Source organism: Flavivirga aquimarina (assembly GCF_030540835.1).
GTDB lineage: Bacteria > Bacteroidota > Bacteroidia > Flavobacteriales > Flavobacteriaceae > Flavivirga > Flavivirga aquimarina.
In genome coordinates this window covers 57672-115342 of sequence record NZ_JAUOEK010000142.1, presented here as the reverse complement: position 1 = coordinate 115342, position 57671 = coordinate 57672, and the positions used below count along the sequence as shown (strand labels likewise).

Genomic DNA, 57671 nt, shown 5'->3' with positions numbered 1-57671 from the left:
AGACTACTTATCATTTGCTGCCTTTGTAAGTTTCTTTCCTCAGTTGGTTGCTGGCCCCATAGAGAGAGCTTCTAATTTGCTTTCACAGATAATTAATAAAAGAGAGTTTAGTTACGAGCAATGTGTTGGTGGCTTAAAACTTATATTATGGGGATTGTTTAAAAAAGTTGTTATTGCGGATGCTTTGGCTCCAATTGTAGATGATATTTTTGCTAATTATACTACATACCCAGCATCAACGCTTATATTAGGAGTTACTTTATTTAGTTTCCAGGTATATGGCGATTTTAGTGGCTATTCTGATATTGCTATTGGTACCGCTAAATTATTTGGTATAGAATTGAAATCTAATTTTAAGTTTCCAAGTTTTTCCAGGAATGTTGCCGAATACTGGCAACGCTGGCATGTTTCTCTTTCTACTTGGTTTAGGCATTATGTTTACATTCCGTTAGGTGGTTCTAGGGTTGGTAAACTTAAATCTGTTAGAAATATCATTATTATATTCTTAGTAAGTGGTTTTTGGCATGGTGCTAACTGGACCTTTATTTTTTGGGGAGCTTTTCATGCCTTGGCATATATCCCGGTGTTTTTAATGGGAAGAAATACGATCTATAAAAACAGTGTTGTAGGGGAGAACTCATTTTTTCCTTCTTTGGTTGAAATAGGGCAGGTGCTGCTTACGTTTTCCATAGTTACTTTTTCAAGGATATTCTTTAGATCGGAATCCATTACTGATGCATTTGCATTTATAAAAGGAATATGCTCTAATTTTACATATGAAGTGTATGATCACCCTGTGGGGTACAGAATGATTGATTACTATGTACTTATAGCTCTTTTTGTTTTGTATGAGTACCGTATTAGAAAAGATGAACGCTCACCGTTTAAGTTCAAATCTAAAATAGTTAGATTCATTGCTTATACCATAGTGATTTTAGGAATGCTATTATTTTATGATAGCAATATTGATAGATCATTTATTTACTTTCAATTTTAACCGGGATGAAAAGAATATTTTTAAAAACCGTTTTATATATTATTTTGATCTTAATCTTATTAGAGGTTATCGTGCGTATTTTACATTTAGCAAAAGATAGCCCAGCAAGGTTTATTGATGAGTATAAAGTTGAAAAATGGGTTCCTAATCAAGAAGGATATTCTGTAACTGGAAACCGACGTCAAAACTTTTCTAAATTTTATATAAACAATTCAGGGTATAATTCATACAGAGAGTTTACGCCTTCTAAAGAGAAAATAGAAATTGCGTTGGTAGGTGATTCTTTTATTGAAGGGTTTCATCAAAACTATTATAACTCAATTGGTAAAAAAATTGAGAATAAATTAAATAAGATAGAGGTATACGAATATGGTTATGCCGGATACGATCTGGCAGACCAATTGCATTTAATATCTGCTTATAAGAGCCAATTCGATTTAATAGATCATGTTGTTTTAGGGCTAAAATTTGAAAACGATCTGACTAGAGGTGAATACCGTGTTGTAAAGGAAAGAATGCATTTAGAGTCACCTTTATACAGAAATGTTCGTAAGATCAAATTACTAGTTTATGTCCAAAACATAGGGGCTTTAGATCCGTTAAGAGGGGTAGCAAAACGATTGATGTCTTTTGGTAAACAACAAGTAGATGTCCCAAAAGAAACTTTAAGTCAAAAAGTTATTGAAGCAAAACACTTTGACTATATTGAAAACTTTAAAAGTTTGGTTGATATTTATGGATTTGACAAAAAACGGTTTGTATTTCTTTTAGATACTAGTATTACGCCACAAGTTTTTTTAGATTATTTAGAAAATAATAATTTTAAATACCTAGATACTTTTACAGCATTAAATAAGTCAAAAACACCAACTACACTGATTTATGATAAGCATTGGAACAATTATGGAAGAAGTATTGTTGCTTCAATAATTGTTGATTATATAAAATCGAACCATAATAATTAAAATTAATATTTATTCCTGATACCTGTAAAGAGGGAAGAAATCTACCTCTCCTAATTCTTTATTGTTGCTCGATAATTCGTTATAAACATCATGATTACTGATGTATTTCCATACTTTGAATGATTTGAAGTCTTTAGAAAAGGAAGATTTAAATCTAAAAAGCTCATCTTCTTCATTACCTAAACCACCTCCTAAATTAAAGAATGTGTATTTTTCTTCTGTACTTCTAATGCGCATTTCATCTATTAATAAGCGAATTGGTGAGATAGCTAGAAACTCATTTTTAGTTCCCGAGATATGATATTGTATAATATTATTGGTTTTTACCATCATCGCAGCAGAAATAATTTTATTCGTTTCAATTTCAACTGCAAAGAGAACATCGGTATTGAAGTCTTTACTATTAATAAATTTATTAAAGTACCCTTCTGGGAAATAGTAATTACGTTTAGCTTTTACCCTATCCATATTTTCATAATACAATTTAATAAACTCTTTAATATCTTTTTCTTCTTGGCTACAAACTACCTTTAAGGATTTTCTACCTTTATTTAAATAGCGTTTTGTGGTTTTGGAGAATATGGTGCGTTGTTCGTCTAAGGGTAAGGTAAGGTCTATATTAACAATATTACCTAGTTTTGCTGTTTCTCCTAAGTTTTGAAGAATCTCTGATTGGTTTTCAATAAAAGGATTTAGCCTGGAAAAAACAGAAATAATGTTTTCCCCTTTAAAATATTGATTTAATTCCTTAATGAAATTACTATTGTTAAATGATGCTGTTACATTTTTTTGAAGGGGCCCTGAATATCCATAGACTGAAGTAGCATCATAATAGTCTGAATTATCAATTTTTCTTACGATTAAAGGCAAACCTATCAAGATATCACCTTCTGTATATTTAATTAAAATAGCTTTTTCGTCTTTTTCTTTTGATAAATCATGATAATCGAATGTATGATAGAAATCATAATTTTTAACCAGTTTAAGAACGGATTGCCATTCATCTTTAGATGTTATTATATTTAAACGACTGTTGTTACTCACTTGCTTATAAATTGGGAAATATGCATTAGAATTACTTACCAGTGAATTAACATCAGTATAACTAACTTTTATTTCCTTTAATAAATTACTGTATATTTTTTTGTTGATAACCTTTCTTCCAGTATAAAAAACGACATCATCGTCTTTTGGGAAGAATGATTTTTTATATTGATAAAGACCATCGAAATCTTTTCTGCCTCCTCCTAGTACATAGTATTTTTTTTCATGTTCGACAGCCCACTTCATAACTTCAATTTTTAAGAAGTCATTCGGTCTGGAATCAAAATATTCGGCATGAGTACCTCCTAAATAGGAATATAAAGTATCCCCGTCAATAATAATTAATTCGGCAGAAACAGGTATGTCATTTTTATTAATAATAGCTATTAAAACCTTGTCTTGATTGTTTTCAATTAAATTTTTAAAATAATCTAGAGGGTAGAAATAATTTTTAGCCGCAGCGTTGCGTTGCATCGTTTTTATATATATTAAATAAAAACTACTAATAATTTTTGCCGGAATAGTACCAGAATAAATGTTTGCTTTTAAATCATTCTTCTCTGCTTTCCTGTAATTATTTCTTACTTTTTGCTTTAAATTATTCCAAATTGTTTCAAAGGAATGAATTTTTCCTTTTACATTGTTTAAACTTGGAATTAAGTGACCAGAATAATGCTTGTGATTACCGTTTAAACTAAACCGCATAAACTCTGTAACAACATTATTCTTTTTATACCATTTGTCAACTTTTTTCCAAAAGGCTTTTATGTCTTCATCACTAGCATTGTTATATAAAGGGCCGCTATAACCGTAGGGTGATGTAACATCATAGAATTGAATATCTTCTAATTCATTGATTTTGAGATTATTTAAGTAAATGGGCATTAAAATTTTCACCTCATCGTTTCTTCGTAATATAAAATAACTCAATTTGCTATTATCTTTGTAATTACAATATTGTAAAGAATAAAATGAACTAAAACTTTTAAACCCTCTTAAAATAGCATTATACTTATTTACATCTGCTTCTTTAGAAATAGTATGTAGTTCAATTTTATAAGTAGATGTTTTTACTGTATTAAGCATACCTAAATATTTATCGTCTTTTTTTCTATCTTTAATTTCTTTTGCAGGAACTCCAAAGGCTGTTTTACAGTTACTTATGTTTGTATTAACTAAAGCGCCTGCACCTATTACAGAATGTTTCCCAACCTTAACGCATTCAATGATATTTGCGCCTAATGATATAGCAGAGCATTTGCCTATAACAACTTCCCCGCCAATCGTTACTCCGGGAGCGATACTACAAAAATCTTTTAAAGTAACATCATGACCAATAGAGCTTTTAGTATTGATTATACATTGCTTTCCTATTGTAGCATCACTATTTATTACTACTCCAGCCATTACAGCGGTGCCTTCTCCAAGCGTTACATTTTCACCAATAATTGCATCCGGGTGTATAACTGTAATGAATTTAAAATTTGTTAATGTAAATGCTATTTCTTTATATAATTTCTTTCTTGTCCAATTATCCCCGATAGCGATTATACCACCGTAAATATTATTAGCCTCAATTATTTTTGATAAGTCATTTTCCGTACCCAAAACCTTGTGTCCGCCAATTATAGTTCCTTTCTTTTTATAAGAATCTATCAAGCCTAATATTTCATATTCGGCTTGTTTTTTTATGATGTCAATTATTACTTTGGCATGCCCAGACGCTCCAATAACTAATACTCTATTCATTTTTTGTTCCTGTAAATTCAGGCATATTAACACCGTCACTGCTGTTTATGTCCTGAGGTATAATTATACGTTTTATAGTTAGAAGTATAATTTTAAAATCTAGTATGAAAGATTGGTTGTTTACATACCAAACATCTAAGCTAAACTTCTTTTCCCATGATATAGCGTTACGCCCTTTAACTTGAGCCCAACCAGTAATCCCAGGTCTTAGGTAATGTCTTTGTTTTTGAAAGTCATTGTATAAAGGTAAATAGTGTACAAGTAATGGTCTTGGTCCAACAATACTCATATCTCCTTTAATTACGTTTATTAATTGAGGAATCTCATCAAAAGAATATTTTCTTATAAAATGCCCAATTTTGGTTACTCGCTTTAAGTTATGTACATCTTTTGGAGCATTGGGATCTAAATCCCTCATGGTTTTAAACTTGACTATTTTAAATAGCTTTTCGTTTTTTCCAGGTCGTTCTTGAAAAAAGAAAGGTTTGCCTCTATTAACAAAAAGTAAGCATAATAGAATAATTAAAAAAATAGGGGATAGGAGTAAAAATGCAATTATTGCCAATATTAAGTCGAAAAATCTTTTTAGTATTTTATACATTTTGCCTTTTTATGTTTCTATAATCGTCTAAATCAATTATACCTTCACTTAAATTTGTGTCTGACCCTTTAATAACCTTTAAAATAGTTTTAAAAAAAATCTTGACATCTAAATAAAAACTCATTTTTTCAACATATTCAATATCAAGGGCTAGTTTGTCATCCCAATTTAGGGAGTTTCTGCCAGATATTTGAGCTAAACCAGTCACACCCGGCTTAACTGAGTGTCTTATTCTTTCAGCCTCAGTGTAAAAAGGTAAATATTTTACTCTTAATGGTCTAGGCCCAACTAAACTCATGTGACCGACTAATATGTTTATTAGTTGTGGAATTTCGTCTAAAGAATACTTTCTTATAAAATTGCCAAATAAAGTAACTCTTTGGTCATCTGGTAATAATTCATTGTTAGCATCTTTTTTGTCAGACATAGATTTAAATTTAATTATCTTAAATACCTCTTCATTTTTACCAGGGCGACTTTGAAAAAAGAAAGGCCTCCCTTTATTTGTAAATAAAAGGATAAAACTGATAATGAAAAATAGAGGGGATAAGATTAATAAACCTGTTGAGGCCAAAAACACATCAATTATTCTTTTAAACAATTTTTTGTACATGCTTCTTAGTTGATCTCAAAAATATGTCATTATTATGCGCCTTTAAAGAAAATACGTTTATATTACTATTTAATCGATAATTTGTTTTTTGGAAAAGCTAAAGTGATTATAAAACAAATGTTAATTTTTACTATCTATCGGTGTAATTATTTATAATGCCGGTTATAAACTTAATGTCTTCATCAGTGTACCTGTAATCAATATGAATATTAATAAAATACCCATAGCCAGATTTGTTTTCCGGCCATAGTAAAGAGGGATATATATCTTTTGAAATTAAATAGTTTTTAAAATGATTTAGTTTGTCAAAACTTTTAAAATGTAAAGTTAACCCAAAAGGGGTTGATTTACGATCAACAAGTTCAAAAACACTGTTGTCTTTTAATAGATCAACCATTATTTCAAAGTTTCTTTCTTTGAAGCTTAAATAATCATTGTTTAAGTATAATTCTATTAATTTTTCATGTTTTCTATCTATTTTAACTAAATCATAATTACTATGCATCATATTTTCTGCATTATAAACAAGTTGCAAAAAATCATTTTTTAAATTTTCATTAATTGATATACTTTCTTCAAACTCTTGCTTTTTCTTCATTCCCAAAATAATGTTATTCCAGATTTCACTAAAAAAAGCAGAGGGTTTTAAATCTATCTCCGGTAATTTTTCTCCGTTCGGTATCCACGCTATACCAGCAAGAGGTACGGGTACTGATTTTCTCAATGAAGCAAAACAAAAATCGGCATTACTATCAACACACGATTTACTTAACCAACCATGCGAATGATCTTCAATAATAAAAACGTTCTTTTTACTTGTTTCTAAAAAGCAATGCGAAATCCCCCAAAAATTATTAATCAAAACAACATCGTTTTCACTAACAAAATTATCTGGCTTTATAATATGGGACTTATCTAAAGGATTTACTCGATAAGTCTCAATGTTTTTATAGTTTTTTCTTAACCAGGATGTAACGTGTTGACAATAGTATTCTGGAATCCAAAACGTATTTATTTTAGTGTTTAATTTAATTGTTTCAATAATATACTTTATGGCATGTCTCCCTGAATAAAACAGTTTTCTATTAACTGGCTTGAAACTATTTTTCGAATTACTGAAAACTTCTGATTCATAATTTACATTAGAAAAAAAAGAACCATACCCTTTTTTCTTTGTTAATTTATCATGCATGATATTTAATTTATTCAAAAATCAATATAATTGAATAGCTTTGCAAGCATTAATGTTTAAAATTTTGCTTTAAATGGTAAATAATAAGAAGATTGTTTTTTTAGGTTCGAGAATTCATGTGATAAATGAATTATTACAAGATGTTCAAAGAGATGATCTTATTATTTATGCTCTTGAAAATAGTTTTTTGGTTAGTTATTTAAATGAACGAAACATAAGTTATCTTACTTTTTCGATGCGTGATAAGAAAGCGTGTTTAGATGAACTATTGTTACTGGACTTCGATGTTTTAATCTCTAATGGCTGTCCTATAGTCTTTCCTGTACAAAAGTTTAAACCTCATCAAATATTAATAAATATACACCCTACTTATTTACCCCATTTACAAGGAAAAACCCCTATGAATGGTGTGTTTTATTTAAATTATAGTTTTTATGGAGCTACGATGCATTATATTGATAAAGGAATAGATACAGGAGACGTAATTTGCCAAAAAAAGGAAGAACTAACAAGTGACATCGACTTAGGACTCTTATATCATTTAGCAATGAAATTAGAAGGTTGGGTGTTTAAAGAAGGATGGAGGAAGTTAAAACAGGCTAATTTTGAATATATAGGTATTAAACAGGATGCAAAATCGACTTATTTTAATAGAACTAATGAAATGCGAAATTTAGATTTCAATAATAAAACAGATATTTTATTATTGAAAATTAAAAGTTTTGGAATCAAAAGTCAAGGTTGTACAGCTATTATTGAAAATGAAAAATATAAAATTTTTGAAGCTGAACGGATTATACATGAACCATTGCTTAAGAATCACAAAGATTCAGAGCCGGGAAAAATTGTTTTGGTTTATGATGAGAAATTTTTGGTTAAAACAATTGATGGTATAATAAAGGTTAAAAAATATGAAATAATTTAATTTGAAAGTTCCTTTTGGATGCATTCAATTAAATTCCCTACATTGTTCATATTCATTAAATCCATTAGTTTAAATTTAATATTAAAGGAGTTTTCTATATCAGTTATAATCATCATATGTGTTACAGATTCCCAACCGTCAACATCGTGAGCAGTTGTCTCTTCCTTTAATTCGAACTTGCTATGCTCAAGTACCTTAACAAATGATATTTTTATTTTTTCTAAAATAGCTTCTTTTGTCATAATTATTTTTTTGTAATTAATTCTCTTAGTTTCTTTCTATCTAGTTTCCCATTGATATTATGGGGTAATTGATTTAAAAAATGAGTTTGAGTAGGAATCATGTAATTAGGCAGTTTTACTTGTAGATGATCAAAGAGGGTAGATGTATCGAAAGCATTACCTTCAATTACTAATGCAATTTCATTATTCCCGTCACTGCTATTTACATCTATTACTGTTAAATTTTCTTTGGTTACTATGTTCTTTACATGAAACTCGATTTCTCCTAATTCTACTCTAAAACCACGTATTTTTACTTGAAAATCTTTCCTTTCAACATACATTAAATTTCCACCATCTTCTCTAAAACAGATATCTCCGGTTTTATAAAAGTGTTTAGTTTCTCCATTTTCTAACTGTGTATTGAAAAATAATGTATTATTAAGTTTTTCGTTTTTCCAATAGCCTTTGGTTAGCTGTTCTCCGGAAAGACATAATTCACCTGCTTCGTTATTTTCCAATATGTTGCCTTCATTATTGATAATGATATAATCGATGCCCGCCAGAGGTTTTCCTATAGATAAAACACCATTATGTGATTTATTTGAATCGCCAGACACATATGTATAATAAGTACTGCAAACCGTACACTCTGTTGGTCCGTAATGATTATAAATTTTACTATTAGGAACACATGTGATCCACTCTTTAACAATGTCTTCAAATAACTTTCCTCCTCCAAACACACAATATCGGACACTTGGTTGATTTATTTCAGAAAAGTAAGGCCTTAAATAATATATTATAGAAGGCACCATTTTAAGTACTGTAAGATCGTATTTTTGCATTAATTTAAAAATGTAAAAATACTTTATACTATCGGACGGAACCGTATAGCTACAAGCACCAGCCAAAAATGCTGGCATAAACGCAGTAAGAGATGCATCGAAAGTAAGATCATACATTTGAAGACACCTGTCTGAACTATTCAATGAATATTCATTATCATTACCCAATGCTGATAGCAATGCATTTAGGTTTTCAAAACTTATCGGGATACCTTTAGGCTTACCTGTACTTCCGCTGGTAAATAGAATATAAGCGGTATTACTTTTTGTATATGATATAGTTTTTAACGTGTGATTTTTTGATACTTCTTCATTAGATAAAAGGCTGAGAATTGTAAAGTCAGTCGAATACAAAGATTTTTTTTTGGAATCAAACACGTACACACTCTTTGTAAGCTTAAAAATCTCAGTGTTTCTGTCTTTTGGAGCAGTGGGATTAATGGGGATGTATGCTTTACTTTCAAACCATAATGCAAAAATAGTTGCGTATGTTTCTAAATCATCATTCGCAACTAACCCAATTAGTTTTTCTTCAGGGGGTATTTGAGTTTGGATGATTTTTCTAATATTTAAAACGCAATCTGATAAGGCTTCGTACGTATAATAGATATCATTGATACATAGCGCATTCTTTGACGCATTAGAAATAAAAGATTCCTGAAGTTTGTTTAAAAAATTCATAGTTCCGTTTTAAGCAAAATGTCCATCTTGTTGATATACTTTTTTGTCACTAAAATCGAGACTTATATCATTGTGCACTAAAGAGACCAGTGCTCTTTTATTAGTGAAAGCTTTTAAAAACTTTTTGCTTATATGAGCCCCTAAAACTTCATCTTCGGTTAAAAGGAAAGTACACTTACTTTCAATAAAATATTCCATGAGAGCATCTAAACAATATTGATAATGATCGTGATCACAAAGAAAATACCTGGTAACAAATTCATCACCTCTAACAAGTACTGATATAAAGCCTATTATTTTATTACCCATCTTTACAAAAAAGTTTGTGTTGTGTATTTTATGTGAAATACTGCCTATTAGACAATTATAGGAGAGTTTCTTGTTTTTTAAAGTATATTGGTTGTTATCTATTTGCCAATTAATATAGTCTTTGGATTTTGGAATCAAATCATTTACTACATGTTTTTCTATAAAGAGCCATGTGTTTTTATTAATATCGGATATATATTCGCAACTAAGACTCCCTGTTTTAATTTTATTCTTATTAATTGAAGCAATTAAATAATGAGACAAATTTGAAACACCTTTAATCAGAGGGGTAATAGCTTTAAGAAAACGAAATTTATTAATAAATAAATGGTGATCTAAATTAAATACAAAGATATACCTGGTTCTTTTTGAAAACTCTTTATATGGATGTTTTTTATAATAATCAAGTGTGTCTGTTCCTAAATATTTTATAATTAATTGATTTTTTGTTGCTTCTAAAGAAACTCTTTTTGTATATGCGGATAGGATGCTTTCTTTATGTTTTTCAGCAACCCACCATCGGCTGCTCCAGTATATTTTTGCAGTGCCTTGGTCTGTATTTATCAAATCAGGAATTAAATAAATAAAAGAAACCAGAGTGTTATTTTCAATTCCCAGAATGGCACAAACATCTTCATCTTCAATACGTTCGTTTTTTAACAACCATAAGGCCTTATTTTTACTAAATGGAACAAATTCAGCATCACTTTGCCAGTATAAGTTTTGTTCCAAAGCGTCTTTAAGCATTTTACGGGTTAGTGATACTATTTGTAGGTCTTTCATTGATTTCTTAATAATTTTTAACAAAGTTATTAACTGTGGCTTTTCTTTTTCCTGAAGACAATAAAGGGATTCCTTTAACATATTTTATATTGATGATGGCATCGCTACCCAGATACCCTTTGAATTCTTCAATGACCTGTTGTTTTTGGTTAAATTCGTTAGTTGTATTTAATTTTAATTCATATTTTTTATTAGATTTCTGGATTAGCTGACCTTGAATAACACCTTTATATTCAACTACATTGGTTACTATAAAAGATGAAACTATTTCGCCTTTCGTATTATATATAACATCAGTTTTTCTTCCTTCTATATTTTTTAAGACAGGCGGTGTTGCTGTATAATCAATAGTGCCTACATCTCCGGTATCGTAACGTATTAATGGATTTGCATAGTTGTACAGATCGGTAACTACAATTCTACCAGGTTCTCCGGGTTCTGCCAGAATATCTTCGTTCAATTTAAATATTTCAACGTGATAACTTGCCCAGTTTATAGCAAAAGTATCTTCGCCTATTTTTTGCTGAGCGACAATGCCATTTTCCATGTTAGAGTACCTGGATACAAGTGGTACATTAAAGTATTTCTTCATTGATTCTTTAGTGTATCTATTTACACCCTCAGACATTGCTATAATTGATTTGGTATTTACTTTTAATGGTTTGGAATTCGTTTTATCCAGATATTTACAGATAAGCTCATATCCAGAGGGATAACCTAGCCAGCCTTTGTTTGAAGGGTCTTCTGTGATCTCTGAAATTATTTTAGAGATGTATACATCATTCATATTCAAAACTTCGAGTTCTTTAATGTTCTGTGAGAAATTTCTAAATGATGATTTTCTTAAGTGATTATCCCAATGTCTTAAATACAAAAGTTTATACCCAATTCTAAATCCGGCTAGTCTCGAAAAGTATATGGTGTCTGCCGTATTTCTTATTATTTTACTTTTGTTTTGATTTATTTTAAGAGTGATGCTTGTAGAGCCACTTGTTGATACCGTTTTTAGTTTTTTTTTTGTATAACGTTTAGACCGGAACTCCTGATAGCGATCTCTAACCATGTTCTTGTTAATTACCGGAAACCCTTCAAACGTCATATGGTTTTTATAGAAATCTGTTGTTGTACGTACATGTTGTGTAAGGCGTTCCAATTTTAAACTTAGATTTTTCTTTGCCTCAGGGCTTGAAAAATTTTCAAGTATATATGTGATATCACCTAGATGCTTTTTAATTTTTCCGTCTCGTAAGAACCTGTCCAACATCCAAAAACATTTATAGCGTAAATTTTCAAGCACTGTTTGAATTTTCCTCATAAACTTATAATGTCATTATTGTCGTGAAAATCGATTCAGTTTAATTAAGTTTCATTTAATCCGATCACTAGTTTCAAGTTGCTTATATTCTTTTAATAATGCATCCCAAACTACTTGGCATTTGTATCTGGTAAGAATTAAGTCTCTACATTTTTTTGAATCAAACTTAATATCCTTATTATATATTTGAAGCATTTTATCGTAAAGTAGGTCTGAATTTTTCACAGGAATAATAGTGCCATTTTCTCCCTCAAGAATAATTTCGTTAGAACCGTTAATATCTGTCACTATAGAAGGTAAACCTAAGGCTCCTGCTTGCATTACTACATTGGGAAAGCCTTCTCGGTAACTTGGAAAGGTAAGTACGTCTGAAATCAAAAAATAAGGGCGAACATCATCCACCCAACCTGTAAATATTATGTTCAGGTTATTCTCAATGTATGCCACAGTTTCCAGGGTTAGTGGATCTAGGTTATTCTCATAAGTTCCTACTAATAATAATTTTACATTATCATGTTCTTTGTTTAGCTTAACGAATGCAGTTACCAATTCGTTTATACCTTTGTCTTTAACAAGTCTGCCAGCAAACACAAACACAAAGTCATCATCAGAAATACCAATTTCATTCTTGAATGCTTTTAATTTATCACCTTCAAAAATTTGAGGATCAAAAAAATCACCATCAATCCCGTTTACATTTCCATTAGCAAGTACTTTAAGAGGCTTTTTAGTAATGTTATAGTTTATTAAATCTTTTTTAACACCTTGACCTTCAGGGAAAATTATAGTGGAAAAACGACAGAGTAATCTATCTGTAAAGATTAGTACTTTTTTCATGAAACCGACTTGTGTCGGGAAAATAAGCCCTGTAAACGTGTGTATTCGATTAGGTACTCTAGCAAAATAGGCTGCAATCATACTTAAAAGTCCAGCTTTAGGCGTCATGGAATGAACAATAAAAGGTTTTTCTTTTTTGAAAAACCTGTAGAGATGATACAGTGATTTAATATCCTTGGAAATACTAATTCTTCTTTGCATATCTATACACTTAACTGATATTAGTTCATTTTGAATGACTTTATCAACATTAGGCCCTGGTGATGATACTCCAATAACTTCGTAATGGTTATTCAGAAATTTTAGTTGACCTTTTAGAAGTGGAAATGATCCATCTACAGTTACTGCTCTTATTATTTTCTTCTTCATGTTAATTATAAAAAAATGACTAAAAACCATCGTGAGCAAATATAAAAAAGTAATTTATTAGCAATTTATTTTCTCTTTCTATTGCTTGGTTTTAGCGTTAAACGCAATTTTTAGACGAATCTTAAAGTATGAGAGCACAAAACTTGATTTTGATTTAATTTTGAAATAACTTTTGATATTTGTTTTTCCCTATAATTAAGTATTCATTATTATTAACCTTATATACGTTTATGCTTTCAATGTGGTCTATAGTAGTATATGAAAAATCGTGAATGTGTCTCCTTAAAAAACATGACGACTTATCTGTGTGTTTAATTGCTTTTAAATTTGAAACTTCATGACGAATACTGTCTTCTATATTTTTAATTTGAGTAAGGGATACCGAACTGTTTATTGCGGCGGATTGATTTTTGAGGCAGCCTAATATTTTTTCGGGTTTCTTTGATTTTAAATACTCTTTAAGCCTATATTTTAAAGTATTGTAAATTCCAAAAAAGGTAGAGTTATCGGAATACACTATATATTGATAATATCTGTAAATATTATTACTCCATCTTCGTTTATAGTCTGTGCCACCTACGCCCATTTCAAATAGGATGTAATCGTTGCGCTTGCACCATTCTACTTGTTTAAAAATTTCGACATGCCCCAATCCGAATTTTGAATAATCTATACTATAAGAAGATACGTAACTAAAAAGAATTTTGTCGTAATGGTAGTTTAAAGAAATTTCAATGGGTTCTTCATCATTATAAATAACAAATAATGACGCTGTTTTGTTTATTATTTTTTCGTAAGTACTACTTAATAAGAAATCCCATTCTTTCATGTTTTTGTGTGTGTCATTTAATTCTCTGAATCGTTCTATGATCATATTTTTTAATGACTCCATGATAAAAAAGTAGTTTTCTTGAGACAGGTCACCATGGTATAGCTTATAACGTATGTTAAAACAAGACTCTAGTCGATTTACATATCGTTTTATAATACTTCTTTTTTTACTGCTGAATTGTTGCTGTAAATAGCCTTCTATAGAGTTTACATCATTTAAAAGAATGGAGTATCCCCAGTTATATTGGGGGATTTTTTTTGTTTTATACTTATGGTTTCTGCGATTTAATTCGAAATATTCCGGAACCAGCTTAAAAGAATAGATGTTTTCATATTCAATATCGGGTTCTTTATTAATTACTTTTTTATTAAAATATTCAAATGAGTCATATAACTTTTTTACCCTTTCTTCAATAAAAAGGTTTGGAAATACGGTTATGTTTTTATGTAAAGGCATATTAATTACTAAACTATATTGCTATCTCCAGTTTTATTTTTTTTTCTTTTCCAGCGAGATATGTTACGTTATTGTTTGTTTTATCTTTAAAAACCGTTAGATCATTTACTGACTCTTTGTTATTGTACAAAAAATAGTTTACTGACTTTATTAATGCCGGATCTATTTGGTTGACTTTTATTGGATTTAAATTACTAAAATCAGGGAGCTTATTAACTATAGTTTCCATAACATGATTTTTTGCAGTGTTTTCTTCTTTTTTAATATTAAAAATTTGGTATTTAAGCCTGACATATTTACTGTATAAAATCTGGGCGTTTATTTTTTTTAGTTCCTTAATGGACGTGAATTTTAATCGAAGCATAAAAAATTTATAATAAGCAAATAGGGAAGGGGTTATGTTTTTTGAATTATAGACGATGTGCTGCTCATAGATGTAGTTATCGGTGATGTATTTCCTTTTATGTAAAAAGTCACCTCTTCCCATATCGAAAGTTTTGATTCCATGATTAAAGCACCATTCCAAATGGTTTACCATATTCACATGCCCCAGGTTAAACATTTGATAATCTATATCGTAACAGCTGTTCCAATGAAGCAATAACTGGTCTTCAATAAAATTTAAGGTGATGTTTATGGGTTTTAGTTTGTCGTAAATAACAAAAATACTGGCCTTTTTTTGGCGGACTAGTGGATACATCATCTCTCGATATATTTCCAGGTATGGTAATTCGAAATTGGTTTCTCCCTTTTGCTCGAACCTTCTTATTGTAATATGTTTGAGGATATCGAATATGTGATCGTACTCGTTTTTTGAAAAATCACCAAAAAACACTTTGTAACCCGGGGCGATACATAAATCAAGTCTTTTTTTATATCGTTTTAATTGCGATTTTCTTCCTCTGCCTAACTTTCTGCTCATGTAATCGTTCAAGTCCTGATACTTCGCCAGATTAATGAAAAAACCTGTATAAAGCGGAACTGTAAGCGTTTTAAGTTCGGGGGATTTCTTCGATAGTTCTAGTGAAAAGTAATTGGGGATATCAAAAACAGAATATATGTTTTCAGAACTATCAGTTTGAGATACGTTTTTATTGTTGAATAAAATACTATTGGATATTTTATTTACAACTTTACTATAAAATCCAGGAAATTGCTTTTCTTTAAAAGTAAAGTCCAAAAAGAAGCTTCGTTTTATATATTTCAATCCAAACATTATCCTTTTATGATATCTACAATTAATAATTGGTTATTATCTTTTCCTATTACTTCGAAGTAGTTAGGTTTGTCGGCAATGCTATATACACTGGTATTGCTAAAATGTTCTTTATTTAAGAATAGAAAATTATAAACATACCGTTTTAAATAGCGATAATCGGCATTAGTTTGGATGTTAATTTTAGTCTTGGCGTTTTTAGTATGTATATTGTTTTTTACGGTGATTTTTACTTCCTTAATATGCTGTGGTTTGTTTGTATACTTATAAGTAAACTTTCTAATCTTTTTATAGGGTTTGTCTAAGTTGTATGATTTTACCTTTTTTATAAGGTATTGCCTAAATCGTTCCTTTGAGGTCATGTAATGAGCTTTCATATTAAAATATATTGCTCCGGAATTATAGGCTATTTGCATATAGTTAAAATAAGAACCTGTAGCCCATTTTTGTTTATAATAGTCGTAACCTTTTAATAGATCGTATGCTTTAAATTTATTCTGAAAACACCATTCTATATTTTTAAGCATATCTATGGCTCCTAAATGGAATTTACTATAATCTATATCGTAACCACTTATTATATAATATGCTAAATCGTTAGTAAACATATTTATTCTTATACTAATAGGAGTGTTGTCATTATAAATTACAAATAGGTTCGCTCTGTTCTGTATAATCATATCATAACAAAGTGTATGAAACTCTTGTAAATACTGTAATTCGTAGTTTTTTTCTTTTTTCTCCTGAAACCTTCTTACTAAAAAGTCTTTTAAAAAGATAAATAGTCTGTCGTATTCTTTTTTGTCTATGTCTCCATGATAAACAACGTATTTAGTGTTAAAGCAGGTTTCCAGCCTATTTTTGTATCGATTAAGATTATATTTGCTTTTGGGGCTTATTTTTTTTGATACGTATTCTTTAAAATCTTTAAATAAAGTCAGGTCAACAAGATGCCCTCTTAAGGTTTTTATGGTATTAATCCTGATGTTTTTAAGGTTTCTGGATAGATTCAACTCTAAATAACCCGGAATATCTTTTATGGTTGTTAATTGAACTGTCTGATTGTTTTGATTGGTCGTCTTTTTAGTGAATAAGTTAGTATTCTTATAAGTTATCGTATTATAAATAGGAGGTAAGGCACTATTTGTTAAAAGTGTTTTTAAAAATGTTATGTTTTTTTCCGTGCCCATTGATCTCTTTTCAAGGTTGTAAAAAACTTATTTGTTGTACACTTTTATTACCCTTAACAAAAAACGTGTCTGCATGGGTGGTCGATTTATATAGTTCGATATCTTTTACAGACTCCTGGCTCTTGTATAAATAATCGTAAACGGGTCTTTTTAAGGAGGCGTATTGATTATCATTCAATTGAATTTTTATTGAATCTGATCCAAAATTATGATCCTTTAATTTGATGGATGTATAATGTAAAGGCTTTTTAGTTACTTCATTCCGGTACCGGAAATTTAAAAAAGCATGGTATAATTTATCTACGTCACATTTTTTTAGTAAACCCACTAATCTATAGAAACTTTTTATTCTAAAGCTGAGTAATTGCCCAAAAACTTTTGCTAATAAGTTATTGGTATTGTAAATAACATGTTTTTGAAAGTAATACTCATCGTTTGCAAGATATGCTTTATAGGCATAACTTCCTTTGAGCAAATCGAAAATTTTTATGTCATTTTCGAAACACCAGTGTAATTGTTTTATAAAATCGATAAAGCCAAGGTAAAATTTAGAGTAGTCAATATCGTAAGCTCTGATATAGCCGTAAATAACATGACCTCTTATTAAATTAAGACAAATACTAATAGGCTTGTTGTCGTGATAAATAACAAAAAGAGCCGCTTCTTTGTTTTGTATTAAAGGATAAGCTATTTTATGATAAACATCCCAGCGTGTCAGGTCATAATTTTTCATCTTTTTCTCAACAAAACGCCTTTCAATTAAGGCATGGAATTGTTTAAAAAGCGTTTCGTAGTCTTCTAAATCAATATGCCCACAATAAGTCTTATAAGTTATATTAAAAGCGGTTTCCAATCTTTTTTGATAGGTTCTGAATTTAGACCTTCTTTTAGAACTAAAATTATGTTTTAGGTAATCCTCAACATTGGTGTAATTCTTTAAAACTATCATGGAGCCTTTAAAGCTATTGATAGTATTTGTTTTCCATTGAGAATTTTTGATGTTACCTTTCAAATAATTGGGAAAATCGTAGATGCAAACAACTTGTGCCTTGCCGTTATTTAATTTCGAATCGTCATTTTTATATACTTCTTCGTTGGAAATGGTATTGAATAAAGTGGCATAAAGTGGCAGTGCATTTCTATTTTCCAAAAAAATGCTGAGCATATCGAGTTTTTTTGTCTTTATATGTTTTAGCATTTTTTTATTAAGTATAGTATTTTGTCAAAATTAATCAGATTTCCTATAATATTTCGGTCTCTTAAAGATTTTAATATTTTAAGTTCCCAAAAAACAATTTTTGCAATAATTTTTGAAATTACCGATTTGTTATTGTAATGAATGTGGTAAAAGAAATCATATTCATAATTACACCATTTATCTTTATAATCAGATTTTCCGATAGCCAAATCAAAAATAGAGATACCGTTTTCAAAACACCACTTTAAGTGATTAAGCATGCTTATGTCTCCCATGTTATATGATGTGTAATTAGTATCGTATGTTTGAATATGACTAAAAACGACATCAGATCGATGGAAATTAAGTGTGATTGTAATGGGGGTGCCATTATCAAAAATAATATGTAAAGACGCATCTTTTTCTAAGATGCTTTTATACGCTAATGTTTTTAAGGATTCCCAACTTGCAAGATATCTGTTATGTGCTTTTTTCTCCTGAAACCTTTTTTTTAATAGATCGTAAAACGAATTAAATATAGATTCGAAACTTGATTTGTCTATATTTCCGAAGTAAACTTTATTCGTTATTTTATGGTTTCGTTCTAACTTTCTTTGTTTTGAAAACAGATTTTTTCGGTTTCTTCTACTTAGGTTTTCTTTAAGGTAATCTTCAACGGTAGCATAGTTAAGTAAATTAACGAGATATCCTTTGTATTGATTAACTTTCCTAGCTTTTAAGGTATTTTGATTGTTTAGTTTTATGTTTAAATACTCCGGGATATCTTTTGCAATAAATACCCTCTTGATAGGTGTAATACCAAATGAGTTTATGGTATGTATCGTTTTTTTGGTAAGTGCATTTGAAACTTTAGACGTATATAACGAAGCGATTTTACCTTCTAAAAATAAATCGAATACGAATTGATTTGACTTAAAAAACTTATTTATAATCATGCACCATATCTTTTGAAAATCACATACTCTTTTTTTTTCTTATAAATGACAGTTTGTGCGCAAAATTTATTAGGTCGTGTCTTCTTAAAAATAGTTTAAAACTATAATACTTGTTATAAGCCAAGGCTAAAACATAGGAAAGAAACGATTTTATATCGTAATGAATATGGTATTCAAACCAATAAATTTGATTGGACCACCTTTTTTTATATTCAAAATAACCTTTAGAAAAATCAAGAGCTTTTAATTTATGCTCAATACACCATTCCAGTTGCTTCATTATACCAACAGTTCCAAGCCGATATTTAGCATAATCGATATCGAATGCTCTAATAACATCGTACATAATATTTTCAGAGAAGTTTGTTAGGGTAATGGCAATGGGTTTTTCATTATCGTATATAACAAAAAGAGCGGCTTCCCTTTTTCGGATCATAGATAAAGTCACATCCTTGTAAAACTCCCATTCTTTTGGAGTTAGGTTGTTGTTTACTGTTTTTTTATTAAAGAAACGCTTTCTTAGAAGTTCTTTGAAATATGAAAAGATAAATTCATAATCTTTATCGCTAATCTCACCAAAATATACCTTGTAACAGGAGCTAAAGGCGTTTTCTATTTTTCTTTTATATGATTTGAATTTATATCTGCTTTTTCTGCTTATGGCATCAGACATATACTCGTCGAGCGAACTATAATTATCCAGTACACAACGGAACCCTGGGTATTGAGTAATTTTATAGGAGTTGAGATTTGGCTGATTATTTAACGTACTTATTTTGGTGTGGTCTGGTACATCATAAACAATAAGTACTTTACCTTTATAATCCTTATAGTTAACCGTTTCCGAGAGGTCGTAATTTATTCCTTTGGTATTAGTTTTGCCAATATTATAAAACAAAGGCAGATAGTTACTTTTTACAAACTCCAGCTTAGGTATTAAGTCAAAAACAAAATACTCCTTATCACAGTTAAAGTGTTTTAACCAGATTGTTTTAAAAGTGTCAGATAAAAATGGGTTACCTTTCATTTTACTCAGAATAATTACTTAAGTAAGTTTTAATATCAGTTGCTAATCGCTTTGTGAATCTTTTTGCACTTTCAGATTCCAAATGAGAGCCGTCATATGTTTTATAATTGTTTGATTGTTTTGAGTAATTAAGATAGGGGATATCATGCAAATTAGCAATACTATCCATTTCAAAATCAAATCGTCCCCAATGTTCGTTTTCAAACTTTAGAAGATCTGTATGTGAAGGCATTCTTGTTAAAAACACCTTGCCTTTTGTTTTAAGGTATTCTATGGTTTTAATAAAATAGTTATAACGATATGTTGATAACTGCTCTAATTTAATCTTTTCATTATAAAATTTTACTGTAAGTGATTTCCAATGCTCTATATCTTTATCTGTTATAATATTGTGGTTGTTTTTTAATTTAATTTCATTCCATCCATTTTGATGTGAAATTCTATGATTCCACTGGTCTAAATTATGCAAGCCATTATACAGAGGTGCTCCATAGGCATTCATTATATAATTATAGTTAGGAGACGACGTGACATTGTCAACTTTTCCTAAAGTTAATCTTTCATCATATTCGAAAACCTTTTCATCGTTTAATCCAGAAGGAGCCGTGAAGTTTCCTGGACTGATTGAAATAATGAAAATACCATTATTGGTTTTTATCTTTTTCTTAATGACGTTATAATAAACTTCTCCAAAATGCGCTTCATTAAAAGCAAAATTAACCAATGGTTTATCAAAAAAGCCGTATTTTTTTAACTCTTCTTCAATAACGAAGGGAGATATGCCTACATTGGCTCTGGACAGGCCTAAAATTAAACTACCTGCTTCCTGGGTAAATTTGTTATAATGAGGATCAACAAAACCTTTAGCTAATTTATCTACAAAGAATAGATAAACAGCAATAAAGGTTATAATAACGATACATAATTTTATAACAAAGCTTTTTAACATAGTCTAAAATTGAAAATAGATAAAAGAGTTTTGCCTGTTAATAGCGAACAAAACAATAATTAAAATATAAGCAAGACACATGCTATATTTTGCCAGTTTAGTTCGTTCTGTAAACAATTCGTAAACCTTACTATTGCCCTTGTAGTAGTATATAGCTTGCACAACTAAAATTAGAAACACACATAAGAATAATTCAAAATAGTTGTTTAATATGTTAATATGTAAACTGCTATTAAAAAACAACATATTTTTTAAATAAAGCATAGCATGGGATATGTTTGGAGACCTAAAAAAAACAAGTGTTAAGATAATTAAACAGATCCCTGTAAACCATCCTAATAGCTCTCTAAGCTTTTTAGAGAGTTTCAGCATATCAAAAATAGAATAACGAATCGGTTTGGTAGCAATTTCGATAACTAGTAATAATGCATTTAACAAGCTCCATACTACAAATGTCCAATTGGCTCCATGCCATAATCCGTTGACAAAAAACACAATAGAAACAGCTATAAGCCTTGGCATTCTGCTATTTTTAACTAAAGGTCTGTATATAAAATCTCTTAGCCATTGTGTGAAGGAAATATGCCAACGTTTCCAAAATTCAGCAATAGAAGTTGCAAAAATTGGCTGGTTGAAGTTTTGAATCAAATCGTAGCCCATGGTTTTAGCTGTACCCAAAGCTATCGACGTATATGCCGAAAAATCATAATATATCTGAAAACAAAAGAAAACGCTTCCTAAAACCAGGGATAAACTATGTGGTGATTCCGGATTCCTAAAAGCCTCATCTACATAAATTCCTAACCTGTCTGCTACTACAAGTTTTAAGAAAAAGCCCCAGGCCATGATAATGATGCCTTGTTTAAGATTGTTGATGTCAATTTTAATATTGGTCTTTAATTGTGGAAGAAGTCTCGAAGCTCTCTCTACAGGCCCCGCTACCAATTGCGGAAAAAACGAAACATACAAAGCAAACTTGCCTATATGCCGTTCAGGTTTAATCACACCTCTGTAAATTTCTATAGAATAGCTCATAGTTTGGAATGTGTAAAAGCTAATACCTATAGGAAGCAGAATGTTATTAAAATTATAGGAATCCACCTCTTGTTCGTTTAATAGTTCCGTCCCAAAGAAATCAAGAATCCACTCAATATTTGTTGTAAAGAAAAATAAATACTTGAAAACAAATAGGATGCCTACATTGGTGACAATACTTAAAGCTAAAAAGCTTTTTTTAATAGATTTCTTTTTTGCCTCATACATCTTAATACCGCAATAATAGTCCACAAGGGTAGATACTATCAACAATATGATGAGTTCAGGCTCATGAGCCATATAAAAATAATAACTTCCCAATAGAAGCCATAACCATCTATATTTATGACTTAAGACATAAAATCCTATAATCATAATAGGCAAAAAAAGTAGAAATTCGAACGAATTAAATAGCATCTATACTTTATAATTAGTGAGGGAAATTTAGTAACAAACATAAATCAATTTAACAAAATCTCACTAAAAATTAAGTTGAAATGAAAATATAATGGTTCAATCCCTTCGGTTGCATTTCATCGAATTTTTCACCATATATTATATGCATGTTATCGTATTTTATCCTTTCAGGTTAACATCAATATAACTTTAAAGATACATTCTCTTAAAACTCAATGTGCTTTGAGTTAATTATCTGAATATTAATACGTTGTTGATAAAAAGTTATTAGAACTTATTAACAATTTTTAGATATCATGACTTAACACTCTATTTTTAAGTTTTTTAAAATTATTGTTGAACAATCCAGATTTAGTTTTTAAACGTATATAGTTTTAATTGCAATTATCAAAAAAACATTTAATCGTATAAATGTGCTTTTAAACGATATTTAACAGGTTTTAACATGTGTTTTGTCGAAAAAATAATACATTTTAACGATTATTGTAAAAAATATTTTTAGTATTGAGTAAATTATTAACACCCCAAATTTTGATTATTATGAAAAGGATTTTAAAAACTATGCTGTTTGTCATAATTTTAGCGATATCGGCGATATCATGTAATAAAGAAGAGTTATTTGTTGAAGAGCCCGTTATAGTGGTTGATGAGGAAGACCCTACGAACGATGAAGATACAGATGTGGATGAGAATGACGAAAATGAAGTTGATGCAACTTTACCATGTGATTTTACACTGGAAAATATAGAATCAAATTCTACTGTGACTATTAATTGTATTATGGATCTTGGAGGTCAAACAGTTAATTTACCTGCAAATATTACCATTGACTACGATGGTGGAGATATTATTAATGGAACACTTAATTTTGGAGATGGAGGTTTAATTGACGGAAGTTTCTTAAATCCATCACTAAATCTTACAGGATCAAGTCCACAAGTTAAAGATCCAATTTTTACTTTTGATCCAGATCGATGGGGTATTATTGAAGGAAAAGTTTCTGATGAAATTGCTTTAAAAAATAAAACAATTTTGCAAGACATAATTGATAAAGCTCCTAGTATAGGTATTTCAACTTTCGTTTTAGATAAAATGGATGCTTATTTTAAAGTTGGTATATATGGCACGCCAAAAGATTTGGCAGAAGACGCAATTCATTTACCATCAAATTTTACTTTAGAAATGTCTGATGATACTTATTTAAGAGTTCAACCGAATGACCTACCTTTTTCCATCTTATTAGCATTATATGAAAAAAATAATGTTAAAATATCAGGAGGTAATTTAATAGGTGATCGCTGGGATCATGATTATAAAATAATTAGTAATGGTACTGTTAATAGAAGTTCTCATGAATGGCCAGTATTACTTCAATTGTCCGGAGTAAAAAATTCGGTTATAGATAATGTCTATATGTCTGATGCTACTGGGGATGCTTTTGTTTTAGGTAACCCGAATGAATATAGATATAATGGTTCAATCTTCAATGAAAATATAATAGTTAAAAATTGTACTATGAATGAGTCCAGACGTAATAACATTACTGTTTCTGATGGTGACGATTGTGTTATTGAAAATTGTTTAGTTACTAAAGCTGGTATAGGTTTACAAGAAAAAGACGCTAGTGGTAATACTACTCAGTATAATTCTAATGGAGTACTTCCCAGAACAGGATTGGATATTGAACCTTTTATTGGTGGTGATGATCCTAATAATCTAGTGTATTATGCTAGAGTACAGAGGCTTTTAATAAAAGGCTGTACATTTATAGGTAATGCAAATGGCAGTATTATTGATTACGCAGGAGAAGATGTTGAAATAAGAGATAATTTTTCTGATGCTGCTATTAGTGCAAATCATGGGTGGAGAACAAAATTTATTAATAATACGTTAGAAGCTGCTGATAATAGAGAGGGAGTAGCCATATCTACAGGTTATAGTGAAGGAAGTTATGAAGTTAAAGGAAACACTATTTCTGGGTTTAGAGTAGGTATAATTGCCAATGGAGAATCTGGTGTGATATCTGAAAATACCATAACAGATTTCAATGTTGGTATTGAACCCAAGCGAACGTCAAGTTACATTTTTGAAAACAATGTAATTAATGGAACTGAAGGCGTTGGTATTTCGGCTTTTCAAGCTTCTGGGAATATGATATTTACTAACAATCGTATAGAAGTGAACAGGTCTCCAATGAACTGGCAATTAACTAATTTAGATAGTGAATCTGCAAACAATTCGGTTACTTTTGATAATAATCAATTCATTGCCAGAGAAACCGGCTATTATGTTTATGTAAAAGAGAGTCCTAATGTTACTATTAAAAATAACACACTTACCAAAGCTAGATTGCTAGTGGTTGACTCTCCCAACTTTACCGAAACTAATAATATTGAGAATTAAGATATATTTTTATGTGTTAAAAAAGCTCCTTATAAAAATCATAAGGAGTTTTTTTTACTATTGGGATTAAAAATCTCTAACTATTTAATTTATTTAAAAATGAGTTAATAAACTTTTTATCTCTATTAAAGTTAAACTTACGTGCAAATAAAGCATTACTTTTTAGTAACAATTTTTCATCATTTTCATTTAATACTCTGGGGAATTCAGGACCTGTTTCCCAATCAATATATCTCAAATCATTATTAATAACTTTTTCTTTTAATACACTATTATTCATAATAATGGTTTGAATCCACATTTCATCTGTTGCTCTGGAATATTTTAATTTTTTTAAATATTCAGGGTTCGAGTTTAAAAAATTAAAAACAGCCTTTAAGGCTTCATGTGTTAAATTTAGCCATTGAGAACCAGCATAAAGCTTTATAGGAAAACGTTTTATTTTTATTCCAAATATTCTTTGCACGTAAAGTAATATTCTATTTATAGCTTTTACAGTATTTCTTGATTTTATTTTCATATACCAATATCTGTCAACTCTATCAAATCCGTTATTGAAAGTCCATGTTTTTATAGGCAGAGGATTAGCATACATGTATATATTACTATTGTTAACAGTCAAAAAATCAATAATTTCTTTGTTTGGTTTTATTGGGAAATCATCTCCACTAATAAACAAATAATGACTATGATTATTTTTAAAGGCTTTTTCTAAAACAAACAACATGTTTTCGACCAGACTATAATCACCCCAGTAAACATTAACTTCCTTAAAATAGAATACATTATCATGCTTGGGTAATTCTGATATCAACAACGTAGATTTCTTATCTATTTGCACATAAACAATAAAATTTTCACTTAAGTGTTCTATTAAAGTAGTTAGCTGATCAGGGTTGTGGTGAGCAAGAATTAAAATAGCAATTTTATCTTCCATATCGTAGGATATTATATTTGCAAAAGATTATGCAACTTAAAGAGAATAACTGATATTGGTTCGCAAAAAAAACGAACCACTTTTTACTTTTCGTTTTTGGCTTAAAAACAATAGGGTATAAATCCTGATTTTTAAGTTTAATTATAATATTCTTTTTGATTTTTATTGTTTTAGTCTCTTTTAACACTCTTAAAAGCATTGTCGCTATTAATGCACTAACTCTTTTTTTTAAAGGTATATATGCTATCGATTCTTTAGTTACGTTTTTTTCTGTAAAACTGTTTATAGAGTTTAAAACTGTAAAAATGTCAAATATCATTTTTTCTTTTTTAACAAAGTTTTTTGTCCGTGTTATCGAACCTTCACGTTGCAAAAAATGAGCTAATATATCCTTGATTGCTATAATTTTTTTACTTAAGAAAACAGCTCTGGTATTAAACTCAATATCTTCGATATAAACATTTGGCATAAACCGCAAATTATTTTCATTTAAAAAAGTTAAGCGGTATAGTTTATTGCAAGCAGAACCCATATAGTTAATTTGTGATAAGTATTGTTCTCCTGTTAGTACTTCGTTGTTTGTAGTAGCTGTTGTAGAATAAGTAACTTTATTTTCAGGAGTTACCCCTTCAGCTCCAAATTCTAGTATGTCAATTTCGCGATTAACTCCTTTTTCAACTAATACTTTTAATGCATTAGGTAAGATATAGTCATCTGAATCAACAAATAAGATATATTGTCCATCAGCATTTTCTAATCCGGTATTGCGTGCACCACTAAGCCCCTGGTTTTCTTGAGTAATTATTTTAAGGTTTTTAGTTTTTTTCTTTATTTCTTCCAGAACATTTAAGCTACCATCTGTAGAACCATCATTTACTGCTATAATTTCAAATTTATCAGAGTCAACTTCCTGATTTACTATACTTGATATACATTTGTTTAAAAATTTTTCAACATTAAAGACAGGTATGATAATAGATATTTTTATTATAGATTTGGTGTTATCCATAGTATACATAAGACATTAAATAAGTAAAACTAAAATATAATAGAGTAATGATTCCTATTTTGTAAAATTGTTTTTTCCAAAAGATTTGCTTTAAGTAAGGGTAACAAATAACTATCCCCATTAAGAACCAGGATAAATAAGCAAACCTATTTGAAAAATTGGCTGTATTAACCATAATCCACATGGCATTACAAATTAGATAGGTATGTAGAATACGCTTATATAAGACATCCGAATATTTTTTTTTAATGATAAAATAATACCCTGCATAGACTGGTATGGCACCATATATTAAAAAATCATACCTGAACCCCACACTTTTAAAATCTTCAGCACTAGGTTTCGTTGCCAAATAACCACTTAGCTTTTCTCCCCCTAATCCTAATTGACTAAATAATGAAACGAGTGTAGGGCCGATTGCAATTGATAGGAAAATTGAGAACACCCAAAACAGAAAATATTTTTTTGAGTCATCTATAAAATAAGTGAGAATAAATGCCAAGACTGGTAATTTCATACTTTGATGTATACTCATGGCAATTAATAATACGACTATCATTAACACCCTTTTTTCACTTAATGAAATTCCTAAGATGAATAATGATGTTGCTATGCCATTTCGCATACCATTAACACCATATGTGTAAAATGAAAATGATGCTAGTAGCATAATGAATGCAAATAAATGGTATTTTGGAAACCATATCTTACTAGCAATGTATAGCGGCAAAATATAAAGGACGGCACACAAAACAAAAAACAAGTCAATAGAACCTAACTTGGCTAAATAAAACATGAACAAATCAAACCCTATATCACCCTCGGTAAATAAAGGCATACCTGATTTATACAATTCAAATGAACTTGCATAGGTAGACATATCGACAAAATAAAGCCCACTAATAGGCCTAAACCCAATAAATATTATTAGAAAAACCAGTATAAAAATAGATAAAGATCTATTTAAGGCAAATACTTTCTCTTCATATCCAGTTAATGTATATGTGTGCAATAATATACAAATAACTATAAAAAAGACTAAGTTTATATATATATCGTAATAATGCTGTAAAGGTATAAAATCAATCATCTATTAATCCAAAATGCTTTCATTTAAAATGTATATTGTAGTAAATTAGCGCAAAAATTAAAAATTAAAATTATTTATTGAAAATAATACGACATGATGCATTTAACGTTGTTATAAAGCTAGTCATTTTATTTTAAATCATTTTTTTGTACTATTGAATCACAAACAGATGTAGTGAAAGTAACACCTCCATATTTATCTAAATGGTGGCCATCATAAGTTTGAAACTTTAGCTTAGAATTAAGTTTGGTATAATTTAAATAAGTAATTTTATTTGTTTCACAAATATTCTTCATAAAAAGATCAAAATTTGGAAAGAAAATATTTTCTAATTCCAACACCTCTCTGTCAATAGGAGTTCTTACTATATAAACTTCTCCATGGAGTTTGAGATCTTTTATAAGTGTGTCCAGACTTTTTTTTCGGTAATCTGAAACATTGTAGTCTTTTATAAAACCTTTAAAAATTTTTAGCTGAGAATTTTTCCACTCTTTAAATGTAATACTATCCTTTGGTAAATTATTAGCTTCTAACCAACCATCTTTGTGAAGGGTTGAATTTTTCCTAAAAACACCTTTAAAATTAAAATAATTAAGGTTTTTAAGCAAGTACTCAAAATTAGGGTTAGAAGAAACATTTCTCATATTATGTGGGGGTGTTCCACTTTCTTTAAACTCGCCAGCTAGATTATTATTACTTTTTTTCGATCCCAACATCCAAGGTGACAATGAGATAATAAATAAGCCTTTTTTTGATGTGTCATCAAGTTTTTTTAATATACTTTTTCTATATAATTCTCCTATATGAGCTTGAGCTATTGTAAAGCTATAATTAGAGATTGGAAGTTCAAAATTATCTGCTTTAAGTTTTTTGTTAATAATTTTTGGCTGAAAGCCTTGTAACCCCCTGCTATCACCAATTATAAGAGACTTCGATTTTGGAGTTGTGAACTTGTTATAAAAAAAATCAATATAACACCCATACTGCATTAAGGCAGAAGACATTATTATTAACACTATAATAAAAAATGCAAGACATTTAAAAATAAACTTTTTCATATCAAAACTGAAAATAAATGAACGATTGTGATTGTGCTCCAAAAAATAGGATGATCATAAAAATTAACGTGTAAATTCCCCACCTTATAGAGGCTATTTTTAAATTGCTTAATTCCAGCCCATGTTTTTTATCCCTAAATAACCACTCGAATATTAATAAGATAAAAATAAACAAGAAGGGTTTTATATCGACACTAGGCATTGTTAGCATAGATTTAGAAAATAAACTAATTACATATGAAAAGCCCTGTTCTATAGATTCCGCTCTAAAAAAAACCCAAGCGATTGTTGTTATTGTAAAAGTTATTAAAACCTGATAAATTTCTGTAAAACTTATAAATAACTTGTTTTCTGCTATATTGTTAGTATGAATCCTATTCCTTTTTAGTAATAATAATGGTAAAAAATAGATTGCATTAAGTGTTCCCCAAAAAATAAAAGTCCAATTGGCTCCATGCCAAAAACCACTCACAATAAATATTATAAATGTATTTCTGATTTTTAGCCATAACCCTCCTTTACTACCACCTAAGGGAATATATAAATAGTCTCTAAACCATGTTGAAAGCGATATGTGCCAACGCCTCCAAAATTCTGCAATATCCCTAGAAAAGTATGGAAAAGCAAAATTTTGCATTAAATTAAAACCAAATAATCTTGATGTACCTATGGCTATATCCGAATACCCGGAAAAATCCCCATAAATTTGAAAGGCAAAAAAGATAGCTCCTACAGCTAATGTACTAGCACTATAATCTAAATGATTATCAAAAACCTGATTAACGACAATGGCACAATTATCAGCAACGACAATTTTTTTAAATAACCCCCAAAGGATTTGCCGCAACCCATTCACAGCATTTTTATAATCAAAACGTCTTTTAGTGTAAAATTGAGGAAGCAAATTAGTAGCTCTTTCTATTGGACCGGCAACTAATTGAGGAAAAAAACTTACAAAGGCAAAAAATGAAATGATATTTTTTGTAGGTTTTAACTTGCCCTTGTAAACATCAATGGTATAACTCATTGTTTGGAAAGTGTAAAAACTTATACCAACCGGTAATATCACTTCTAATGTTAATGGGCCAAATTGATAACCAACAGAATTAAAGGCATTAGATAACGATTCTGAAAAGAAATTAAAGTATTTAAAAACACCCAAAAAACCTAAGTTAACTATCATGCTTACAATCAACAAGCGTTTCTTTGTTTTTTTAGATGGCGATTTTTCTATTTGTAAACCGCAAGTGTAGTCAATAATTGAACTAAAAATAATTAATGATAAAAACCTCCAGTCCCACCAGCCATAAAAAATATAACTTAAAACGAGTAATAAAGTGTTTTGAAAATTTAGTCTTTTATGAAAAACGAACCAATATAAAATGAAAGCAATTGGCAAAAAAAACAGATATTCTATTGAGTTAAATAACATATTTTGTCTTTTGTTAAAACTTGATCTTTTACAAGTCGTTATTCTAAATACGAATCACAAACATAATCAACATCAAATTTTTTAGTTAGCTTTTTAGAATTCTTCGAAACAGAAATTTTATGATTCTCATTATTAATTACTTCAAACAAGGCATCAGCAACTTTCCTCTCTTCTTCTGAAATATTTAACGTATTTTCTGGGATTCCTATAATTCCCTTGTAAACGTTAGGCGTAATAATTCCACTCTCTACTTCAATATTTTGATTTGAAGAAATTACCTCGCTATGATTAAGACTCATTAATTCAGCTATACCATTTGTACAGTTTGAAGAAACTACCGGGATATTTAAAGCTATCGCTTCGATAATTACATTAGGAGTGCCTTCATAATGTGACGTTAATACAAGTGTTTTAGCTTTTGACAAATATTTATATGGGTTAGACTTACGCCCCATAAAATATACACTATCTTCAATGCTGTAATGTTTTATCATTTTGGAAATTATATTTATAACCTGTTTGTCCCCATCTCCAATAAAAACTAAATTAACATCTTTCTTTTCTTTTAATAAGCTAAATGCGTTTATTAGATGCCATGGCGATTTTTGCACAGACATTCGACCTAAAAATACAATAACATTCTTGTTGAATATGAGTTTTTCTTCATTATCCTCAATCTGCCTTTGCCCCAGCTCAAGTATAGTTTTCGTATCATGTGGATTGTATATAACCTTCAAATTCGATTCAAATTTATAGCCACAATTTTCGATCAAATCTTTTTTGATAGCATGGCTAATACTAACCATTTTATCAAATTTTCTATAGCTGGTTTTATAAGATAGGCGTGTTAATTTGCTAAATATGCTATTATTACTTAGCTCTACACTTTTAAGAGCATGTATACTTCCAATTTTTTTCTCATTAGTATATGTTAGCGCACTGAAAATATTCGTTAAATCACCAAAAGATATACTGTGAGTTATATTATGTGTTTTTATAATACGTCTAATTTTAATAGGCGTGAGTAGGTAAAACTTAATTCGTTCTAATTTATTAAAAGCATATAAATCCTTATTAGAAAGTATTAACTCATCTTCATTAAAATTAATAATATCGGATTCCAAACCAAAAAATTTTAGTGCCTTAACATTATAACCTTTATCTTTATAACAACTGTAAAAGTTTAAGGCTAAACGTTCCATGCCTCCAACACCTCCATATGGTAAAATCAACAGAATATTTTTCATTTTGTATTTGGTTTACGTCTTAAACTACAGAAAAGCGAATGCCATTGTCCAATTATTTGCTCAGGCAAATAATTTTTAGATTTTATTTGCGCGTTTTCGCCCATTTTAATTCTAGCAGTTTTATTGCTCATTAAAAATTTTAACTTTTCTACAAAAGCATCTTCATTGCCATTTTCAATTAAATAGCCATCTTTACTATTTGTAATAATATCTCTTGGACCACTCGGACAATCGAAAGAAATGCAAGGAAGTCCATATGCCATAGCTTCTATAAGAACCATGCCAAAGCCTTCAGATCTCGAAGTCATGGTATAAATAGAAGCGTTTTTATATTTACTCCCTATATCCTTTACAGGAGCATAAAAATTTACTTTATGGTGAATATTTAATTTCTTAGCTAACTTTAAATAGGTTTGATTTTTATCTATTTTACCAAAAATATCAAGTTCCCAATCTGGAAACGAATGAATGATTTTTGACCATATATTTAATAATATATCAAATCCTTTTTGATGGTAATGGGAGCCTACTGCTATTACTTTTTTTTGATTTAAACTTGAAACTTCTTTAGGGGTTAAAGAGAGTGGGTTAGGTATTACTTTTAAATTGGTTAAATTCCATTCTTTAAGATTATTAGCAGTTAATACGATAAAGGAGTTAAATTGTCTAGCTCCAAAATGCATTATTTTGTTTTGGAAATAAAATTTGAGCTTTTGTTTCCAACCTGTTTTATTAACAGAAATATGCTTTGAAGCATGCCTTTCATAAATTACAGGATATTTTTTAAATAAGACTAACGGTAAATAAAACCCTTTAATACCATCATCGCATACAGAAATACAGTCTGGATTGATCCTTTTAACGGCTGTTCTAATACTTCTGATATAACTTGATATGTATAAAATATTTTTACCTTTAATTTTCAGATCGTGTAGTTTAATCTTATTACTAAATGGGTAAAACAAATCTTTTTCGCCTTGATTTAAAGTGATAATATGTACTTCATAATCATAATCTTCCACTAAAGCACTCGCTTTAATCGATAGTACTCTTTCTAAGCCTGCAGCTGCGAAGATTTGATTTGTTATATAAAGTAGTCTCATCTATTAATATTTAAATAAAGTTTCCTTGCATTAATAGGAAATTTGTTTATAAAAAATCTTATTATATTGTATAAAATAGACTTATGTACTTTTTCATCTTTAATAGGTCTGAATGGGTGTAAATTGTTTTCTTTTAATTTGATTATCAGTTGTTTTAAAATACTATCATCAAAATCATTATAGATAAATTGTAAAAATAGGATTCTATTTATATCTGATAGTTTATTATTAATACCAATGTATATCAAAGAACTCTTTGGTAGCGTATTTTTAAACACATTTAATAAATGAGCTACTTTTATTATGGAGTAGTAATAGCGTATTCTAACTTCTTTATTCTTGTTATTAATAAAAGAGTTTTCACGATTTACGTAATAATAAATAATCTTTGATTCATGCATTATTTTTTTTACGTGTATCATAACTCTTGGCATGATTTCCGAATCTTGCATATTTATACGTTCTTCGAAACGAATATCATTATCTATAAATAGTGATCTTTTAAATAAATAAAGCCATATATAACTATGCTTATAATTTGCTAAATAAAATGTGTCCCCAGTCAAGTACGGTTGTTCTTTAAAATCTAAGCAGAAATCAATCCATTTAATGGACTCACCTTTTTCATTAGTACAACCAAAATCAAAGCTAAGAACATCAACATCATTTAAAAGAGATTTTGAAACTAAATCTTTTATACTATTAGTTTCAATAAAATCGTCTGAATCAATAAACCAAACGTATGTACCTTTTGCTAGTGTAATTCCTTTATTTCTTGCTCCTCCTAAACCAGTATTTTCTTGATTATGAATAATAATATTGGAATATTCCTTAGATACTTTGTTTATAATATCTATGGAGCTATCTGTAGAGCCATCATTAACAATAATAATTTCATATTCATTTTTTGACAAATCTTGATTTGCTACAGAACGAATACATCTTTCAATATATTTCTCAACATTATACACAGGTATAATTATACTTAGTTTCATTATTTTTTATCTTTATTTGAAAATGAGATATATGATAGTGGGAGTAACTTTGGAACAATTTTACCCCAAAAAGCATGTGTTCTGGAGATATTTCTAAAAAATAAATCAATAGCTAAAATGGGGGCCTTTTTTAAAAGATATTTAAATCTATATTTAAAAAAAACTTTTTTCATTGATTGCTCATAAATAAAATTCCTGGTACTCATAACACTTTGCTGGTGTATTCTATACCAAACAGTCTCTTTATCCATAAAATCTAACCTGAAATTATGTTTGGATGCCTTAATCCACATAGGATAATCTTCACATAAACGAATTTCTTCATCAAATAACCCAAGTTTATACAAGGTTTCTTTTTTTAAAAACCCTGTTGGTGCTGGAACATAAATACCTCCTTTTACAAGCATGTTATACTGCTCTTTAGCTATGGTGTTATAAAAACGTTCATCTATTACCGGTAAGTCTTGTCCATATTTAATGGTCAAATTTTCATTTTTCAAATAGGTTACTCTTGAAAATAGTAAATGGATGTCATCATTTTTTTGAGTCCAATTTATATTATCTTCTATACAATTATCTAAAAAAAGATCATCTCCAGCTAATAATTTTATCCATTGACCTTTAGATGCTTTAATCCCACGATTACAGTTCGCAGGGATGCCTTTATTGGTAATTGTCGTAACAATAAAAGCATTAATAAAATACTTTTGGTTTTCAACTAACCATTTATTACAAATGTCTATGGTATTATCTGAAGAGCAATCATCACTTATTATTAATTCTATATTCTTATATGTTTGGTTTTTAGCACTCTCCAGAGTCTCTAAAATAAATTCTTCCGAGTTGTATGTCAAGATAATAATAGATACTAAAGGATTTTCTTTTTGTTCTGTATTTCTTATCGTTTCCTTCAAAATCATTTAGACTATTTTTTTATGAATTTCCTTATTATGCTTTTAATATCTATTCGTTTATCTAATTCTCTGTATGAAATCCAACTAGTTAATATGATGACAATACCTCCTAAAATATACATGTAAGGTGTAACAATGTACCTAGAAATTAAAAAGCATAGAATTGCTAATAAAAATTGCAACCAAAATATTTTTAAAAATTCAGTTTTAAATGAAAACTGATATTTAAATTTTGCTATTACATATATTTGAATTAAAACTAAAAAATATGCAATAAAAAAAGAAATCCCTAAACCTTCAAGTCCGAATAAGTGATACCCTAAAATATTTAAACCTAAAAGATAACTGATTCCAAATAATTCACTCCAAAAGAAAGTTTTAGAGTCACCCTTAGCAATTAAAATAAAACCAATACACCAACTAACTATTTTAAAAAACATACCTAGAGCTGCCCAATGAATCATTTCATTAACAGGTGTGAATTTTGTTGAGTATAGCAAAATTATTATCCAGTTAATGAAAATTAAAAAAACCGATAAAAGAGGAGCAATTATTAGCACCCCTATTTCAGATTGTTGATTTACTAATAGTTTTGTTTTATCCTTACTATGTATAACTCCTGATAATCTCGGAAAATAGTCCGTACCCATAGCAGAAAATATAAGCCCAACATATGTCCCAATAATGGCAAAACCAGCATTATACAATCCAACATCTTCTAAGCTTCCTGTATTACTAATAAAGCTTCGGACCAAAAAAGATTCACCTACCGTCATTAATGCACTTAGGCTAAGCGTAAAACCAAGTAGCATCATACCTTTACCTTCAAGTATGATTTCTTTTCTTGAAACTAATACCTTTTCAACTCTTATTTTACTACTAAAGTACCAAGATATGAGTATTGCAAATATTGATGATAAAATCATAGTAGGCACGATACCGTCAATTCCATGATAATAATAAATGGGTAATGAAATTATCAAGCCTGATAGAGAACCGAGCATATTTGCCCTGGCTAAATATTTGAGGTGTCTCAAACCTTGAAGAAGTACCATTTGACCACTTGAAAGTTGATTTAAAAGAAGCGTAATTGAAAGCCAAATAAAGGCAGAAGTATATTCGTCATTACCAAAAGTGAATTCGCTAAGCCATGGGGATAATATAACAGTTATTACTGTGCCAAGTACCCCTGTTACCCAAACCAATTTTCTGAAAACCGCAATAACTTTAGCTATTCTGTTTTGGTCTGCTGTTGAGTCTGCAGCAGCAATATCTTTTACAGCACTATTGCCTAGTCTAAAGTTCGTTAAAGTACTAATTAGGCTTATAGCTGACATAAGTAAACCTGCTATACCCATACCTTTTGGACCTAACAGTACAGCTATAGCCTTAGACTTAACTATTGAAATAAGGATATTAAAAACTTGAACCCCTCCAAATAAAGAGGTGGCCTTCATGATTTGCCTGTATGACGATTGGTTTTCTTTCATTAAGTTAAATCATGAATTAGAAACTATATCTCTACTCCAATTAATATCAGTTTTAACTACTCTTGCAGGAGTACCAGCTATCATTGAGTTTTTTGGGTATTTTTTATTTATCACTTTTGTATAACTGGCAATTATTGAGTTTTCCTCGATTTGAGATCCTTTCAAAATACTAGAGTTGTTTGCCACCCATGTATGATCGGCAATTGATACATCTGCCTGATGATTTTGTCCATCTATAGAATGCCAATCAGAATCACTTATAAATACATTCCATGCACAAAGAAAATCTTTTCCTATGTTAATGTTTTTGTATACCATTATCATTGTGTTGGCAGTTATGCCTGAATCAGATTCTTTATCTTTTCCTCCAATAACTAATGAAGAATTACTGGCAAGCATAAATTTAACTCCATTTCCAATAGAGAAATCGCCATTGATCTCCAATTTAGAATTAGCAGCCATATCAATTACCGAAATCGTTTTCCCGGAAATATGTGGTATAACCCTAAATAACCCTTTAATAAACAAATTGGCAGTTTTATCTTTCTTTATTTTGAATTTAACAAAAGGTTTGGTTATAATTATTCTGCCGTTTCCACCATCTATATATAATGAATAATACCAAGATCTTACACGGCAAATTAAACTAATTATTAGCCTAAAGGGAAATGTAAAGGGGTTTTTAGATATATAACGAAATATACCTATGAATTTACTTTTCATAATAATCCTTTATTAGTTCTGCCAACTGCATCGTGGCTTTGTTAGCTCCTTTATAATTCATGTGGTGTGAGTCAGAGAAATTAGCATCTTCATACCTGTAATTAGCATTATTAATCGAATTAAAATCGAAAAATTCAACGTTATTTTGAGTACATAAATCATTAAAATATTGCGTTACCAACTTATTGTCGCTATCATCTTCATTATTTAATCTTGTTGGCGGAAACGGAGATCTTACACATACAAGCTGAATCCCCTTTTCTTTACATAAATTAGTTAGTTTATTAAAATATTCTAGCTTCATTGTTGAAGTAGATGTATTATCAAGGTTAACCATCCTTTCAAAATTTGAAATAGTATATTGATCTACTTCCTTTTCCTCATGTAAATACCCTGAGACCCAATAACTATTGTTCTTTTTTTTGGTAACTGTAGAGTTTCCCCCTACAAGTAACTTCATAATATCTGCTTTGATATACAATTTATTACGTAAAATAGGAGAGAGGTAGTTCGCAATACCAGATAAACCAAAACCATTAACAATAAGCTCTCGTTTTACCTTTGATGACCTCAAAAATGAAGCATTAGATAGAATATGGTAATAATCGTCAGTAGTATCGAAGGAAGGTAAAAACATTTCGTAGACCACAGTTTTTGGTTTTTGAAACTCAAGAATATCTTTTAGAATATAATAAGATTCAATGATGTTTTGAGAACCTGTACACATATTGAATGACTTTGTATCTAAAATACTATCAAAAATAACGGGGTTATATGCTGTATAACCTCTACTTGACCCTAAAAAAATGGTGTTATAAGTATTTGTTGTGTCATGTACTTTTGAGTATTTTTTATATTTTTTATGAGTTTTATTTTCAATAGATTTTTTAACCGGAATATTATAATAATAACCTACCAGTATATTTATCAATAAAAAAGTAATTATGAAACCCATTATTTGTAGTAAAAATTTCTTCATAACGAAACAATTTAGAATTGAAAGTATATAAAATCTTGTTGACTAGCCCCAAATATTATGATTATTATAACCAGTAATAAATAAAAGCTCCAACGTATAAACCTAAACTTAACAACATATATTTTTTCCAAAGCAAACTTTCCTCTTCTTCCTAACCATTCTACAGATATAAAAAAGAATATCATTAAAATAATTATCATAGATTTAGTAAACCCTTCAAAACTTGGGATACTAAGTGTACTTTTAGAAAAAACCTCTTCGAGTATACTAAATGCATGTCCTACATTGTTTGCTCTAAAAAATATCCAAGCTAAAATAGTTAAACTAAAAGTCACTAGCATTTGAATTATTTCTTTAAAATTTGGAAAAAACTTATTGTTGGCAACGATTTCGATGTAATTTCTATTTCTATTAGTAAGTAATAGTGGTAAAAAATAGATGGCGTTTAATGCTCCCCATATAATAAATGTCCAGTTTGCACCATGCCAAAAACCACTTACTACAAATATGATAAATGTATTTTTTATTTTCTTTAGAATACCTCCTCGGCTTCCTCCTAAGGGAATGTATACATAGTCTTTAAACCAAGAGGAGAGAGAGATGTGCCAACGCCTCCAGAATTCTGCAATGTTTCTTGAAAAATATGGAAATGCAAAATTTTGTTTTAGATCAAACCCAAATAATCTTGAAGTTCCAATGGCAATATCAGAATAGCCTGAAAAATCACCATATATTTGAAAAGTAAAAAATATAGCACCCAATATAAGCGTGCTTCCTGAATAATCGTCAGAATTATTAAATATTAAATTAGCGTAAACGGCACAATTGTCTGCAATTACTATTTTTTTAAATAACCCCCAAAGAATTTGTCTTAAACCGTCAATAGAAGACCTATAATCAAACGTTCTTTTTTTATAAAATTGTGGTAATAAATTGGTGGCTCTTTCTATTGGACCAGCAACTAGTTGCGGGAAAAATGAAACGAAAGCAGTAAAAGCAAAAAAGTCAGACGTGGGTTTAAGCTTTTTTCTATAAACATCTATAGTATAACTAAGCGTTTGAAAGGTATAAAAGCTAATCCCTACAGGAAGGATTATGTTTAAAGAATTAGCTTTAATTTCATTCCCAAAAAAGGAGAAAGCCGTTATAAAATTGTCTAAAAAGAAGTTATAGTATTTAAAAAAACCTAAAAACCCTAGATTAACAAAGATACTAGTCCATAATAATAATTTACGATTATTGCTATTAGATTCATTTGATAACTTTCTTCCAATAAAAAAATCTACAATTGTACTAAAGGCAATCAATGATAAAAATCTCCAGTCCCACCAACCATAAAAAATATAACTTGCAATTACTATTAATATATTTTGAGCTTTTAACTGATTTTTAAAAACAAACCAATAAAGTACAAATACAATAGGCAAGAAAACAGCAAAATCTAATGAATTAAAAAGCATTTGGGTTTTTTTAGTTATACTTTGAAAGTATTTATAAGGTTTACAATTTTTTGTAATTTATTTACATCCAATGTAGCACTAATAGGTAAACTTAATACCTCATGTTGCATTTTTTCGGTTATCGGATAACTTTGGTTATTTAAATCTTTATAAGCTTTTTGCTTGTGAGGTGCTATTGGATAATGAATTAAAGTTTGCACATTATTCTCTAACAAATAATCTTTTAACTTATCTCTTTGCTTAAGCCTAATTACAAATAAATGCCAAACATGCCCCGATTGTTCTAATAATTTGGGTAATGTAATTAATGGATTTGTAATATGTTTTAAATAATAATTTGCAACCTTACGTCTCGCTTCAATATCCTTGTGTATATATTTTAGTTTTACATCAAGAAAAGCAGCCTGTATTTCATCCATTCGAGAATTTAATCCCTTGTGGCTATGTTCATATTTTTTTGAAGATCCGTAATTTGCAAGATTTCTAACCATATTTATTAGTTCTTGATCATTAGATGTTACAGCTCCAGAGTCTCCCAATGCTCCCAAATTTTTACCAGGGTAAAAGCTATGCCCCGCCGCATCTCCAATACTCCCCATAACTTTGTTTTTCCATTGAGCACCATGAGATTGAGCAGCATCTTCAATAAGCTTTAGGTTATGCTTTTTACATAAATCTAACATAGTATCATCTATTGAATTTTGACCATAAAGATGCACTGTAAGTATAGCTTTGGTTTTAGGAGTAATAGCACTAACAATTTTAGAGGAATCAATATTGTAAGTACGATCGTTTGGTTCAACCAAAACTGGTATTAAATCATTATCTGTAACAGCCAAAACAGAAGCAATGAAAGTATTAGCAGGTATAATTACCTCATCACCTTTTTTCATAATACCTAGCTCAATATATGCTTTGAATATAAGTCTAAGAGCGTCTAAACCATTAGCTACTCCAACACAATACTTTGCATCACAAAACTTGGCATAATTATCTTCAAAAGTGTTAAGCTCTTTTCCAAGTAAATACCATCCTGAGTCAATTACTCTTGAGGCGGCTTCTTTAAGCTCTTTTTCAAATTGCCTGTTAATTTCCCGAAGATTTAAAAATTTAATCATTTTTTTCAATTAAAGTATTATCATACCACTCATACTTCTTATTATCTTTATCAGTCAGGTCTAATCCTAAAATACGACCTTCATTTGTGATATATCCTATATGTTTAGCTGGGTTGCCCACCCATAATTCGTTATTCTTAATAGGTTTTGTCACAACAGAACCAGCTCCAACAAAAGCATATTGACCAATTTTATTGCCTGCTATTATTGTGGCATTTGCTCCAATTGTTGCACCTTTTTCAATTATAGTTTCAATTTTAGTAAAACTATTTGAGTTTATCTTAGACCTAGGTACTAAATCATTTGTAAAAGTTACATTTGGTCCTATAAACACATTATCTTTTATTGTGATTCCATCCCAAATTTGCACTCCGGATTTGACAGTAACACTATCGCCTATAATGACATCATTTTCTATAAGTACTTGTGCACAAATATTGCAGTTCTTTCCAATAGTTGCTCCCTTTAAAATGACTACAAATTGCCATACTCTTGTCCCTGCACCAATTTTATTGGTATGGACATCGGATAAGTTATGAATAAAAACACTCATTATTTCTTATTTATGAATTCATTATAATCTCGTATATAATCTTTTTCATCGTATTTATGGGATGCTAACACCATGCATATTGATCCGGAAGAAAAGTTGTTTAATTCTCTCCATAGTCCGGGAACAATATGTAATGCCAAATTAGGCCTATTAAGAGAAACTCTTTTTGTATTAGTCCCATCATCAATAATAACATCAAAACTACCACTTGCCGCAATTATAAACTGTTCAAGTTCGTAATGAGCATGACCCCCTCTGGACTCCCCACTAGGGACATCGTATAAATAATAAACTCTATTTACATCAAACGGGATATTTTGACTATTTTCTACTACAGTAATATTTCCTGAATCACTATGCACTTTGGAAACATCAATTACCGAACAATCATAAACAGTGCTATTTTTTAATTTCATTTCGTAACATTTTGAATTCATCAAAATCTCTTATATAATCGTTTTCATCATAACTTATAGAAGAAACAATTAACGCAAGGGAATTCGTTGAGAAATTTTCTACCCTTCTCCAGAGCATTTTCGGAACATATAACCCAAAGTAAGATCTGTTTAAATTGTATTTTTTTTCAACCTCGCCATCATTCAGAATAACATCAAAGCTACCAGAAAGAGCAATAATTAATTCACAAGACTCTTTAAAAGCATGACTGCCTCGTATTTCTCCACCAGGAACATCATAAATCCAATAAGTTCGCTTTATTTTAAAGGGAATTTGATTATTACTTTCAAAGAAACTCAAATTACCTCTTCTGTCTAAAACTTTTGGCAGATCGATAAGTTGTACACTGTCCATTATGACGATATTACTTTTTGTATATATGCTCCATAACCACTTTTGCCGTACTTTATTGATGCATCTACAGCTTGTTGTTTGTCTATAAATCCGTGCAGATATGCAATTTCTTCTATGCATGCTACCTTTCTGTCTGTTCTTTTCTCCATAACTCTTACGAATTCTGTAGCACTATCCATAGCATCAACTGTACCTGTATCTAACCAAGCCATGCCTCGTGTCATAATACCTACCTCTAGCTCTCCTAATTCTAAATACATTTGATTTAACGTAGTAATCTCTTTTTCTCCTCTAGCGGATGGTTTCACATTTTTTGCAAACTCCACAACTCTATTATCATAAAAGTAAAGTCCAGGAACAGCATAAGAAGATTTTGGTTTTGCTGGTTTTTCTTCGATGCTTACAACCTTTTCATCATCATTAAACTCAACCACTCCGTATCGTTCTGGGTCATTGACAGGATAAGCAAATATTGAAGCGCCGTTAATATCTATTTTACTTCTTAGAAGTTTTCCAAAACCATTCCCGTAAAATATGTTATCTCCCAAGACAAGTGCTACTTTATCATTTCCAATAAATTTTTCACCAATTATAAAAGCTTCGGCTAGACCATTGGGTTCAGGTTGAACGGCATATTCAAACTTACAACCTACTTGAGAACCATCGCCTAATAATTTAATAAAACTAGCCTGATCATGAGGGGTAGTAATAATAAGAATTTCTCTTATTCCTGCTAACATTAAAACTGAAAGCGGGTAATAAATCATAGGCTTATCATAAACAGGTAATAACTGCTTACTAACCGATATCGTTAAGGGGTATAGTCTTGTTCCCGAACCACCTGCTAAAATTATTCCTTTCATATTAAATGTTTAAATACATGTTTTTATAATATTTTAAATATTCTCCTGAGGTAATATTTGATAACCATATAGAGTTTTCCAGATACCAATCGACAGTTTTTATTAAACCTTGTTCAAAAGTAACTGTGGGCTTCCAGCCCAACTCTTTATTTATTTTTGAAGCATCAATCGCATAACGTAAGTCATGTCCCGGCCTATCCGTAACATGGGTTATCAACTTTTGTGAAGTTCCTAAATCTCTTTGTAACTTATCATCCATTACCTTGCAAAGTAATTTTACTAGGTCAATATTTTTCCATTCATTGAACCCTCCTATGTTATAGGTTTCATGTATCTTTCCCTTATTAAAAATCAAATCAATAGCTAAAGCATGATCTATCACAAATAACCAATCTCTAGTATATTTACCATCTCCATATACTGGTAATGGTTTATTGTGTATGATATTATTAATAAATAAAGGGATAAGTTTTTCAGGAAATTGATTAGGCCCATAGTTATTTGAACAATTAGATATGATATATGGCATACCGTAGGTTTCTCCATAGGCTCTTACAAAATGATCTGAACTAGCTTTTGAAGCAGAATACGGTGAGTTGGGGTCATAAGGTGTTGTTTCTAAAAAATATCCTTCCCCACTTAAACTTCCATAAACTTCATCTGTACTTATGTGATAAAATAATTTATCTTCCCAACTATTTTTCCATGTATTTTTAAAAGCATTTAAGAGAACCATGGTTCCTAAAATGTTAGTTTTTGCAAAAGATAATGGTTTTTTTATTGATCTATCAACATGAGATTCAGCTGCAAGGTGAATTATGGTATCAAACTGTTGGTCTTCAAATAAATCATTAATAAACAATTCGTCTGTAATATCACCTTTTATAAAAGTATAATTTTTTGAATTGTTTAGGTCACTTAAATTTTCCAAATTACCTGCATAGGTAAGTACATCTAAGTTATAGATGTGATATTCAGAATATTTGTTAACAAATAGTCTAACAACATGACTACCTATAAAACCTGCTCCCCCTGTAATTAATATTTTCTTTTTAATCTTGTTCATGGTTATTAAATAATTTTATAGTCGACCGTTGACTTTATCTTTTAATATTCCTTTAACATCATATAAAACTCCATTGGAATTTAATAAAGATTTTAAATCTTCTTGGAGAAACTCTTTATGAGCTACAGCTAAGACGATTGCATCAAATTTACCTTTTGGTAACTGTTTTTCTGTAAATAGGTTGTATTCATTTTTCACTTCTTTTGGATTGGCCCATGGATCATATATAGTTACTTGAGTCCCGTAACTTTTCAGTTGATTAATAACATCAACTGCTTTAGTATTTCTAACATCTGGACAGTTTTCCTTAAAAGTAATTCCTAAAACCAATATCTTAGATTCTTTAATTCGAATATCATTTTGTACCATTAGTTTTATTACTTCAGAGGCAATATATTGCCCCATGCCATCATTTACACGGCGTCCTGCCAATATAATTTCAGGATGATAGCCAATTTCTTGGGCTTTTTGAGCTAAGTAGTAGGGGTCAACACCAATACAATGCCCTCCAACAAGTCCCGGTTTAAATGGAAGAAAGTTCCATTTTGTACCTGCAGCTTCTAACACTGAGTGAGTATCAATATCCATCAGATTAAAAATCTTTGCCAGTTCATTTACAAAAGCAATATTAATATCACGTTGAGAGTTTTCAATAACTTTTGCTGCTTCTGCGACTTTAATTGTTGGAGCCAAGTGAGTTCCGGCCGTTATAACCCTAGCATACAAATCATCTATTTTTTTGCCAATTTCAGGAGTTGAACCAGCTGTAACTTTTAATATCTTATCTACTGTATGAAGTTTATCTCCCGGGTTAATTCTTTCAGGAGAATACCCAGCATAAAAATCTTTATTAAATATTAACCCGCTCACTTTTTCTAATACTGGTATACATTCATCTTCTGTGGCTCCAGGATATACAGTAGATTCGTAAATAACGATATCCCCTTTCTTTAAAACTTTGCCAACAGATTCACTGGACTTATACAGCGGGGTTAAGTCCGGGCGATTATTTTTGTCAATAGGAGTAGGTACCGTAACAATATAATAGTTGCAATCTTTTATATCTTCAATATTTGATGTGCAAAACAAACCAATGTTCTCATCTAAATTCTTTTTAAGAACAGATTGTAGTGTTTCAGAATCGACTTCTAAAGTTGAATCATTACCTTGTGACAATTCATCAATTCTTTCTTGATTAATGTCAAAACCTATCACGAGAAACTTTGTTGCAAACAATCTAGCTAATGGCAGTCCTACATATCCTAATCCTATAATAGCGATTTTATCTGTATTCATAATTATTTTTATTGACCTATTGAATAATACTCAAATCCGATTTGACTCATTTTGGATTTATCTAACAAATTCCTTCCATCAAAAATAAATGCTGGTTTTTTCATTTGTGAATAAATTTTTTCCCAGTCATAGGTTTTAAACTCATCCCACTCCGTCATTATAGCTACGGCATGGGCTTCATTTAATGCTTTATATGGTGAATCGACAGAGGTTAAGCCTTCATAATTTTCTGCTTCCGTTCTGGTACCTAAATAATTTAAATCCGATTGAATTTTTGAACAAGATACTTTCGGATCATAAACCGAAATCATTGCTTGCTCATTTAATAGGTGGTCTGCAACATAAATTGCTGCAGATTCTCTGGTATCATTGGTATCCTTTTTAAAGGCCCAACCAAGCATTCCTATTTTTTTTCCAGAAACTGTGTTGTAAAGTGTCTTTATTAACCGATCAGAAAAGCGACGCTTTTGGTGATTATTCATTATTACTACCTGTTCCCAATAATCGGCAACCTGATTTAGGTTATAACTTCGAGCTATATATACAAGATTTAAAATATCCTTTTGAAAACAGGAGCCTCCAAATCCAACAGAAGATTTCAAAAATTTAGGGCCAATTCGCGAATCCATTCCGATGGCCTTAGATACTTCCTCAATGTTAGCTTCTGTAAGCTCACATAATTCAGAAATGGCATTGATAGAAGATACACGTTGCGCCAAAAAAGCATTAGCGGTTAATTTTGATAACTCTGAAGACCAGACATTTGTCCTTAGAATCTTATTTTGTGGAACCCATGTTCCATAGATCTGAGCTAAGCTTTCAATTGCAGCTTCGGATTCTCCACCAATCAGAACACGATCCGGATTTAATAAGTCCTGAATAGCAGTACCTTCTGCTAAAAACTCTGGGTTTGATAGAATTTTAAAATCTATACCATTTCCTGTATTGTGAAGTATGCTTTTAATGGCTTCAGCTGTCCTTACTGGCAATGTCGATTTTTCAACTACTATTTTATCAGTTTTTGCAACTTTGGCAATATTCCTTGCACATAGTTCAATATATTTTAAATCTGCCGCCATACCTTTTCCCACACCATAAGTTTTGGTTGGGGTATTCACTGAAATAAAAATCATTTCCGACTCGTCTATGGCCGTATCAATATCCGTGGAAAAAAACAGATTCTTGTTTCTTGTATCATCAACTATTTCTGCTAAGCCAGGTTCGTATATGGGCAATTTAGACAAATCGCTATCATTCCAGGCATTAATACGAACCTTATTAATATCAACAATCGTTATTTTTAAATCTGGATTCTTTTTTGCGATGACAGCCATTGTAGGTCCTCCTACATAGCCAGCACCTATACAACAAATTTTTCTTACTAACATTTTACTAAAGATTTTTCCAATACCAGTTTATGGCTTCTTTAAGGCCATTCTTGATATCGAATTCAGGGTTATAATTTAATAATTTTTTTGCTTTATCAATAGACGCAAGGGAGTGAGGAATATCTCCTATTCTATTTTCCTTATACTTAATTTCTATCTTACTTATTGAACTGTCGAATTCCGATAGATATGTTTTTAATATAGTTGCTAATTCAATTAAAGTTGTTCTTTTTCCATATGCTACATTATAAACTGTATTTAGTGCTTCAGAGTTAGTGGCAGTCATAGCCTTGATATTCATTTCTATTACGTTGTCTATATAAGTAAAATCCCTTGAATAAGAACCATTTCCATTAATAATAGGAGATTCATGATTAATAAGCTGTTGAACAAATTTTGGTATTACTGCAGCATATGCTCCATTTGGGTCTTGTCTTCTTCCAAAAACATTAAAATATCTCAAACCCACAGTATCCAAATTATATGTGGAATGGAAAATATTTGCGTACAACTCATTTACATATTTTGTAATAGCATATGGTGAAAGAGGTTTCCCTATTGTATCTTCGACTTTTGGTAATGCCTTGTGGTCACCATAGGTTGAGGAACTTGCTGCATAAACAAACCTTTTAACTTTAGTGTCTCTGGCAGCAACCAGCATATTCAAAAACCCGGATACATTTACATCATTGGTTGTAATAGGGTCATTAATAGAACGAGGAACTGATCCTAAAGCAGCTTGATGTAGAATATAGTCTGCACCATCACAGGCTTTTTTACAGTCATCAAGGCTCCTTATATCACCTTCTATGAGATTAAAGTTATTATTATTTATAAAAGGAGTAATGTTTTTTCGTTTCCCCGTAGAAAAATTATCTAAACATATTGTTTTAATATTGTTAGATAAAAGAGTTTCACATAGATTAGAGCCGATAAATCCAGCCCCTCCTGTAACGAGGACTGTTTTATCTCTTAGTAGTTGTATGTTCATTAAATCTGGGTTTTAATTTTAACCGAGCCAAATATGTGAAAAATAATTTAAACACTGGGAATTATTATATTAACTAAATGTTTTTGACGATAAATGTCATTTGTTTTTATGAAAATGTAAATAAAACCGATAATATGTATTATTGTTTGTAATACTCTATGAACCAATCAATGAAAAATTTCACTCCTTTTTGTATACTTGTTTTGGGACTATAATTATAGTCATTAATCAAAGCATCCACATTTGCCCAAGTGCGTTCTACATCACCAGGCTGAATGGGTAACATATCTTTTTTAGATTTCTTTTTTAAGTTTACCTCAATCTCTTTTATAAAATCAAGCAGTTTTACTGAATTATTATTTCCTATATTATAAAGTTTATAAAAATCATTGTTTTGGACTCTTTCCTGTATTGGTTTATCAATAATAAGAGTGATGCCTTCTACAATATCATCAATATATGTAAAGTCACGTTCCATTTTACCATAGTTAAAAACTTTTATAGGTTTATCTTTAATAATGGCATCTGTAAATAAGAACATTGCCATATCAGGTCTACCCCAAGGACCATATACTGTAAAAAAACGTAATCCTGTTGTAGGTATTTTAAACAAATGGCTATACGTATGCGCCATTAATTCATTGCTTTTTTTTGTGGCAGCATAAAGACTAATAGGGTGGTCAACATTATCTTCAGTAGAAAAAGGAATTTTCTTATTAAGTCCATAAACGCTTGAGCTACTTGCATATACTAAATGCTTAATATTATACTGTCTGCAGCATTCTAAGATATTTAAAAAACCAACTAAATTTGAATCTACATAAGATTCAGGGTTTTCTAAACTATATCTAACCCCAGCTTGTGCTGCTAGGTTGCAAACAATATCGAATTTCTCCTTTTGAAATAGTTCAGGAAGCCTTTCACGGTTTTCAATATTCATTCTGACAAAAGAAAAGTCCTGATAACTTTCACTTACACAAGTATTATTAAAAACAACAGCTTTTTTTCGGTCTATACCTAATTGTTCTAATCTTGAAAGTTTTAAACTTATGTCATAATAATCATTTATATTGTCTAAGCCGATAACCTTGTGTCCTTTATCTAATAGCACTTTGGATACATAAAACCCTATAAAACCGGCTGAGCCTGTAACTAATATTTTCATTTAATATTTTTTAAAATTATTCAAAGATTAAAAAAATGTATTAACAAATCATTATTTTTTTTTAAATCTTTGATAATTAATCATCGACGATATGCATACTTTTACTTTCAATTAAAAGCGCGAATGTATTTAACCGATTTTAATTACTCTTTTAGCGAAATAAGTTAGTTCTGCCCTTATAGCTTTAAAACAATTATTAAATTTACACCGTAAAACACAAATTGAATTGATTAATAGCAATGTTGATTTAATTGTATTAATAATGTATGAAATAAAATATTTTCAAATTCTCTCATTATTTAATCTGTTGAAAGTTAGGTAATAATAAATATTTTATAATCAATTAATACTAATTTAATTTATGCTAATAAGTAGGGAATTAATTTTGTTTTATGAACGCAAAGAGGGTAGGAATCCAAGTGAAATATGTAATTAATAGCATAACAAAAAAGTTGTGCAGGGATTTTATGCGATAAACTGAAATTATAAAGCTTTTATGAATGTTGACCAAAACTAAAATATATTTATCATCACCTCATATGGGAGGGACAGAGCAGAAGTTTGTGGCTGATGCTTTTAGCACTAATTGGATTGCTCCATTAGGGCCTCATGTTGATGGCTTTGAAAATGATTTAAAAAAATATTTAGGAGATAATAAATATGTTGCAGCATTAAGTTCTGGTACGGCTTCAATTCACTTAGCTTTACAACTGCTTAACGTATCGAAAGGCGATGAAGTTTTATGTCAGAGTTTTACTTTTTCTGCTTCAGCGAACCCTATAATATATCAAGGAGCTACTCCTGTTTTTATTGATAGTGAGTCTGACACTTGGAATATGTCTCCTGAATTACTAGAAATAGCAATTAAGGACAGGATTGAAAAATATAAAAAACCAAAAGCTATTATAGCAGTGCACTTATATGGTATGCCATATAAAGCTAAAGAGATTAATATAATTGCCAAAAAATATGAAATTCCAGTAATAGAGGATAGTGCAGAAGCTCTGGGAAGTACATATTTTGGTCAACCTTGTGCAACACTTTCTGATATTGGAATATTGTCATTTAATGGAAATAAAATAATAACCACTTCTGGTGGAGGAGCTCTAATTACTAGTACGCAAAACTTAAAAGAAAAAGCTGTTTTTCTATCAACTCAAGCAAGAGACAATGCGCCTCATTATGAGCATTCTTCAATTGGCTTCAATTATAGAATGAGCAATGTTTTAGCAGGTATAGGTAGAGGGCAAATGGAAGTGATTGATGACAGAGTTAAAGCTAGAAGGCAAAATTTCGACTTTTATAAGAAGAATTTATCACAATTTAATACTATTGAATTTTTGCAAGAACCTCAGGGTTTCTTTTCAAATAGATGGATTACTTGTATAAAAACTGATTCTTTTGAGACTCGTGAACAAATAAGACTCAAGTTATTGAAAGATGATATTGAATCTAGACCATTATGGAAACCAATGCATATGCAGGCAATCTTTAAAGATTGCCTGCATTTTACTAATGGTACTTCAGAAGATCTTTTTGACAAAGGCCTTTGTTTGCCAAGTGGCTCTAATTTAAGTCAAGAAGATTTAGATAGAGTTTTAAATAATATTTTAAAAACCCCTAGCTTATGATATATAACTACTTTACCTATTTCTCTCAGAAATATGCTTCAAAATGGCTGGTTTTAGCTATTGATCTGGCAATCATTTTGTCTACATTTTTCATGGCATATTTGATTAGGTTTAATTTTACATTAAATTTCGATTTAAAACAGTTTTTAATCCAATTGCCCTTTTTAACTGTAGTGGCTGCTTTTAGCTTTTTATTAATTGGGTCTTTTAAAAGTGTTATTAGACATACTGGGTTTACAGATGTTGTGAATTTATTTAAATCTGTTAGTGTTATATCATTAATATGCATGACTGTCGTGTTTGTTAATAGAACGTTTGAGATACTTCCTGAATTCACAATACCTTTATCTATTGTAGTAATGCATGCTTTGTTGAGTTTTGTTGTACTTAGTGCAAGTAGGTTACTTTTTAAAATGACTTATAAATACTTGAAATGTAAATTAATGTCATCAAAAAGAGTTTTAATTTATGGTGCAGGAGACTCAGGAATAGTAACATATAATGCTTTAATAAGTAATGTTAATACAAAATTTCAAGTAGTCGGATTTATTGATGATAATTTAAGGAAGAGAGGGAAATCTATAAATGGTATTTCTATTTTTTCAAAAGAAAGAATCAATAATAACTATATCGAATCAAATCAAATAGATGAATTAATTATTGCTTCTAAAAATATTAAAAAGGAAAACCTAATTGATTTAGTAGACCTTAATATAAAGATAACTAAAATACCTCCTATTGAAAGTTGGATTAATGGAGAATTGAATGTCAAACAAATCAAACAAGTACAAATAGAAGATTTATTAGGTAGACCTCCTATCGAAATAAATAATCCTAATTTAATAAATGAATTTACAGGAGAGACCATCATAGTTACTGGAGCAGCTGGTTCTATTGGTAGTGAGTTGGTTAAACAGCTTTCCGATTTCGACGTAAAGAAATTAATTTTGATTGATCAGGCTGAATCTGCACTTTATGATGTACAGCAGGATTTAAAACAAAGCGGTAAGCATAACTTTACGGCTATTGTAGCAGATATAAGAGATGGCTTGAGAGTCGATACTATTTTTCAAAATCATAAACCAACTATGGTGTTTCATGCTGCGGCCTATAAGCATGTTCCTTTAATGGAGCAATCTCCATACGAAGCTATTAAAATTAATGTAAATGGGACTAAGCTTTTAGCAGATACAGCATCTCGTTATAATGTTAAAAAGTTCGTTTTTGTATCTACAGACAAAGCTGTAAACCCAACGAGTGTTATGGGAGCTACAAAACGAATGGCAGAAATGTATATTAGCTGTCTTCAAAAAGAAAGCAAGACAAAATTTATAACTACAAGATTTGGTAATGTACTTGGGTCAAATGGATCAGTTATTCCATTGTTCAAAAAACAGATTGAAAATAATAAACCCCTTACTTTAACACACAAAGATATTACGAGGTATTTTATGACGATTCCTGAAGCTTCTCAACTAGTATTAGAAGCCGGAACGATGGGTAAAGGCGGCGAGATTTTTATATTTGACATGGGAGAATCTGTTAAAATTTATGATCTTGCTAAAAATATGATAAAGCTTTCCGGTCTAAGGTTCCCAGAAGATATTGATATTAAAATTACAGGATTACGACCTGGAGAAAAATTGTATGAAGAGCTATTAGCAAATGGCGAAAACACATTGTCTACATATCATAAAAAGATACTTATTAGCAAAACTAGAGAGTTGGATTATGTCAAAATTAAAGCGGAAATAGAAGAACTTTGTATTACGAATCGTTTCCAAAACAACAATATTGTTATGAAAATGAAACGCTTAATTCCAGAATACAAATCTAACAATTCTGATTACGAGCGATTTGATAAAAGAGTCCAAATTTATAAAAAAGTTAAAGAAATGTCAGAAGATAGAACTGATAAAAATTATGGAAATCTATAGTAGTAGTTTTTATTTCGCTATTTTCCCCAAATAATTTAGAAATGAGCAAATGAACAAATCACTTATAAAGAGTAAACTATTAATTGCTGGAGCAATAATTAGTATGTTTTTGACTTCATGTGCAACTAAACACGATGTCGTTTATTTTCAGAATGCTAAAAGTTTTGAAACTATTGTAGATACTGATACTTTTAAAGCTAAATTAAAAGTAGGGGATATAGTTAGTATTTACATTTCTACCTTAGATGAAACAGTTACTAAGCCATACAATTTGGTTAAGTCTACTGGTGGTCAAGGCTTGTTAGTGGATTATTTAATTGATGTTGATGGAAATATAGATTATCCAGTTTTAGGTAAAATAAAACTACTTGGACTTACTGTTGAACAGGCAAAAGCACTATTCAAGAAAAAATTTGATGAGGGGCAGTTATTAAAAGACCCTGTAGTAATTTTTAGAGTTCTCAATTTTAGGGTAACTGTTGCTGGTGAGGTTCGTGATCCAGGAGTTTATCCAGTTTCTGGAGAAAGAATCTCTATATTAGAAGCTCTTGGTATGGCAGGAGATTTAACTATAAAAGGGAGAAGAGATAATATATTGGTAGTTAGAGATTTTAATGGTACTAAAACGTATACAAGAATTGACTTAACGAATAAAGAAGTTTTCAATTCTCCAGTTTATTATTTAACACAAAATGATTATGTTTACGTTGAACCTAATAATTCAGCTATAAGTCTAGCATCAGGAGATTCAAGGGTTAATACAATCATTACGATTACTTCTTTCCTTTTAACAACAGCTCTTATATTTGTAACAAGAAATTAATTTTATGATATTAAATCCAAACAATATACCGACTGAAGCCGATTCTGCGAAGTTTGATATCAAAAAAAGTATTAGCATCTACTCAAAACATTGGAAATGGTTCTTATTAAGTTTAGTTGTGTGCTTGGCTTTAGCATATCTAAATTTAAGATACTCCACCCCTTTATATGCTGCTTATGCAAAAATAATGGTGTTAGAAGAAGATGATAATACTTCTGGAGCAAATGCATTAAAAGATTTATCGATATTCTCTAAAAATGAGGCAGCAGAGATAGAAGATGAAATACAAGTAATCACCTCTAGAAACTTTATGCAGAATATTGTTAAAAAACTAAATTTAAATATTCAATATTTTACAAAAGGTAGGGTAAATGAAACAGAATTATACAAAAATTCTCCAATACAAATAAACTTAATAGCTTCTGATTCTATAATTGATAAGACGTATTATAACTTTTTTATAGAAATTACATCAGATAAAGATTTTAATTACCGTAGAAATGAAGAAGATTTTCCTAAAAAAGTAAGTTTCGGAAAAAATATTTCTACTACATTTGGAGGGGTAGTTGTAACTCCCAAGTATAATCTTAAAAATTTAATAGGCACAACTATTAGAGTTGTCGTATCTCCTGTTGAGCATGTAGCGAGTTCTGTAAGAAGTAGAATTAATATAGCCCCAACTTCTAAATCATCTAAAGTACTTACTTTAAGTTTTCAAGACCCTGTTGAAGATAAAGCAGTAAATATTATAAATACTCTAATACAAACATATAACGAATCTACTATTGAAAAAAAGAATATTCGATCAAGAGCTACAGTAGATTTTATAGATCAAAGAGTAGAATTAATTGCTTCTGATTTAGTAAATGTTGATGATAGTATTGTTCGATTTAAAACAGGTAATAAAGTTACTGATGTTACTTCTGAGGCTGGGCAATTTTTGAGTTCTAGCTTACTTAATGAGCAACAACTAGATGAAGCTATGGGAGAATTAAGGCAATTAAGCTATATAGAATCTTTATTTGCGGGTGATGGGGATTTTAATTTAATTCCATCTAATTTAGGAGGGTCGGATGGGTCAATTAGTGCTCTTTCAACAAGGTATAATGAATTAGTGAATAATAGAGACCGTTTATTAAAAAGTGCTGGAGCTAAAAACCCAATAGTCCTAGAATTGGACCAAACTTTAAGAGATTTAAAGAATAATATTTCAAATAGTATAAATAATTCAAAAAAATCTATTGGGATAAGAATAAATAGCTTACAAGAACAATCTAAAAAAATTAATTTAAAAATTTTTTCAGTTCCTGGGCAACAAAGTAGACTTAGATCTATAGAAAGGAAGCAAGGGATTAAAGAATCTTTGTACTTATATTTATTAGAGAAAAGAGAAGAAGCGGCAATATCTCTAACGGCTACTTCTCCTAATTTGAAAATTATTGATGCTGCTTATGGAGTCGGAAATCCAGTGTCTCCAAATAAACAATTGGTATATATTGGTGCCTTATTCTTAGGTCTAATAGTTCCTTTCTCTTTCTTATATGTAAAAAATTTATTAGATACAAAAATCCACAACAGAGAAGATTTAGAGAAAGAAATTAGAAATCTAACCGTTTTAGGAGAAGTTCCAAGAGTAAAAGGAAATGAAAAACCTTTAATAGAAAGAAATGATAGGTCTATTTTATCGGAGTCGTTTAGAATTATAAGAACAAATTTCGATTATGTAAAACGAGGTAGAGATGTGAAAAACTACGAAAATATTATTTTCGTAACATCGACAATTAATGGAGAAGGTAAATCTTTTTTTAGCTTAAATATGGCTCTTACACTTGCTAATACCGGCAAAAGAGTTTTGCTTCTTGGGGCAGATATTAGAAACCCTCAAATTTATACTGCAATTAAAAACAAAAAAGAAAGAGATCTTTCAAAAATTGGATTTACCGAATTTTTAGTTGATAAGTCTATAATAGTTGGAGAAACTATTAATACATACGATATTAATGGAATAAACATTGATATTTTACTTTCTGGAAAAGTACCTCCAAACCCTGCTGAATTATTAATGAATGACAGGGTAAAAGATTTGTTTGATTCTGTTTCTCAACAGTATGACTATGTTATCGTTGATACAGCGCCTTCTATGCTTGTTACAGATACTTTATTGATAAGTGAATATGCAGGACATACCATTTATTTAACAAGAGCTGATTATACCGAAAAACGTATATTGAATTTTGCTAAGGAATTACATGCAGAAAAGAAACTTAATGGTATGATGCTTGTCGTAAATGATGTAAAGCAATCTAACTTTGGATATGGAGCAAAATATGGTTACTACGGAGCCCCGAAAAAGAAAGGTTTTTTTAGAAAATCTTAAATTACCGAAAATGTTCGGTTAGTGTTTTCAATTATTTGTTTTAGATATTCCGTTGCTTTTTTATTTAGTATGAGATTAGATAGCTTATCTATATGTCTTTCATTATGAATATCTGTACCAATAAAATCAATTAATTGTTTTTCAATCAAATAACTAGCCGTCTTTTCAACGTTTTTTCCATAATGATCACTTAACGAAAGCATGTTAAGCTGAAAAAAGCATCCTAATTGTTTGAGTCTTTTATAATAACTTAGGTTTTTATGATAAAAAGTATAACGTTCAGGGTGTGCTAAAACAGGTAAATAGCCCTTTGTTTTAATTTTAAAAAGAATGCTTTCTAAATTTAGAGGTGCTTGAAAATATGACATTTCAATGAGCACATAATCTTTTTTTAAAGTAAATAAACCTCTTCTTTCTAATAGACTTTCAAAATGACTGTCGAGCATATATTCTGCAGCTGGATTCAATGTGATATTATTAAATAATTTAGGGTTTAAAGCGCCTAATAAAATTTGATAAGCATTTCCAATAGTATCATACGTGTTAGGGTAAAACTCCTGCATAATATGCGGTGTAGGTATAAATTGTTTTATACCTAATTCGTTCATTTTTTTTACTAAATATAAAGACTCTTCAATATTCTTAGCGCCATCATCAATACCAGGAAGAATGTGATTATGTATATCTACAAAATCTTCCAATAAATCTTTTAAAAATAGTTTCTTAGAAAAAAAATGAAGCATTTATATAGTAATGAAAAATATTAAGACAAAAAAAACTAACTATTGGTTATCATAAAAATGAAAAGCATCAATTATTATTTTGTCATCAACTAAACAATCTATTTTAGGAGTTCCAATAGATTCTAAAAGCACAAAGTTAATATTACCGTGATTATTCTTCTTATCATATTTTAATAATTCTATTATGGCTGGATAATCCTCCTCCTCAATAGTTACTTTGCCATAATAATTAATGAATAAATCTTTAATATCTATCGTTGTTTGCTTAGGGAAACCAGTTAATTCAGTAGAAATATAACAAGCTAAAATCATACCAACTATAATAGCTTCGCCATGTAATAATGTCGTTTTATTAGGGTTACTTAAAAAATAAGATTCTATAGCGTGGCCAAGCGTATGACCAAAATTCAAAGTTTTGCGTAAATTATCTTCAAGCGGATCGTTTTCAACAACATTTTTTTTAATCAATACAGATTCATAAATTAAAACATCGAGATCGTCCAAAGTTAATTTTGACAAATCTTTAAACTTATCCCAATATATTTCATCACTTATTAAACCATGTTTTAACATTTCTGCTAAACCGGAACGCATTTGGTTTTGTGGTAAAGTATTAAGGAATGTGGTGTCAATTAATACTAAGTTTGGATTATCAATAACACCTATTTGATTTTTTAAATGCCCTAAATCAACACCTGTTTTTCCTCCAACAGAAGCATCAACCATCGAGAGTAGGGTAGTTGGTATATTAATATAAGCAATACCTCTTTTAAAAGTGCATGCCACAAACCCTCCTAAGTCTGTAATAACACCACCTCCTATATTTATAAGTAAACTTTTTCTATCTGCATTTAAATCAGAAAGTGTATTCCAAACGCCAACACAAGTATCTATTGTTTTATTAACTTCTCCTGATTCAATTTCAATAATTTCAACAACGATATTTGTTTCTAACTTCTCTAAGAAATATGGCAAACAATATTGATGCGTATTTTCATCAACCAAAATAAAAATTTTGGAAAAATTATTTTGCTTAACATGCTTGTTTATAGCTTTGTAGCAAGCATTATTAAAATGAATTTCGCAATCATTTGTGGTAATAGAATCCATAAAATAATTATTGTTTTAAAGTTGGTGAAATTAAGGAGATTTTATATAAAATGATAATATAGATATAATTATATTTACACAATTTTTTTGTATGAATATGGAACAAATATTTAACAACACAGAAATCGCATTCTCATTAAAGAATGATTCTGAATTAGAACGTGCTTTTTTTTTATTTAAAATGATATCTATCGAACCTTTAGTCAAAATTGGTACAGCAGCTACAAACTTTGCTCTTAAGGCTAATTTACCTATC

Annotated in this window: 51 protein-coding genes (2 of these 51 cut by a window edge); 9 read left to right on the top strand and 42 right to left on the bottom strand. The window is 29.9% G+C overall.

Annotation, left to right across the window (positions count from 1 at the left end; all coding sequences use genetic code 11):
* Both Q4Q35_RS15210 and Q4Q35_RS15205 read left to right on the top strand, forming a co-directional pair.
* On the top strand, positions 1–997 hold the 3' portion of the coding sequence (locus Q4Q35_RS15210) for an MBOAT family O-acyltransferase (protein WP_367892750.1). It extends 338 nt beyond the left edge of the window; the window shows 997 of its 1335 coding nt (coding positions 339–1335); its start codon lies off the left edge, out of view; the stop codon is at positions 995–997.
* A 5-nt stretch (positions 998–1002) separates the two neighbouring features.
* A complete protein-coding gene (locus tag Q4Q35_RS15205; protein WP_303278857.1) occupies positions 1003–1962 on the top strand; it encodes a hypothetical protein in 960 nt (319 codons plus the stop codon).
* A 9-nt stretch (positions 1963–1971) separates the two neighbouring features.
* Here Q4Q35_RS15205 and Q4Q35_RS15200 read toward each other — a convergent pair whose 3' ends face one another.
* From Q4Q35_RS15200 to Q4Q35_RS15185, 4 genes are all read right to left on the bottom strand, one after another.
* A complete protein-coding gene (locus Q4Q35_RS15200) occupies positions 1972–4755 on the bottom strand; it encodes a NeuD/PglB/VioB family sugar acetyltransferase (RefSeq protein WP_303278856.1) in 2784 nt (927 codons plus the stop codon).
* A complete protein-coding gene (locus Q4Q35_RS15195; RefSeq protein ID WP_303278855.1) occupies positions 4748–5356 on the bottom strand; it encodes a sugar transferase in 609 nt (202 codons plus the stop codon). The genes Q4Q35_RS15200 and Q4Q35_RS15195 overlap by 8 nt, the downstream gene beginning before the upstream one ends.
* Complete coding sequence (locus Q4Q35_RS15190; RefSeq protein ID WP_303278854.1) at positions 5349–5969, bottom strand: sugar transferase; 621 nt, start codon at positions 5967–5969, stop codon at positions 5349–5351. Before Q4Q35_RS15190 ends, Q4Q35_RS15195 begins: the two co-directional genes overlap by 8 nt.
* Positions 5970–6099: 130 nt before the next feature.
* A complete protein-coding gene (locus Q4Q35_RS15185; RefSeq protein ID WP_303278853.1) occupies positions 6100–7161 on the bottom strand; it encodes a hypothetical protein in 1062 nt (353 codons plus the stop codon).
* 73 nt (positions 7162–7234) lie between these two features.
* Here Q4Q35_RS15185 and Q4Q35_RS15180 point away from each other — a divergent pair, with 73 nt between their 5' ends.
* A complete protein-coding gene (locus Q4Q35_RS15180) occupies positions 7235–8086 on the top strand; it encodes a formyltransferase family protein (protein ID WP_303278852.1) in 852 nt (283 codons plus the stop codon).
* Here the strand turns inward: Q4Q35_RS15180 and Q4Q35_RS15175 are convergent.
* The 13 genes from Q4Q35_RS15175 to Q4Q35_RS15115 form a co-directional block, all read right to left on the bottom strand.
* Entirely contained in the window at positions 8083–8328 is a 246-nt protein-coding gene (locus tag Q4Q35_RS15175) for an acyl carrier protein (protein WP_303278851.1), read from the bottom strand. The two genes, Q4Q35_RS15180 and Q4Q35_RS15175, sit on opposite strands and share 4 nt — an antisense overlap.
* Before the next feature lie 2 nt (positions 8329–8330).
* Positions 8331–9836 carry an AMP-binding protein gene (locus Q4Q35_RS15170; RefSeq protein ID WP_303278850.1) on the bottom strand — a complete coding sequence of 502 codons (1506 nt, stop codon included), beginning with the start codon at positions 9834–9836 and terminating at the stop codon, positions 8331–8333.
* A gap of 9 nt (positions 9837–9845) precedes the next feature.
* The gene (locus tag Q4Q35_RS15165; protein ID WP_303278849.1) at positions 9846–10928 is read right to left on the bottom strand and encodes a hypothetical protein; all 1083 of its coding nucleotides are present in this window, start codon (positions 10926–10928) and stop codon (positions 9846–9848) included.
* 7 nt (positions 10929–10935) lie between these two features.
* Positions 10936–12243: a CoF synthetase gene (locus Q4Q35_RS15160; RefSeq protein ID WP_303278848.1), complete on the bottom strand. Its 1308-nt coding sequence runs from the start codon at positions 12241–12243 to the stop codon at positions 10936–10938.
* 51 nt (positions 12244–12294) lie between these two features.
* Positions 12295–13449 carry a glycosyltransferase family 4 protein gene (locus Q4Q35_RS15155; protein ID WP_303278847.1) on the bottom strand — a complete coding sequence of 385 codons (1155 nt, stop codon included), beginning with the start codon at positions 13447–13449 and terminating at the stop codon, positions 12295–12297.
* Between the two features lie 154 nt (positions 13450–13603).
* A complete protein-coding gene (locus Q4Q35_RS15150; RefSeq protein ID WP_303278846.1) occupies positions 13604–14737 on the bottom strand; it encodes a GNAT family N-acetyltransferase in 1134 nt (377 codons plus the stop codon).
* 13 nt (positions 14738–14750) lie between these two features.
* Positions 14751–15944: a GNAT family N-acetyltransferase gene (locus tag Q4Q35_RS15145; protein WP_303278845.1), complete on the bottom strand. Its 1194-nt coding sequence runs from the start codon at positions 15942–15944 to the stop codon at positions 14751–14753.
* An 8-nt stretch (positions 15945–15952) separates the two neighbouring features.
* A complete protein-coding gene (locus tag Q4Q35_RS15140) occupies positions 15953–17143 on the bottom strand; it encodes a GNAT family N-acetyltransferase (RefSeq protein WP_303278844.1) in 1191 nt (396 codons plus the stop codon).
* 10 nt (positions 17144–17153) lie between these two features.
* Complete coding sequence (locus Q4Q35_RS15135) at positions 17154–18308, bottom strand: GNAT family N-acetyltransferase (protein ID WP_303278843.1); 1155 nt, start codon at positions 18306–18308, stop codon at positions 17154–17156.
* A 26-nt stretch (positions 18309–18334) separates the two neighbouring features.
* Entirely contained in the window at positions 18335–19276 is a 942-nt protein-coding gene (locus Q4Q35_RS15130; RefSeq protein ID WP_303278842.1) for a GNAT family N-acetyltransferase, read from the bottom strand.
* Positions 19277–19295: 19 nt separating this feature from the next.
* Positions 19296–20303, bottom strand: a complete 1008-nt coding sequence (locus tag Q4Q35_RS15125) for a GNAT family N-acetyltransferase (protein ID WP_303278841.1) — start codon at positions 20301–20303, stop codon at positions 19296–19298.
* A gap of 1 nt (position 20304) precedes the next feature.
* Positions 20305–21252, bottom strand: a complete 948-nt coding sequence (locus Q4Q35_RS15120) for a hypothetical protein (RefSeq protein ID WP_303278840.1) — start codon at positions 21250–21252, stop codon at positions 20305–20307.
* Between the two features lie 3 nt (positions 21253–21255).
* Positions 21256–22662, bottom strand: coding sequence for an MBOAT family O-acyltransferase (locus Q4Q35_RS15115; RefSeq protein WP_303278839.1), 1407 nt, complete (start codon positions 22660–22662; stop codon positions 21256–21258).
* A 582-nt stretch (positions 22663–23244) separates the two neighbouring features.
* Between Q4Q35_RS15115 and Q4Q35_RS15110 the strand changes: the two genes are divergently transcribed.
* Entirely contained in the window at positions 23245–25107 is a 1863-nt protein-coding gene (locus Q4Q35_RS15110; protein ID WP_303278838.1) for a right-handed parallel beta-helix repeat-containing protein, read from the top strand.
* A gap of 76 nt (positions 25108–25183) precedes the next feature.
* Here Q4Q35_RS15110 and Q4Q35_RS15105 read toward each other — a convergent pair whose 3' ends face one another.
* The 23 genes from Q4Q35_RS15105 to Q4Q35_RS14995 all read right to left on the bottom strand — a co-directional run bounded on the left by Q4Q35_RS15105 (position 25184) and on the right by Q4Q35_RS14995 (position 48794).
* Complete coding sequence (locus Q4Q35_RS15105) at positions 25184–26044, bottom strand: beta-1,6-N-acetylglucosaminyltransferase (RefSeq protein WP_303278837.1); 861 nt, start codon at positions 26042–26044, stop codon at positions 25184–25186.
* On the bottom strand, positions 26034–27053 hold the full coding sequence (locus Q4Q35_RS15100) for a glycosyltransferase (protein ID WP_303278836.1): 1020 nt from the start codon (positions 27051–27053) through the stop codon (positions 26034–26036). Before Q4Q35_RS15100 ends, Q4Q35_RS15105 begins: the two co-directional genes overlap by 11 nt.
* Positions 27046–28143 (bottom strand): EpsG family protein, encoded by a 1098-nt coding sequence (locus Q4Q35_RS15095; RefSeq protein ID WP_303278835.1) that lies wholly within the window; start codon positions 28141–28143, stop codon positions 27046–27048. The genes Q4Q35_RS15100 and Q4Q35_RS15095 overlap by 8 nt, the downstream gene beginning before the upstream one ends.
* A 128-nt stretch (positions 28144–28271) precedes the next feature.
* Positions 28272–29147, bottom strand: coding sequence for a hypothetical protein (locus tag Q4Q35_RS15090; RefSeq protein WP_303278834.1), 876 nt, complete (start codon positions 29145–29147; stop codon positions 28272–28274).
* A 55-nt stretch (positions 29148–29202) separates the two neighbouring features.
* Positions 29203–30633 (bottom strand): MBOAT family O-acyltransferase, encoded by a 1431-nt coding sequence (locus Q4Q35_RS15085; RefSeq protein WP_303278833.1) that lies wholly within the window; start codon positions 30631–30633, stop codon positions 29203–29205.
* Between the two features lie 38 nt (positions 30634–30671).
* A complete protein-coding gene (locus Q4Q35_RS15080) occupies positions 30672–31880 on the bottom strand; it encodes a glycosyltransferase (protein WP_303278832.1) in 1209 nt (402 codons plus the stop codon).
* A complete protein-coding gene (locus tag Q4Q35_RS15075) occupies positions 31877–32983 on the bottom strand; it encodes a glycosyltransferase family 4 protein (protein WP_303278831.1) in 1107 nt (368 codons plus the stop codon). The genes Q4Q35_RS15080 and Q4Q35_RS15075 overlap by 4 nt, the downstream gene beginning before the upstream one ends.
* Entirely contained in the window at positions 32980–33978 is a 999-nt protein-coding gene (locus Q4Q35_RS15070; protein WP_303278830.1) for a glycosyltransferase family 2 protein, read from the bottom strand. Before Q4Q35_RS15070 ends, Q4Q35_RS15075 begins: the two co-directional genes overlap by 4 nt.
* Entirely contained in the window at positions 33978–34898 is a 921-nt protein-coding gene (locus tag Q4Q35_RS15065; protein ID WP_303278829.1) for a glycosyltransferase, read from the bottom strand. Before Q4Q35_RS15065 ends, Q4Q35_RS15070 begins: the two co-directional genes overlap by 1 nt.
* A 5-nt stretch (positions 34899–34903) precedes the next feature.
* Positions 34904–36382, bottom strand: a complete 1479-nt coding sequence (locus Q4Q35_RS15060; RefSeq protein WP_303278828.1) for an O-antigen translocase — start codon at positions 36380–36382, stop codon at positions 34904–34906.
* A gap of 9 nt (positions 36383–36391) precedes the next feature.
* The gene (locus tag Q4Q35_RS15055; RefSeq protein ID WP_303278827.1) at positions 36392–37105 is read right to left on the bottom strand and encodes an acyltransferase; all 714 of its coding nucleotides are present in this window, start codon (positions 37103–37105) and stop codon (positions 36392–36394) included.
* On the bottom strand, positions 37095–38084 hold the full coding sequence (locus tag Q4Q35_RS15050) for an LB_356 family protein (RefSeq protein WP_303278826.1): 990 nt from the start codon (positions 38082–38084) through the stop codon (positions 37095–37097). The genes Q4Q35_RS15055 and Q4Q35_RS15050 overlap by 11 nt, the downstream gene beginning before the upstream one ends.
* A gap of 11 nt (positions 38085–38095) precedes the next feature.
* Complete coding sequence (locus Q4Q35_RS15045; RefSeq protein WP_303278825.1) at positions 38096–39544, bottom strand: MBOAT family O-acyltransferase; 1449 nt, start codon at positions 39542–39544, stop codon at positions 38096–38098.
* Positions 39545–39558: 14 nt separating this feature from the next.
* Positions 39559–40662: a DegT/DnrJ/EryC1/StrS family aminotransferase gene (locus Q4Q35_RS15040; RefSeq protein WP_303278824.1), complete on the bottom strand. Its 1104-nt coding sequence runs from the start codon at positions 40660–40662 to the stop codon at positions 39559–39561.
* Complete coding sequence (locus Q4Q35_RS15035; RefSeq protein ID WP_303278823.1) at positions 40655–41215, bottom strand: acyltransferase; 561 nt, start codon at positions 41213–41215, stop codon at positions 40655–40657. Before Q4Q35_RS15035 ends, Q4Q35_RS15040 begins: the two co-directional genes overlap by 8 nt.
* Complete coding sequence (locus Q4Q35_RS15030; RefSeq protein WP_303278822.1) at positions 41215–41631, bottom strand: sugar 3,4-ketoisomerase; 417 nt, start codon at positions 41629–41631, stop codon at positions 41215–41217. The genes Q4Q35_RS15035 and Q4Q35_RS15030 overlap by 1 nt, the downstream gene beginning before the upstream one ends.
* Positions 41615–42025 carry a sugar 3,4-ketoisomerase gene (locus Q4Q35_RS15025; RefSeq protein ID WP_303278821.1) on the bottom strand — a complete coding sequence of 137 codons (411 nt, stop codon included), beginning with the start codon at positions 42023–42025 and terminating at the stop codon, positions 41615–41617. The genes Q4Q35_RS15030 and Q4Q35_RS15025 overlap by 17 nt, the downstream gene beginning before the upstream one ends.
* Positions 42025–42888 carry a glucose-1-phosphate thymidylyltransferase RfbA gene (gene rfbA, locus Q4Q35_RS15020; RefSeq protein WP_303278820.1) on the bottom strand — a complete coding sequence of 288 codons (864 nt, stop codon included), beginning with the start codon at positions 42886–42888 and terminating at the stop codon, positions 42025–42027. Before rfbA ends, Q4Q35_RS15025 begins: the two co-directional genes overlap by 1 nt.
* A 1-nt stretch (position 42889) precedes the next feature.
* On the bottom strand, positions 42890–43954 hold the full coding sequence (gene rfbB, locus Q4Q35_RS15015; protein ID WP_303278819.1) for a dTDP-glucose 4,6-dehydratase: 1065 nt from the start codon (positions 43952–43954) through the stop codon (positions 42890–42892).
* 15 nt (positions 43955–43969) lie between these two features.
* On the bottom strand, positions 43970–45250 hold the full coding sequence (locus Q4Q35_RS15010; protein ID WP_303278818.1) for a nucleotide sugar dehydrogenase: 1281 nt from the start codon (positions 45248–45250) through the stop codon (positions 43970–43972).
* Between the two features lie 8 nt (positions 45251–45258).
* Entirely contained in the window at positions 45259–46638 is a 1380-nt protein-coding gene (locus Q4Q35_RS15005; protein WP_303278817.1) for a nucleotide sugar dehydrogenase, read from the bottom strand.
* 4 nt (positions 46639–46642) lie between these two features.
* Positions 46643–47629 (bottom strand): SDR family oxidoreductase, encoded by a 987-nt coding sequence (locus tag Q4Q35_RS15000; RefSeq protein ID WP_303278816.1) that lies wholly within the window; start codon positions 47627–47629, stop codon positions 46643–46645.
* Between the two features lie 139 nt (positions 47630–47768).
* The gene (locus Q4Q35_RS14995) at positions 47769–48794 is read right to left on the bottom strand and encodes an NAD-dependent epimerase (protein WP_303278815.1); all 1026 of its coding nucleotides are present in this window, start codon (positions 48792–48794) and stop codon (positions 47769–47771) included.
* 500 nt (positions 48795–49294) lie between these two features.
* Between Q4Q35_RS14995 and Q4Q35_RS14990 the strand changes: the two genes are divergently transcribed.
* The 4 genes from Q4Q35_RS14990 to Q4Q35_RS14975 are packed head-to-tail and all read left to right on the top strand — an operon-like array spanning position 49295 to position 55562.
* Positions 49295–50425 (top strand): DegT/DnrJ/EryC1/StrS family aminotransferase, encoded by a 1131-nt coding sequence (locus Q4Q35_RS14990; protein ID WP_303278813.1) that lies wholly within the window; start codon positions 49295–49297, stop codon positions 50423–50425.
* Positions 50422–52362 (top strand): polysaccharide biosynthesis protein, encoded by a 1941-nt coding sequence (locus Q4Q35_RS14985; RefSeq protein ID WP_303278812.1) that lies wholly within the window; start codon positions 50422–50424, stop codon positions 52360–52362. The genes Q4Q35_RS14990 and Q4Q35_RS14985 overlap by 4 nt, the downstream gene beginning before the upstream one ends.
* Positions 52363–52411: 49 nt before the next feature.
* Positions 52412–53185 carry a polysaccharide biosynthesis/export family protein gene (locus Q4Q35_RS14980; protein WP_303278811.1) on the top strand — a complete coding sequence of 258 codons (774 nt, stop codon included), beginning with the start codon at positions 52412–52414 and terminating at the stop codon, positions 53183–53185.
* A gap of 4 nt (positions 53186–53189) precedes the next feature.
* A complete protein-coding gene (locus tag Q4Q35_RS14975; protein ID WP_303278810.1) occupies positions 53190–55562 on the top strand; it encodes a GumC family protein in 2373 nt (790 codons plus the stop codon).
* Here Q4Q35_RS14975 and Q4Q35_RS14970 read toward each other — a convergent pair.
* Together Q4Q35_RS14970 and aroB are read right to left on the bottom strand one after the other, a co-directional pair.
* Positions 55559–56305: a tyrosine-protein phosphatase gene (locus tag Q4Q35_RS14970; protein WP_303278809.1), complete on the bottom strand. Its 747-nt coding sequence runs from the start codon at positions 56303–56305 to the stop codon at positions 55559–55561. The two genes, Q4Q35_RS14975 and Q4Q35_RS14970, sit on opposite strands and share 4 nt — an antisense overlap.
* Before the next feature lie 39 nt (positions 56306–56344).
* Positions 56345–57415 carry a 3-dehydroquinate synthase gene (gene aroB / locus Q4Q35_RS14965; protein WP_303278808.1) on the bottom strand — a complete coding sequence of 357 codons (1071 nt, stop codon included), beginning with the start codon at positions 57413–57415 and terminating at the stop codon, positions 56345–56347.
* A 97-nt stretch (positions 57416–57512) separates the two neighbouring features.
* On the opposite strand from aroB, the gene Q4Q35_RS14960 reads away from it, so the two are divergent.
* Positions 57513–57671, top strand: partial view of a proline dehydrogenase family protein gene (locus Q4Q35_RS14960; RefSeq protein WP_303278807.1) — the 5' portion only. 1011 nt of this gene lie beyond the right edge of the window; only the first 159 of its 1170 coding nucleotides appear in the window; it begins with the start codon at positions 57513–57515; the stop codon falls past the right edge of the window.

Bases quoted from the DNA above. Each gene is read 5' to 3' on its own strand.
- Q4Q35_RS15205 (WP_303278857.1), top strand. From the start codon at position 1,003: ATGAAAAGAATATTTTTAAAAACCGTTTTATATATTATTTTGATCTTA.
- Q4Q35_RS15200 (WP_303278856.1), bottom strand. From the start codon at position 4,755: ATGAATAGAGTATTAGTTATTGGAGCGTCTGGGCATGCCAAAGTAATA.
- Q4Q35_RS15195 (WP_303278855.1), bottom strand. From the start codon at position 5,356: ATGTATAAAATACTAAAAAGATTTTTCGACTTAATATTGGCAATAATT.
- Q4Q35_RS15190 (WP_303278854.1), bottom strand. From the start codon at position 5,969: ATGTACAAAAAATTGTTTAAAAGAATAATTGATGTGTTTTTGGCCTCA.
- Q4Q35_RS15185 (WP_303278853.1), bottom strand. From the start codon at position 7,161: ATGCATGATAAATTAACAAAGAAAAAAGGGTATGGTTCTTTTTTTTCT.
- Q4Q35_RS15180 (WP_303278852.1), top strand. From the start codon at position 7,235: ATGGTAAATAATAAGAAGATTGTTTTTTTAGGTTCGAGAATTCATGTG.
- Q4Q35_RS15175 (WP_303278851.1), bottom strand. From the start codon at position 8,328: ATGACAAAAGAAGCTATTTTAGAAAAAATAAAAATATCATTTGTTAAG.
- Q4Q35_RS15170 (WP_303278850.1), bottom strand. From the start codon at position 9,836: ATGAATTTTTTAAACAAACTTCAGGAATCTTTTATTTCTAATGCGTCA.
- Q4Q35_RS15165 (WP_303278849.1), bottom strand. From the start codon at position 10,928: ATGAAAGACCTACAAATAGTATCACTAACCCGTAAAATGCTTAAAGAC.
- Q4Q35_RS15160 (WP_303278848.1), bottom strand. From the start codon at position 12,243: ATGAGGAAAATTCAAACAGTGCTTGAAAATTTACGCTATAAATGTTTT.
- Q4Q35_RS15155 (WP_303278847.1), bottom strand. From the start codon at position 13,449: ATGAAGAAGAAAATAATAAGAGCAGTAACTGTAGATGGATCATTTCCA.
- Q4Q35_RS15150 (WP_303278846.1), bottom strand. From the start codon at position 14,737: ATGCCTTTACATAAAAACATAACCGTATTTCCAAACCTTTTTATTGAA.
- Q4Q35_RS15140 (WP_303278844.1), bottom strand. From the start codon at position 17,143: ATGGGCACGGAAAAAAACATAACATTTTTAAAAACACTTTTAACAAAT.
- Q4Q35_RS15135 (WP_303278843.1), bottom strand. From the start codon at position 18,308: ATGCTCAGCATTTTTTTGGAAAATAGAAATGCACTGCCACTTTATGCC.
- Q4Q35_RS15130 (WP_303278842.1), bottom strand. From the start codon at position 19,276: ATGATTATAAATAAGTTTTTTAAGTCAAATCAATTCGTATTCGATTTA.
- Q4Q35_RS15125 (WP_303278841.1), bottom strand. From the start codon at position 20,303: ATGAAAGGTAACCCATTTTTATCTGACACTTTTAAAACAATCTGGTTA.
- Q4Q35_RS15120 (WP_303278840.1), bottom strand. From the start codon at position 21,252: ATGTTAAAAAGCTTTGTTATAAAATTATGTATCGTTATTATAACCTTT.
- Q4Q35_RS15115 (WP_303278839.1), bottom strand. From the start codon at position 22,662: ATGATTATAGGATTTTATGTCTTAAGTCATAAATATAGATGGTTATGG.
- Q4Q35_RS15110 (WP_303278838.1), top strand. From the start codon at position 23,245: ATGAAAAGGATTTTAAAAACTATGCTGTTTGTCATAATTTTAGCGATA.
- Q4Q35_RS15105 (WP_303278837.1), bottom strand. From the start codon at position 26,044: ATGGAAGATAAAATTGCTATTTTAATTCTTGCTCACCACAACCCTGAT.
- Q4Q35_RS15100 (WP_303278836.1), bottom strand. From the start codon at position 27,053: ATGGATAACACCAAATCTATAATAAAAATATCTATTATCATACCTGTC.
- Q4Q35_RS15095 (WP_303278835.1), bottom strand. From the start codon at position 28,143: ATGATTGATTTTATACCTTTACAGCATTATTACGATATATATATAAAC.
- Q4Q35_RS15090 (WP_303278834.1), bottom strand. From the start codon at position 29,147: ATGTCTTCTGCCTTAATGCAGTATGGGTGTTATATTGATTTTTTTTAT.
- Q4Q35_RS15085 (WP_303278833.1), bottom strand. From the start codon at position 30,633: ATGTTATTTAACTCAATAGAATATCTGTTTTTTTTGCCAATTGCTTTC.
- Q4Q35_RS15080 (WP_303278832.1), bottom strand. From the start codon at position 31,880: ATGAAAAATATTCTGTTGATTTTACCATATGGAGGTGTTGGAGGCATG.
- Q4Q35_RS15075 (WP_303278831.1), bottom strand. From the start codon at position 32,983: ATGAGACTACTTTATATAACAAATCAAATCTTCGCAGCTGCAGGCTTA.
- Q4Q35_RS15070 (WP_303278830.1), bottom strand. From the start codon at position 33,978: ATGAAACTAAGTATAATTATACCTGTGTATAATGTTGAGAAATATATT.
- Q4Q35_RS15065 (WP_303278829.1), bottom strand. From the start codon at position 34,898: ATGATTTTGAAGGAAACGATAAGAAATACAGAACAAAAAGAAAATCCT.
- Q4Q35_RS15060 (WP_303278828.1), bottom strand. From the start codon at position 36,382: ATGAAAGAAAACCAATCGTCATACAGGCAAATCATGAAGGCCACCTCT.
- Q4Q35_RS15055 (WP_303278827.1), bottom strand. From the start codon at position 37,105: ATGAAAAGTAAATTCATAGGTATATTTCGTTATATATCTAAAAACCCC.
- Q4Q35_RS15050 (WP_303278826.1), bottom strand. From the start codon at position 38,084: ATGAAGAAATTTTTACTACAAATAATGGGTTTCATAATTACTTTTTTA.
- Q4Q35_RS15045 (WP_303278825.1), bottom strand. From the start codon at position 39,544: ATGCTTTTTAATTCATTAGATTTTGCTGTTTTCTTGCCTATTGTATTT.
- Q4Q35_RS15040 (WP_303278824.1), bottom strand. From the start codon at position 40,662: ATGATTAAATTTTTAAATCTTCGGGAAATTAACAGGCAATTTGAAAAA.
- Q4Q35_RS15035 (WP_303278823.1), bottom strand. From the start codon at position 41,215: ATGAGTGTTTTTATTCATAACTTATCCGATGTCCATACCAATAAAATT.
- Q4Q35_RS15030 (WP_303278822.1), bottom strand. From the start codon at position 41,631: ATGAAATTAAAAAATAGCACTGTTTATGATTGTTCGGTAATTGATGTT.
- Q4Q35_RS15025 (WP_303278821.1), bottom strand. From the start codon at position 42,025: ATGGACAGTGTACAACTTATCGATCTGCCAAAAGTTTTAGACAGAAGA.
- rfbA (WP_303278820.1), bottom strand. From the start codon at position 42,888: ATGAAAGGAATAATTTTAGCAGGTGGTTCGGGAACAAGACTATACCCC.
- rfbB (WP_303278819.1), bottom strand. From the start codon at position 43,954: ATGAACAAGATTAAAAAGAAAATATTAATTACAGGGGGAGCAGGTTTT.
- Q4Q35_RS15010 (WP_303278818.1), bottom strand. From the start codon at position 45,250: ATGAATACAGATAAAATCGCTATTATAGGATTAGGATATGTAGGACTG.
- Q4Q35_RS15005 (WP_303278817.1), bottom strand. From the start codon at position 46,638: ATGTTAGTAAGAAAAATTTGTTGTATAGGTGCTGGCTATGTAGGAGGA.
- Q4Q35_RS15000 (WP_303278816.1), bottom strand. From the start codon at position 47,629: ATGAACATACAACTACTAAGAGATAAAACAGTCCTCGTTACAGGAGGG.
- Q4Q35_RS14995 (WP_303278815.1), bottom strand. From the start codon at position 48,794: ATGAAAATATTAGTTACAGGCTCAGCCGGTTTTATAGGGTTTTATGTA.
- Q4Q35_RS14990 (WP_303278813.1), top strand. From the start codon at position 49,295: ATGTTGACCAAAACTAAAATATATTTATCATCACCTCATATGGGAGGG.
- Q4Q35_RS14985 (WP_303278812.1), top strand. From the start codon at position 50,422: ATGATATATAACTACTTTACCTATTTCTCTCAGAAATATGCTTCAAAA.
- Q4Q35_RS14980 (WP_303278811.1), top strand. From the start codon at position 52,412: ATGAACAAATCACTTATAAAGAGTAAACTATTAATTGCTGGAGCAATA.
- Q4Q35_RS14975 (WP_303278810.1), top strand. From the start codon at position 53,190: ATGATATTAAATCCAAACAATATACCGACTGAAGCCGATTCTGCGAAG.
- Q4Q35_RS14970 (WP_303278809.1), bottom strand. From the start codon at position 56,305: ATGCTTCATTTTTTTTCTAAGAAACTATTTTTAAAAGATTTATTGGAA.
- aroB (WP_303278808.1), bottom strand. From the start codon at position 57,415: ATGGATTCTATTACCACAAATGATTGCGAAATTCATTTTAATAATGCT.